Genomic DNA, 57,671 nt, shown 5'->3' with positions numbered 1-57,671 from the left:
CGCCTCCCTCATCGCCGAAGGCTCGTATGGAATTCCCGAATACGGCGACGAGATGCTGGTGGAAGGCCGCTGGGTCGACGGATCGATGCTGCCCCCACGCCCCTGACGCCCTACTTGGAAAAGCCATAAAGGCGAAAACGCAAAATGCCCCCTTGAGAGCTTATCTCTAAAAGGGGCATCCCATAATAACCCGATCAACTGGGTTGGCCGACTTCCTAGAACGCGTAAGTCATGCCTAAATTAACTTTCCGACCTGTCTCCGAATACAACCGAATCCGCTCCGCGGAGTCCGGGTTGGGGCTGGCGAGATCGTGCGCGTAGAACTCGTAGGTGCTGGCTTCGTCGATGTTGATCGCGTCCAAGGTCACCTTGATCCGATCGTTCACGCGGTACTGGATGCGCCCGTCCCACTGACCGTAGTCCTCGCGCATCAGAGGCGCATTTTGGTGGAACTGCGGGTTGATCAGGTAACGCTCGCGCCAGTTGTAAGCCAATCGCATCGAGAACGGTCCCTTGTCGTAGAAAGCGCCCAAGTTGTAGGAGTGCTTGGAGTTCCCCGGCAGCGGCAGCTTAGCGAATGCGGAATCTGGATACGAGCCGTCCTCCAGGCGCAAGTCCGCATCCGCGAATACAAAGTTTCGGATGCCTAGACCGCTCTTGGTATAGGTGTAGTTTGCGGTAAGCCCCAGCCCGTCGAACGGAGCCGGCAAATTCGCGAACGATTTCTGGTAGCCGATCTCGAAGCCTTCGATCTTGTCGCCTTCGAGGTTCTCGGGGCGAGTGATCACCACCTCCTCGCCCTCGGGGATGTTGGCTCCTGGAGCCAAGGAATCCGTGAAGGAAACAGCCGAAGAGTTGCGCGAGACGTAACTCTCGACCTCCTTGACGAAGAAGGCGATCGAAAGGGAATCGATGTCATTGATATACCATTCCGCCGAAAGGTCCAGCTGGTCCGCCCGGTAGGGATCTAGGAAAGGGTTCCCGTTGTTGATGCTTACGGGCACGCGCTCCAGGTTCACCGTCTGGGATACCTGCATGAAGCTCAGGTTCGGACGAGTCATCACGCTCGCTCCGGCCAAGCGCAACACCATGTCCTGGCGCGGCTTGGCCACCAGCGTGAAACTCGGCAGCCAATCTCCGTATCCATTTTTCAACGTCACGTTCTCGACCACCCCGTCGATGTTTTGGGCGCCGCTGGAAGCCACGTCGGTTTCGGCGTAGCGCACTCCGAAGTTTCCGCTCAAGGGAAGGTTGCCCAGCGTCGTGGCGAAGTTTAGCTTCGCGTAGGTCGCCAAGACCGCTTCCTCGATATCGAAAAGCTGGTCCGGACGAGCCTCGGACCAAGGGTCCGAGAGGTCGAAGCCAAGCCCCTGCGTACGCAGGTACTCAAGCGTCGCATCCTGGTCCACAACCATCCAGGAGCGGATCACGTTCGCCCCGGAGCCTTCCAGGAAACCGTCGATGGGAAACGGAACCACCACGTTCCCGGGCGTGGGAATGCCCACGGGGAAGTTTGGCGGACGCACCACCATGCCGATGCGGCGCGGCAGTGCGGTCGACCGCTTCGAGGAGCGGACCCCCGTTTCAAATATCGTGAAGAAGCCCTTCTCGAACTGGTAGTCCAGATCGACCGCGATCGCGGAGTCCTTGTTCTCGGTTATGGTGCGGTTCAAGTTGAGCTGGCGGACGTTGTACAAGGTGTGGTCGCTGGGATCGATACCGGTCAGCTCCAGATCCGGAACGCCGGCTCCTCCCTCCGGCAAAGCATAGCGAGCGGCCGGGAAGTCCGCAGGCTGCCAGCGAATGTCGACGCGGTTCTCGGGATTGCTGTCGTTGTAGCTATCGCTCACGCTAATATCGAAATCCACTTTCAAGCGCTCGCTGGGCTTCCACTCGATATCGGCCCCGATGCTGCTCAGGATGGTTTCGCGCAAGGCGTACTGCTGGATCGGCACCGACTGGTTCGCGTTGCCGTCGAAAGCGATACCGGTGCCGTTCTCGTTAAAGGTATAGTCGTCCAAGGGAGCCCTGAAGGTTTGAGCCGCCCCCGTCCGGTTCGGCGTGTTGACGTTGTAAGCGTTCTGAGCCTGCTCGGTCGTATAGAAGTTTACGTTGCCGCTCAAGGTGAGCTTCAGCTGGTCGCTGGGCTTGAACTGGTACGAACCCGTCACGCCCTTGCGTTCCCGATCGTTCAGGTAGGACTGGTGCAGGAAGAAACGCGGAGTGAAAAGGTCCTGACCTCCCTCGATAGCGTTGCGCACCCAGCCGTTGTTGCCGAAATTATCGGTTCGTTGCACGTTTTCTTCCGAGGAGAAAGAAACGAGGATCCCCTGCCTGCCCTCGTCGAACTGCTGGCTGACTAGCCCCGAGAACTTATTGCTCCAATCCCCCGTCAAATTCATATGGGTAAGCTGGGCGGTCAACCTGCCGACTCGCTCCTCCTTGTAGTTAAGCGGCTTGGGAGTTTGGATCTCCACCACGGCCCCAATGCCACCCTCCACCATGTCGGCGGACTGCGACTTGATAACCTTCAAACTCGAGACCAGGTCGGCCGAAAGCGTGGAAAAGTCGAAGGAGCGCTCGAAGCCGCCGGAGGTGGCAGTGCGTCCGTCGATCGTGACCAGGTTCAAGTTGGGCTCCACTCCGCGCACCGAGATATAAGTGCCTTCGCCGTCGCTGCGCTGGATCTGCACGCCGGTGATCCGCTGCAGGGCTTCCGCCACGTTTTCGTCGGGGAACTGGCCAATGTCTTCCGACAGGATAACGTCGGTCACTTCCGTGGCGCCGCGCTTGGCCTGGGCCGACTGCCTCAAGCTGTCCTTGTATCCTTCCACGACGAAGGCGTTCAGCTCGAAAACATCCTCGTCGCTAGATTTCGTTTGGCCCTGCTGGGCGAACATCGCAAGCGGGCTGGTGGTCAGGAGGGCCAGGCTGGCTGCTCCGAACGAGCGGCGGGCAAAGGTACCGCTCACAAATCGATTGGGGTAAATCTTCATTGGTTTGTTGGGTTTGAGTTATGGGGGGTATTCTCCCAAGCGGAGAACGTTTCAGAAGCATACCTCCCTCTCAGCTGCAACGGCAACTGAGGGAAGCGCACTCTGAAGCGAATCTAAGCTGGGCACCTGACGGGTAAAAACAAATGCCCCGTAAACTATTGCGCAAGCGGCCCCCAAGGGGGGGATTCCGCGCGAATACAGAGGGCCTCTTCGCAAGCGACGGGATGCTCCTCTAGAGCATCCGCCTAGCTTGCCGCCAGAGCCAGCGACTCCCATAAAAGCAGCGTACGCCTCGCCGCTACGAATCCATTTTCCGGATACGCTTGAGCAAGGCCTGAAGCTCTTGCACCTTCTCCGGATATTCCTTCGCCACGTTCCGGCGCTGCGACGGATCGTTCCTCAGGTTGAAGAGCTCCACGGGCTGGCCGTCGTCCGCCGGATACCCCCGCATCTCTTCGAACTCCCCAGATCGCTTCCGATTGTGGTCTCCGCTTGGCGCATCGATCAGCACCCAATCCCCCCGTCGAACGGCGTAGTTGCTGGCGGAGGTATTGTGCACGATCTCCGTGCGGACCGCAGCGGCTTCACCGGTGAGAACCGGCAGCTGGCTCCGCGAATCTTCCGCGGCGCCTTGCTGGATCTTGGCTTTGGCAACCTCTCCCAGCGTCGCCATCAAGTCAACCTGGGAAATGATCGCCTCCGAAACGCTTCCAGGCTCCACCACGCCCGGCCACTTGACCAAAAACGGCACGTGATGCCCTCCCTCGTAGGTGTCGCGCTTGAGACCGCGAAACGGCTCCGACGACCAATGGTCGTACTTCAGTGCCCGCGGGTACGCATAGTGCTCCGCACCGTTGTCGGCCGTAAAGATCACGATAGTATCCTCTTCCAGCCCGCTTCGCTTCAGCGCATCCAAAATCTGGCCACAGCTCCAATCGGTCTGCACCATGAAATCTCCGTAAGGCCCGGCTTCCGAAGTTCCCTCGAACTCCGCCGATGGCACGATAGGCGCGTGCGGCGCCGGAAAGGCCATGAACAGGAAGAAAGGCTCTTCCTCGTCCTGGCGTCCTTCCACGAAGGAAACCGCCCGGCGCGTCAGCTCCGGCAATACCTCGTACGGATCCCAACCTTCGACCATCGGCCCGACGCGGCATTCCCAATTCCCTTCCTGCAAGGGCTTCCACAGCTCCTCGTCCTTCTGCAGGGTGGGAGCCTGCGTCAGCTTGTCGTCCTCGATCCAGGCGTATGGGGGAAAATTGATAACCGTATCGCCGAAGTAATGGTCGAACCCATGGGCCAAGGGGCCATCCGGCACGGACTGGTCCCAGTTGTATTCAGAAAAATGGGGCAGCTTATTCACGCCTCTGGCATCCATCTCAACAGGACCCGCTTCGGGCTTGCGAATCGCATCCCAGTCCCAACCCAAGTGCCACTTGCCGATACAAGCCGTATAGTAGCCCTGCTCCTGCAACATTTCCGGCAGGGTTTGCTCCTCCGCATCGAAGACGCTTTCTCCGAAGGCATGCACGATCCCGTGCATCTTTCTCCAATGGTAGCGCCCCGTCAGCAGTGCGTAGCGGCTCAGCGTACAAATGCCCGACGACGAGTGACCGTCCGTGAAGCGCATCCCCTCGGAGGCGAGCTGGTCGAGGTGCGGCGTAGGAATCTTCGAATTCGGATTTTGGATACCCAAATCGCCATAGCCCATGTCGTCCGCGTATAGGATCACGACATTGGGCTGCTTCTGCTCAGCCTGCAGGCCAACCGCAGCCAAGAAAAAGCCGCAGGACATGAGAGACTTAATGAGAGATGAGGTTTTCATAAAGGGCAAAGGGGTAGGTTTAAGTTCCTAGGTTCCCGCCCATCCTATCATTCCGCGCCTCGAAAAGCTACCCCCTAAAAAGAGTATATATGCGTCCCGCACCACCAGGCCTACCGAAGGTAGCTGGAGCGAGAAAGCGGCAATCGCCTTCGCCCCAAGCAAGGAGGCGATCCCACCGGGGACCGCCTCCTGTTAAGTGTTCATATAGCTATACGGGGTTCAAGGAATCGTCCTCGCGTCGCCCTCCCCTACTGTCCTGTACCGGCATAGGCCAAATAGAGTTCCTCCACCTCGACAGAGCTGAGAGCAACGTTGAACAAGAGCACGTCGTCGATCGTTCCGTGGTAGCTGCTCGTTCCGAGGTTGCTCCCTAAGCTGGCCGCATCGACCGTACCGATGGAAGCGACGAGCCCCGTGCCGGTGTGCCAAAGGGCGCCATTGAGGTAGATGTTCATCACGCCCGTGTTCGCGTTCTTGGTGAAAACCCAATGCTGCCAAGCTCCTTCGTATTCAGAAGGCGTAGCCGCCTTTTGGATACGATCGTAGCCCAACTCGTCGCCAGCATCCCAATACACCTCTCCGTTGCCCCACGGCAGGTGCACGTTCAGCAGCCGGCTACCGCTGGAATCCGCCGCATAGAAAACGGAATTGGCAACTGGATTCGCAAGGTCGCCCTTGGCCCAAAGCGCGATGGATATCTCATCACCCACATTCGCGAACGCCGAGGCGGGCAGCGACACGCTCGACGAAGCGCCGTCGAACGCCAAAGCGGAACCGTCGATCCCGGGCGTCCAAGTGGCGCTGACGACGGTACCGTCGTGGCCGTTACCCGTCAGGTCGGAGGCGACGCTGCCAGCGTTTTCGTCCAAGGCCCACTGCGCCATAAGGGCCTGAGCGCTCGATCCGGATCCCACAGTTACCTTCACCTCCTGCAGCGATTTCGAAATCGAGCCGTCCCTGGCATGGGCCACGAAGGTATAGAGCTTGGAGAAATCGAAACTCGCGACGCTGCCGCTCACCGCCGCCCCGCCATCGTAGTGATAGGACCAGTCCGCGCCGCCAGTGCCGTCCGGCATCAGCGTCAATTCCAGGCTGTGCGCTCCCGTACCTGTCACGAACGGACTCAAAAGGATGTGGTTGGACGGAATGGCCCCGCCTTCCGACAAGATGAGCCCTTGATCGTTGCTTCCCGTGCCCGGAGTCAGGTTGAAACCGATCCCGTAGTCGTTGACCGTTATGAAGGAGTTGTTCTGGTTCGGCGCGTAATCCGCAACAAGCCCGAAGGAGAACTGGTTGTTGGATCCAACCGCTAAGCTGCTGATCGTATAGTCGACTTCCAGTATCACTCCTTCCGACAAATCGAAGGTGTCGAACGAGTAGACGCTCGCCCGATTGCCGGCGCCCGAGCCTTGGTAGGTAATCTGACCGCTGCCGGGGTTCTCGATCCACTCGTCTCCGCTCGTCGCGCCGAAACTGCCCATGCCGCTGCCCGCACCGGAATTGGTGCCGAGGGCGCCGTCGTCGAAGCTGTTGGAATAGACCAGTTCAGTCGGCCCCGACGATGGTACGCTCAAACTCACCGACTGTATCGATTTGGCAATCGAGCCGTCTCGGGCGTGAGCCACGAAATGATAGGATTGAGCAAAGTCGAAACTTGCGATGCTACCGCTTACAGCCGCCCCACCGTCGTAGCGATAGGACCAGTCCGCGCCGCCACTGCCGTTCGGAGTAACCGTCAACTGCAAGCTATGCCCTCCTGTACCCGTCACGAACGGACTCAAGAGAAGGTGGCTGGACGGAATCGCCCCGCCCTCTGAAAGGATGAGCCCTTGGTCGTTGCCTCCCGTGCCGGGAGTCAAGTTGAAGCCAATCCCATAGTCGTCCACCGCAATGAACGAGTTGTTCTGGTTCGGCGTGTAGTTCGCGACCAGCCCGAAGGAAAACTGATTGTTCGAACTGACGGCGAGACTGTCTATAGCGTAAGCGATATCCAGGGTGAAACCGTTCGTCACCTCGAAGGCGTTCAGGGAATAGGCGTTCGCGCGGTTCCCTCCGCCCGAGCCTTGGTAGACGATCTGCCCGTTAGTCGCGTCCTCATTCCAGGCATCGCCGGCAGTCGCTCCAAAATTGCCCATGCCGCCACCCAAGTCCGAGTTGCTTCCAATCGCGCCCTCGTCAAAGGAATCCGAATACAGCATGCCGGAAGCAGGTGGTACCGCGCTTTCGCTGCTGATTTGGATACGCCACGGAGTGGACAACCAAGTCGTGTTGCGTTGGATCTGGAAACTAAACGTCGCCTTACCATTGCCCGTGGGAGTAACGGTATAAGCGAAGTCGTTCGCACCGATCTCCGCGCTCTCCGCTCCTAGCAGCACCGAGGTCTGCCCGTTGAACAGCAGCGTTACCGATGGCGCAAAATCGACAGGGACCTCGTTCAGCGTAACCGGGATCACTCCCATGGCGCCATGCACGATCGTAAGGTCAGCCAGCGCTCCGCTAGCCGCCGCGTCGATGACGATCGGGTCCGTCGGGGCCGTGGAAAGCAAGGTACCCGCGGCTGTCGATATCTCCGCGTTTACCCAACTACCCGCGTTCCAAATGGGCTGTCCAAATTCATAGCAACCCAAGTCAGGCGACACACCGTTGAACCCATCCGTATAGGGCGAATGCTCGACGCCGGAATCGATCGCACGCGCATAGGAAGGAGCGATCCGGAAGTCGCCTATCGCCGCATTCACGAAACTCGAGCTATCGGCGCTCGTCGCATTGTTGGAAACGATCGCGAACTGTCCGTCGTTCTTGATTTTCTTGTTACCCAGATTGTTCTGAACCACCTGCCCTTCGTATCCGCTTCTCTGATGGATAATCGCCTCGTCGGGACTCATAACGGTATTGTTGAAGACCTTGTTGCGCGAACCGTTGAACCGGATTCCGATCCAGGCCAGAGGTATGTCCATCAAGTTGTGGTGAACGAACATGTCATCGGTACCATTGTCTCCATAAAAACCATACGGTAGGTTCGTCGTATTATCTTTGATCACGTTGTAGGCAAATTCAGTTCCGTTGGAGCTCTGCCCTTGGTGGTTGATATAAAACGCGCCGCAATCGTGCAGCACCAATGCGGGCTTCTCGATAACGTTGTTCCGAACCGTAATCTGGCTGGAGATAACGCCGCCAAGCAGGCGGTTCCCTCCATCGATAGCCGACTGGGAACACTTGCGTACCGTGTTGTTCAACACCTGCGTGCGAAGGCCGAAAGCCTGAATCGGGTGATGGCGACGCATCATCCAGCCAATGTCTTCGACAAGGCAGCCCTGAACCGTATTGTCCGTACCCTCGAGACGGATACCGCTTCCCCAGCTCTTCTCGATCCAGCAGTTCTCCACCAAGTTATTGCTTCCAGAAACGAAAACGCCGCTGGAGCCGTCTTCCTTTCCACCGTAGTTCGACCCTCCGGTTCCCGCTTCCTCGCTGGCGCCGAACCCGGGACCGGGCACCCCGTGGTAGTAGTTCGACCAAGGAGCGGGATACTCGACATGGCAATCCCTCATGACGCAGTTCTGCGACTCGTCCATCAAAACCGAAGAGGCAAAAAAATGTATCCCCTCAATGGTTACGCCGCTTCGTCCGCTTAAATCCATTCCCCAGAGCCGCGTTCTCACGTCGACCTGGACTGTGTTTAGGTCCACGCCATTGGGCGGATACAAGTAAAAGGTGCCGTCGTCCGCGCTGTACCACTCCGTCGGGGCGTCCAAAGCGCGAAGATGGTTGATCACATACCCCTTTCCAGCGCCCACATTCGTGACCGCGGTCGGATTGGTACGCCAGTAGAAACTCAGATCCGTACAGGTAAGGCGATTGCCATTCGAAGCCGTGATCTTGCCCACCGCGGCCGTAAAAACGTTTGTCCCGTTGATGCCCATGTAGGAACCGCCGACCCAAGTGTCGGGCCCGTCGTCCGGCATATTGGCATTCGCGTTGAAATCAACGTCAGCAATGCCCGTTCCGACATTTTCTCCCGAACGGGTGACGGTTTGGGCGAATTCGCTATAATCGAACATGTTTTGCGACGGGTCCTCGTTCGGGAAACGTGCCAAGTTCATCCGGTCTTCTCCTATGAAGACCTGCATGACGCGCGTCGCCGTCGCATTCGTCTTGATACTCGCATCGTGGGCAGCCGTTCCCCAGCCACCCGAAATCGGATCGCAACCCGATATCGTGACAGCTTCGCCATTCAAGGCCTTGATCGTAAGGTTGTCCACCGTCGGCGAAACAGTCTCCCGATAAACGCCCTCGCCGACATACACCACGTCGCCCGCAGCGCTCATCGCGACCGCCTTGCTGATCGTCTTAAAGGGATTCGAGCTGGAGCCGGTACCGGTCACGTCGCTGCCACTGCTTGCCGAAACGTATATCTGAGCGCTTAACAGCGGGACGTTCAGCAGTAGAACAGCCAATACTATAAACCTTATTCTTGTTCTCATATCAGGATGGGGGTGCTTAACATTTATATAGAAACCTCCAACCTCAGTCCACCAGCAAGCGAGGCCTGCCGCGCGGGCCGAGAGTTAGAGCATTGGGGTTATTTCTATCTTGGGGGTTGGGTTGTTTAGAGCCTCGCATTCGAGGCCGGAAAATCGCGTCGCGAAGGGCTGATGCTCGATACTTAGCTGACTAGAAACGCAAGGCTGCCTTCCAGGCTCCAAAAGCCTCTACGGATCAACCTCCGTCGCAGGAGCCGGGTAGCGGTACCACGCAAAACACCGATCGGGAGCTTCGCATAAGGGGTGTCGGAGCCTCTCACGATGCAGCCTTCCCCACTCTGCAAAACAAATTAGTTGCGTAAACTATTACACTCGCTCCGTGCCGTGACCGCCTAGGCTGGGAAGCGAAGGCTTTCGACCACACCTCGGGTAGTGCTGCGCCATCCATGCCCCCAACCAAACGGCCACCGTGTCCTAGGCCAGAAAAAGAGAAAGCCTAGACCAAGCAGAGAAACCGCCTCCGCTCGATCTAGGCTGACTTCAACAATTGAACTTCGCTCGACTAGAAGGCGAAGGAAAAGCTCGCGTTCACCTTGCGACCGGTCTGCTGGTACGAGCTGAAGCGCTCCGTGCTGTCCGGGTTGTTCGCGCCTAGCTGCAGGGCATAGAAACTGTAGTTCGTTTCATCGGTCAGGTTGATGCCATCCAAATTGAAGGTAACGAACTCGTTGATCGTCCAAGAGAAGCGACCGTCCCACTGGCCATACTCTTCGGTAAACTCCGGAGTGTTTTGGAAGCCCAATGCGTTGGAGAGGTAGCGATCTCTCCAGTTGTACGCGAGACGAAGGAAGAACTTCTCGTTTTCGTAGAAGGCTCCCAAATTATAAGAGTGCTTCGAATTTCCAGCCAACGGGTACAGGGTGTAAGCGCTCGTTGGATACGTTCCGTCTTCGAGAGCCGCATCTTGGTCCACGAATGCTTCGTTTCGGACGCCCAATCCGCTCTTGGTATAGGTGTAGTTCGCATTGACGCCCATGTTGTTGAACGGAGCGGCCATATTCTTAAACTGCTTCTGGAAATTCAGCTCGAAGCCTTCCAAGGTGTCCCCCGGCATATTGGCGGGCGAGGTCAGGCGAACCTCTTCGCCCGGAATCAGGGCAGTTCCGGGAGCCATGTACTCCTCGAATATCACATCCTCAGTTCCGGTAGCGATCAGCGATTCGATGTCCTTGTAGAAAAGCGCCACCGACAGCAGACTGCTCTCGTCGATATACCACTCCGCAGAGAGGTCGAGGGTGTCCGCGCGGTACGGGTCCAAATACGGGTTTCCGTTATTGATGGAAGGCGGGACACGTTCCGGTTGAACGCTACGGCTAATCGAGAGATCCTGCAACTTCGGACGCGTCATCACGCTAGCCCCCGCAAACCTCAAGATCAGATCCTGCTTTGGCTTCGCCACGAACGTGAAGCTCGGCAACAGGTCGTTATAGCTGCGCTTGACTTGACTTGGCACCCAAACCCCATCGCCGTTTTGGCCATAGCCATCTACCGTGATATCCGTCCTAGCGAAACGAACGCCGAAATTGCCGGTGAGCGAGGTCTCTCTGAAATAGTGCGAAAAGTTCATCTTCGCGTAAGCGGCAGTGACCTTCTCCTCGATCGCCCCCTGGTTTTGCAGATTCTCCGTCAAGTCATCCAAACCTGGAAACTCGTTTCCGGATTCATACAATACCTCAACCGCGCGCTCCTGGTCTACGACCATCCATTCGCGGTAGATGTCGCCATCGACGTCGCCCAGGAAGTCATCGACTGGGAACGGGACAACAGCATCGTCCGGAATCGGCAAACCTAGGTTCACATACCTTTCCCCCGCTTGATACGGCTTCGCTGCTTCCTGGGTCGAAAGCCTGAGCCCTGTTTCAAATAGATTAAAGAGATTGCCGCCCGTATCGAAGTCCAGATCCGCGTAAACTGCCTTCGTATCCGTCGTGGATATATTGCGATTCAGGTTATACTGCCTGAAGGTCCAATTGGACGAATCGGTGGTGTCTCCAACCATCGATATTTCCGGAACCCCGCCTGGATTCATCGCGTAGGAAACAGTGCGACGAATTCCTTCGTCCGGATCGTTCGCAAGATAATACCGTACATCGACCAAGCCGTTGGGATTGCTGTCATTCTCGGAGGAGCTGACGTCGTATCCAAAATCCACATCCACGCGATCGGATGCTTTCCACTTCGCCGTCAAAACAGCGCTGTCAGACGTGGACAAGCGCACGTTATAAGTTTGGATCGGCAAAGCGCCGTAATTGAACGACGGTCCCGAGTAGCTGATCGCCGTGTTGTCCTCGTTGAATACGAATCCGCTCAGGTTGTTCTCCAAGGGTCGCGTATTAAAGCCATTCCGCTCCTGTGAGGTCTCGTACTCGTTGGACCTAAGCTTGAGGATGAATTCCAGATTTTCGCTCGGACGGTACTGCACGGCGCCGGTCAGGCCGGTCCGCTTTTGCTCGGTAAAGTTCGAGGATACGTTGACGAATCGAGGTATAAAGTTGTCCTGCTCGCCGGGAACCGCGAGACGCACCCAACCGTTGGTGCCCACTTGGTCCGTGCGCTGAGCTCGGTCTTCGTAGGAAAAGGAGAACAAGGCCCCTAGTTTGCCCTCGGCAAAGGTTTGACTATACAAGCCAGTGTACTTCGGCGACCAGTCCGACGTCATGCTCGAGTAGGATCCCTCCGTCGAAAACCGAATGGTCCGGTCCGATTTGAAGTTTAGAGGGTTCGGGGTCTGCACTTTGATGACGGCTCCAACGCCGCCTTCAACAAGGTCGGCCGACTGAGACTTGATCACGCGCAGGCCCGAAACCAGATCAGAGGACAACGTGGAAAAATCGAACGCTCTCTCAAACCCGCCGGAACTGGCGATCGCCCCATCGATCATTACCAGGTTCAGGTCGGGCTCCACGCCGCGCACCGCCACGTAAGAACCTTCCCCATCCGTCCTGTTGATCTGCACCCCTGTAATACGCTGCAAGGCCTCCGCCACATTCGAATCCGGAAACTTGCCGATGTCCTCGGACAAGACCATGTCCGCGACCTCCGTCGAGTCGCGCTTCGCGTGGATCGACTCGCGAAGACTGTCCGAATAGCTTTCCACGACATAAGCGTCGAGCTCGAAAACCCCGTCATCGTCCGACGATTTCTGGGCGTGTACAGTAAGCGGTGCGAGCGACAGGGCGCCGACAAGGAACGCGTCAAAACGACGTTTCCCGGCATTAAGCGGTGTAAGGTAATTTTTCATACAATTGCGGTATAAAACCTGGTTTGTCTTGGTTTGTAGAATGAGGCAGTATCATGCACTGGCTCTCATCTTGATTGGGGTGCCGAAGTGCAGAACCTTTCCGGAAACCAGGGTGGGCAATTCCCCTTCCCGTGGCTTCCAAATCCCGCTTTCGGCTGATCTCCAAACAGCCAATCTCCCTCGGCCACCCAATGCCTAACTTGCGTAAACTATTGCGCGAAAGCAGTCCGAACGGAACTCACGTTCCTCATTAAACCGCTTGCTTCCCGCTGGGGGCTATCCGACGCAGGCTATTCCCATCCACCCAGCGGAAGGCCATCTTCAGCGTCGAGGGATAAGTCGGCAACCCCATGGTGTTGGTGAGCAGGAGGCCATGCAACTGATCGACCGCCGACCAGCCAATCGCAGTGCGAGACTGAAAAAGCCCCGCCAAAGCCGACTCCTCCGCAACGTCGTTTATATCGAGGTCGACCAATCCTATATCATCGGGAATCGCGTAACCCGACTCCTGCAGCACTTTGGCGACGTTCGGCGCGCTAAAAGCGAGAACCACGTCTGGCTTGCAGGACTGTATCCAATCCATAAACACAGTACGATTTCCCCGAGTCGTGATATCGCCGTCGAACTCGAAGCTAGGCACGGAGCTGAGACCGGCATGCTCGGCGACGACCATATTCAAGTAGCGCGGCCAGATGCCCGCCGTGTTGCGAGAAACCAGCTTTTGAATCACCAATCCCGGACGGCGACACCCCGCCGCAAGTACACGATCCATCATCAGATAGATTCCTTGATAGACGTCCGTATCCACGCTTGAGATACAGGGTTGCAAGGGAGGACGGTAGATGCGAATGCTTGCGAAGTCTTCCCAGCCGAAGGAGGCCTCCTCCGCCGGCGGATCCGACGGCAAGAAAATGAGACCGCGAATGTTCCGCCGCTTCAGCATCCGGCTCATCTCCTTTTGCTTCGCCGTATTCCAGGGCAAATAAAAGAAGTCGACTTGGTAGCCCAGCTCGGACGCTCGCGCCCGAATCGCGTCGATCAAGGCCATACGGTGTGGCATCCGTTGCGATTCCGCTAGGCTTAGGCCCGGAGATATCAGGGCGAGGTTCTCCAAGTAGCCCGCCTTTCGCATCCCGCGACGATGCTCCACCAAGGCGGACATAGCGGGATCTGGAACGTAGCCAATCTGCTTGGCGACCTCTTGGATTCGCTTGCGAGTCGTCTCCGGAATTTCAGTACGATTTCGCAAGGCGCGGGAAACCGTCGCTACCGTACAACCACACTTGGCCGCTATGTCCTTGAGGGTGATCCGGGTCGCCATACTGGCGCAATAGATTACGTTCGCGCTTGGTTTTCAACCTATTTTCAGTATCTGATGCTGTTTCCATGTCCGTAGAAACCTACTCCCAATTTCAACTCGGAGATATCATCGTCCGATACCAAGTCGACTCGACGCGCCAAACCGCTCCCGAGATTCTCCTGCTGCCCCTATCCCATTCCCAAGAGCTCGCCCAGCAGCGGGAATTCCTAGACAGCGCCTGCGTCGTCTCGCTTCCCGAAAAATGGCTCCCCATCCCGGCGGGCAAGCTCAGCTCCCTCGTCCAGCTCCGGATCGCCGGAAAGATCGCCCCCGGCGGATTCTCCTACGGCCGCACCAGCCACGGCTTCGCCGCCCCCAACGAACTTTCCCTAAATGGCCAGGAGGAGATAAGCGACGAGGATTCCACCTGTATCCGCACCACCCTTACAGCCCCCAGCGGCCTCGCCGTGATCCACGAGCTAAGCTACCGCAAGGGAGAGCGAGCCCTGCGTTGCCGCACCACCCTGCGCAACGAGGGAACGGATACCGTCACCGTCGAGGCCCTCTCTTCCTTTTCCCTGGGAGGCATCACCCCCTACGCCGCCGACGATGCTCCGGGACGGCTCCAGGTTCATCGCTTCCGCTCCGCCTGGAGCGGCGAAGGACGGGCCTGCCAGGACTCCATCGAAAACCTCCACCTAGAACGTTCCTGGTCCGGAGCCAGCCTGCAATGCGAGCGCTTCGGCTCCGTGGGCTCGCTGCCTGTCCGCGGCTGGCACCCTTGGCTGGCCGTAGAAGACCAGGCCGAGGGCGTGATCTGGGCCGCCTCCCTCGCCCATCCGGGTTCCTGGCAGATGGAAATCGTACGGCAAGGCGACCAGCTCGCCCTCTCCGGCGGACAAGCCGATTACGAGTTCGGCCACTGGCGAAAGGACCTCCGTCCCGGAGAAAGCTACCAGAGCCCCTTGGCCTTCCTTACCGTCACCACCGACGGCGTGGAGAGCGCCGCCGAACGACTCGCCGATCCCATGCGGCAGCCACCAAGCGAACGGTCCGCGAACGAAGAGCCCCTGCCCATCGTATTCAACGAATGGTGTACCTCTTGGGGCAACCCCAACCACGAGAACATCGTCGCCCTCGCCCAAAAGCTCAGCGGCACCGGCATTCGCTACCTCGTCATCGACGACGGCTGGGCCCAGCGCTCCCCGGAAGCCCTGCTTCAGGAAAACGGCGACTGGATCGTTTGCCCCAAAGCCTTCCCCAACGGCCTCAAGCCCACCACCGACGCCATCCGCGAACACGGCCTCATCCCCGGCATCTGGTTCGAATTCGAAGTCGTGAACGAGGGCACCGAAGCATGGACGCAAGTGGACCACTTCCTCAAGCGCGACGGCAAGCCCCTGCAGGTCGGCACCCGTCGCTTCTGGGACTTCAGGGACCCCTGGGTACACGAATACCTTACCGAAAAGGTCACCAAGCTCCTCCGGGAAAGCGGGATCGGGTATCTAAAAGTCGACTACAACGATACCATCGGGCTCGGGTGCGACGGAGCCGAATCCCTCGGAGAAGGCCTCCGCCAACACCTCGAAGGCGTGCAACGCTTCTTCCGTTCCCTGCGCGAAGCCCTGCCCGAACTCGTCATCGAAAACTGCTCGTCGGGAGGACACCGCTTCGAGCCCTCCATGGTCAGCCTGACGGATCTGACTTCCATCACCGACGCCCATGAATCGCTAGACATCCCCCTCATTTCGGCCAACGCCCTGCAAATCGCGCCCGTATCCAAAAACCTGATCTGGGCCGTCTTGCGCGATTCGGATTCGATGCAACGGATCTGCTACTCGCTCAGCGCCACCTTCCTCGGCCGCATGTGCCTCTCGGGAGACATTCCCCAGCTCAACGAGGAGCAATGGAGCTTCACCCTCCGAGCCACTCGGCTCTACCAGCAACTCGCCCCCATCCTCCGCGACGCCCGCTTCCGCCGCTTCGGCGATTGGGGCGACTCCTACCAACATCCCAGCGGCGGCCAGGCCGTGCGGGCGACCGCCGCGGACCAAAGCTGCGTCGTAGTCGTCTGGCACGCATTCGAAAATCCGCCCAAGGAGCTGTGGGTCACCCTGCCCGCCGACGCTCGCTGGACCTTGGCCGAGGAACTCTCGGACCAATCCCCAGCCGCGAGGATCGACGGAAACCTGCTCATTGTCGCCCCGCCGGCTGCCTGGTCCGGCGGCGTCGCCGTCCTTCGCAGGTCCTAGCAAACCGGGAATTACTCCCCCCAAGGAGGGCGAGCGCCCTCCTTTTTATCAGACGCTCGGAACCGCCTAAAAGCGGTTCCGCGAAGGGCGAAGGACTCGCCTTTTCCGAGTTCCAGGCCTTAATGCAATAGTTTGCAGAGATCGACGATTGGGATCTCTCGCAAAGGCTCAAGACTCGAACCATGCCCAGTCCCTCCCAAGCGATGCAAATCCCCCCAGACGCGGAAAAAGCCGAGCCCCCTCGGCCCGAGCCCCTTTCCCTTCGCAACAAGTTCACCTACGGAGGCGGCCAAGTCGCAGACAGCCTCGGCCTCAACGGCGTCAAGCAAATCGGCAATACCTTCTACGTCGTCATGCTGGGAGTCAGCCCTGCCTGGATCGGCACCATCCTGGCTTTCATCCGTATCTGGGACGCCATAACCGACCCCTTGGTGGGACGAATTTCCGACCGCCTCGTCAGTCGCCACGGACGCCGCAAGCCGCTCATCCTAGCCGGAGCCCTCGCCATGGGGATCCTCTTTCCCGTCCTGTGGATGGCCTCGCCGGAATGGAGCGCCGAAGCCAAAACCATCTACTTCACCTGCGTTCTCCTGATCTTTTACGTCGGCTACTCGCTCTACAGCGTACCGTTTCAGGCGATGGGCATCGAGCTCGCCCAAGACTACCATCAGCGAACCGGTATCCAAGCTTTCCGTACGTTCTTCGGAGCTTCCTCCAACATCATCCTCTGGTGGGCCCTTCCGCTCGCCTTCCATTCCGTCTTCAACGACGATTCCGGCCTTACCGGCATGATCTGGGTGAGCTCCGGCGTGGGCGGCATCATCCTGCTCTCGGGCTTGCTCCCGCTCCTCATCCCCACCGATAAAAAGGAGGCATCGGCCGACCTCATCTCCAAAGTCAAATCGGTCCGGGCCGGCTGGCGCACCGTGGTCTGCAACCGCTCCTTTCGCCTGCTCCTCGGCACCATGGGCTGCACCTTCCTTGGCATCAACCTAGTCTACGGCATCTCGGGACTGCTCAACGTCTACTACGTTTTCGGCGGCGACGTAAAATCGAGCATGATCGTAACGGGCTGGTACGGCACGAGCTGGACCATCGCCAGCGTAGCCGCGACCCCTGTCATCGCCAAGTTCTCCCGCGTCACCGGGAAACGCCTCGGGCTCGCCCTCTGCATCCTATCCATCGCGAGTGGCTCGCTTCTCAACCTTTGGGTCTTCAATCCTGAAATGCATTACCTGCAGCTCATACCAGTCGCCTTGATCAGCCCCGGCGTAGCAGGACTTTGGATACTCGGACCGTCCATGATGGCGGACGTCAGCGACGACGATTGCGTCCAGTATGGTCTACGGCGCGAAGCTACCTTCACCTCCATCTACGGCTGGGTACAGAAGCTCTCGCTCTCGGCCAGCTTCGCCCTCTCCGGATACATCACCGTCGCCACCGGGTTCGACGTCAAGCTAGCCGCCGACCAGGCAGAGGGCGTCTATGACACCATGCGACTCTGCCTCGCCCTAGCGCCCTTGATCGCTCTAGGACCCGCCCTCTACTTCGTTCTTCGTTACCCCATCACCGAAGAAGTCGCCCGCGAAAACCGCCGCATCCTAGAGGAACAAGCCAACTAACCAAGCATTCAAGAAATGGATACACCCCGTCTCAACGTCTTGATGGTCCTCGCCGACCAGCACAACGCCGACCTGCTTGGCTGCGCCGGCCATCCGCAAGCGCGCACCCCGCATTTGGACGCCTTCGCTCAAAACGCCACACGCTTTACCCGCGCCTACTGCTCCAACCCGATTTGCACCCCCAGCCGCGTCGGCATTCTCTCGGGCCAGTACTGCCACAACCATGGATACTACGGCCTCGGCGGGCCCCAGCCGCAAAACCTGCCCAGCCTCTTCCACCATTTCAAAGCCCACGGCTACCGCACCGCCGCCTACGGCAAGCTCCACCTTCCCAACGATCCGCGCAATTGGATCGCGGACGCGGTCGACGAATTCGGCGACTCCTACGAAACCGTCGACGGCATACACGCTCAATCCGAATTCCTAGACGGACTCGAGCGCGACGGCCTGCGTCACCTCGAGGACAGCTGGCACAACGAGGACCACTACGGCTCCCAGCGCATCCCGCTCGACGCCATGCCCTCTGACCTTCCCTACGAGCGCACGCAGGAACGCTGGTGCGCCCAGAAAGCCGCCGACTTCATCGGGCAAGCGCCCGACTCGCCTTTCTTCATCCAAGTCGCCCTGCAAAAACCGCACCATCCTCTCTTCCCGCAACGCCAGTTTTGGGAGCTGTATCCAGAGGACCTCGAGCTGCCGCCTACCATCGACAACCCACCCTATGGGCGGCCGAAAACCTTCCAGTCCAAATGGAAGCAGCTCCGCGCCAACGGTTGGGAATTTTCCCAGCCCGGCGAATCCTGGCGAGACGGAGCCCGACGCTCCTGGCGCGGCACCCTCGCTTGCATTTCCCAAGTCGACGACGTCTTCGGACGTCTCCTGCAGAGTCTCGAGGACCTCGGCGTGGCCGATAACACCATCGTCATCTACGGAAGCGACCACGGAGCCTACCACACCATGTTCGGCATTCCCGAAAAAGCTCCCGGCATTTGCAGCGATGCCGTCTGCCGCGTGCCCATGCTCTGGCGCGTTCCCGGCATCGAGGCCAAAAACGCCCGCTGCGACGCTCTGGTCGAAAACATCGACTACGCCCCCACCCTCACCGATCTCTGCGGTATCCCTCCCATGGATACAGCCGATGGCGAAAGCCTGAAACCCCTTCTCACCAAGGAAAGGAAAGCGATCCACAAAGTGGCCGCCACCGAAAACGTCTGGAGTCGAGCCATCGTCTGGGACCGCTGGCGCCTCGTGCACTACACCACGCAAACCGGCGTCGCCAACGGATGCCGCGGCGAACTCTACGACCTCCAAAGCGATCCCGAGGAAACCAAAAACCTCTTCGAGTCGCCCGACTACCGCGAGATCGTCTCCACCGGCCAGCAGCTGCTCATCGACTGGATGGTCGAAACAAGCCGCTGCGTTACCACGCTCTGCATACCGGCCGACGGCAGCGACATCGCCGGCCGCAAGCATTTCCGCATCGCCAAAGACGGACGAGCCCCCCGCGCCCTGCAACCGCGCGAGCGTCCGGAGCTCAACTTCGACTACATTTAAAGGAAGCCCGCGGATCCCCTAAAAAGGGTATTTTTGTTCCCGGTATTGAACAATCCCGGCCCGGCTTGCATTTTTCCCCACGAAATCATGACGAAAGCCGATCCCTCTACCGACCTGCCCCGCGTTTGCCTCGTCGAAGACCACGCCGAGTTCCGCGACACCTTGCGCGAAGCCCTCGAATCCACGGACCGCTTCGCCATCGACGCCGTGCTCTCGAACGCGGAAGACCTCTTCGAGTACCTCAACGACGCCCAGGCCCCCGACATCCTCATCCTCGACCTCGGCCTCCCCGGCATGGACGGGCTCGAAGCCATCCCGCAAATCCGCAAGGTCGCCCCGGAAACCAAGATCCTAGTCCTAACCGTTTTCGACAACAAGGCCCGCGTCTTCCAGGCGCTCGGGGCCGGAGCCTCCGGATACCTCATCAAGTCCGACGGGCTGAAAGCCATCGTGCAAGGCATCGAAGACGCCTGCCACGGCATCGCCCCACTCAGCGCCGATATCGCAAAGATGGTTTTCAACACCTTCTCCAACTTCAAGCCCGCCTCCCCCGAGGAAGACCTTTCCGAACGGGAAGCGGAGGTGCTCAAGCAGCTCGCCGACGGGCTCAGCCGCCAAGAGGTCGCCGACAAGCTCTTCGTCAGCAAGCATACCGTCAGCACCCACATCCGCAACATCTACCAAAAGCTCCAGGTCCACAACGTATCCGGCGCCATTAGCAAAGCCGCCTCCATGGGGATCATCTGATGCGCCGCCGCGTCCTCATCCTATTGGCCCTAGCCAGCACCCTCTTGGCGGTCAATGCCCACGCCAACACGCTGGAGGAAGCAGTCGCCCGCAAGCTCGTCAAAAACTTCGCCCGCAACGAAGCACGGCTCGCCGCCATCGAAGCGGAGCTCGCAACTCTGCCCCAGCCCTACCTGCGGGAACCCACCGGCACCGGCGGCTTCCTCTCCCAAGAGCATCAGCTCTTCAACAGCGACGATACCGTCTCCCTCGTCTTCACCTGGGACGAGCCCGTACAGATCGACGCCGTCGCCCTCTTCCCCCTGCGCCTCTTCATGGACGAGATCTACGGCGAAAATCTCTACTGGCCCGGAAGCATCACCCTCGAAGCAAAAGTCAGCGGGCAAATGCAGACCATCGCCCAAGGCGTCGGCGGGCGACCGCTCATTCCCCAATCCCTCCCCGAGCTCATCGAATTCGAGCCCGTCACCACCCGCGCCCTCGCTGTCCGCTGCACCGACTTGCCCCAGCATCCCTACGAAAAGTGGCATGCCGCCGGCTTCGCCGAGATCTGCATCTTCTCCGGAGTCGACAACCTCGCCCCGCGAGCTAAGACCAGCACCAGCAGCAGCCGCCAAGGCTACTTCGTGCTGGCCCGAGAGTTCCTGACCGATGGCCAAACCCCGCTCGGGCTGCCGGAACTGAGCTCAAGATCCCAAACCCACGGCTTCGTAAAAAAGCTCGGCTGGGGAAAGCAGGAGCAGCCGAACACTTACACCATCACCTGCACCTACGCCGCAGAGCAAGCCATCGACGCGGTACGCATCGACCCCGCCATCCAGCACTCCTACGGCCAAAGCTTTCCCGTACGTTTCACCATCGATCTCCTCGACGCCCAAGGCCAAGTCGTCCGCAGCGACAAGACCTACGAAGACTTCCCCCTGCGCGGCCCCGGCCTCAACCCGCACTTCGCCCACTTCCCGGAAACCGTTGCCAAATCAGTACGCTTAACCGTCCAGGAAGCCTCCGTGCCCGTCCCCAAAGCCAACGCCGCCATCGCCTTCAGCGAAATCACCGCCCTGCATCGCGGCGAAGCCCTTCCGACTCCGGCTCTCCTGGAAGAGAGCTACCACGGGCAAACCCTTCGCTTCGCCCAAGGCGATTCCTTGAATAACGGCAACCTTCGCTCCCTAGCCTCCGCCAGCGACGGCCTGACCCAATCCGGCAAGGTTCTCCCCCTGCGCGAATGGATCGAAGGACTGAGCGAACGCCAGCGACTGATGGAAGAGCAACTCGTATTGCGAACCAGCCAGCAACGCGCCCTCGCCACCGTCGGCAAAACCCTCATCCGCTCCAGCCTCGCCCTGCTCGTGCTGGGCATCGGCAGCGCCGTCTACCTCATCGCCCGCAACCGCGTTCGCATGCGCCGCGAACTCCGCTCCGCCCGCGTCCGGATCGCCAGCGACCTGCACGACGACGTCGGCAGCAACCTCGGCACCATCATCCTGCACGTCGAGCGGCTGCAGGAAAAAAGCGAGCAACCGCCGGAGCCGCGACGGCTCAACGCCATCTACCGCCTCACCCGCGAAAGCGTCTTCGGACTCCGGGAAGTGCTCAACACCACCGCCCCGGAGGTCGGCCGCACCCAAGACCTCGTTGCCTACATGGAGGAGCTAGCGGCCCTCATCCTCGGCCGGACCCCCTACACCTTCGAGACCAGCCCCGGCATCAGCCACAAGCTCTCCGACCACGTGCTGCGCAAAGGCCTTCTGCTCTTCTACAAGGAGTCGCTCTACAACGCCAAGACGCACGCCCAGTGCAGCCGCATCGACATTTCCCTCCGCCACAGCGACGGAAAAATCGTGCTCCAAGTCAAAGACGACGGCCAAGGCATCGACGAAAAGAAGCTCCAAAAGCCCCACACCCTGCGCACCCTCAAGCAACGAGCCGAATGGCTCCACGCCCAATTGGAAATCAAATCCTCCCCTGCCGGAGGGACGGAGCTCACGCTTTCGATTCCTCTAGCGGAGCTATAGAGCTAAGCTGCCGGGCCAGCGACTCGTAGCGCTCCGGAAACAGACTGCTTCCCTCAGAAATCACCCGCTCCCACAGGGGTTTGCGGAGATACAAGCTCAGCCCACGACAAAAAAGGGAATGGTATGCCTGCAGTCCCCCAAGGAATTGTAAGAGATCTTTACAATTCGCATCCCATAAATCCCTAAAACGTTGTAAACAAAACAGTTACAACTCTGCTTACACATCATTTCAGGAAGCATAACGCAAAAATTACGATTCTCTTTACACTTCAAGCTAGGAAAATATCGATCGTAAATACCTGACCTTTTTTCATACCACGTAAGAAACTCCCCTACAGGAGCTTACGAAAGCCCGTCCCAGTCTCGCATAAAAGCGTGCGCGCATCGTGCTAGGGTTGAGGCAGTACTCTGTTTAGCCTCAATCAAAAAACCACACATGAAGATCAAATACGCACTTCTCGGAGCTCTCGCGAGCTCTCTCCTCATCATACTTCCTGCTCACGCAGGGGTGGGGCCTCCCATCACAGAAATCCAAGGACTGAATGGATTCGTAGACGTCCTAGAATACGATGACGGCTTTCAAGTAGAGTACACCGTCGTTGCGCGCTCTCCAGGCCCCGTCCCTATCTTTTTCGATTTTTTCGCGATTTCAACTAATTCTGAGTTCGGTTTATTCTACTCACTTAATAATCCCAGTTTCCAGCCCATTTGGAACGCTGCTGATTGGAATTCTAGCATACATGCGGTCGAATTCGGAACGTTCAGCAGCCTTTTCGGCAGCGACAGCCACGTGAGCGTATTTGTCGGCCCAGCCTTCACCAATTGGTTACCCGAGTTCTTCCTAGCTAACGCCGCAGCGGACTCCGAATTCGTCGTGGCAGCGAATGGAAACATCATCGACCAGAGCTACAGCGCCAGCGTACCCGACGGCGGAACCACGTGGCTCCTCCTGGGCTCCGCTCTCTTCGGAGTCTTCCTTAGCCGAAAGACGCTTCGCCGCTAGACGGGGCGCTTCTTTGCAAGAATATCAATTTCATACATTGAACGTCGCGGAACAGGGTTAGCCTTGTTCCGCGTTTTTGTGTGGGGTTTGTCCCGCACCGCAATTCCGTTGAATTGGCCCGCGGAAAGTTCTGGCTGGTCAGTCGGGAGAGAATAAGCCTGTGTACTGCAATGCGTTTGCCCCGTCGCCACTTCCTCGTTATCGTTGCCGCAAGCGTTTGGTGGGCGGACCTCGGACGCCTATTCGGATTACCAATGGGCGGAACTCCGGCCGATTGGAGCGTTGGTGTTCGACGTTGGGTGGACACGCTGCTTCCGCGGGATGGCTCAAGCCCCGCTGCTAGCGAGTTGCAGGTGCATCAACAAATTGTCGCGAAGGCTGCCGAGACACCCCACTACACTCGCTTGCTGAGAGCGGGAATGCAGTGGGCGGACAAGCAAGCGCGGGATCGCAACGCTTCCTCTTTCTTGTCCCTGCACGAAGCGGGACGCGAAGCAATAGTCGCTCAGGCCGAGGCGATGGGTACGAAGACGATGCCCGGCATGTTCTTCTACCAAACCTTGAAAGATGCGCGGCAGTTTTATTACGAGCATGCGGCCAGCTGGCCAGGGGTCGGCTTCCCGCATGCGCCACAACCGCTTGGATTCCCTGACTATGCGGAGGCGCCCGATTGAGTGATTACGATATAGTCATTATCGGTTCTGGCGCCGGCGGCGGAACGATGGCCTATGCCCTGAGTCGGCAAAAGTGGCGGGTCCTAGTGTTGGAGGCGGGACCCCGCTTCGATCCCTCGAAGGACTTCAAGCTACACTCCGACGCCTGGGAGAAACAGGGGTTTCCCCATAAAGCGGGCTCGGAAGGGAGGCATGCCTTTGCCGCCTTGCAGGAGCTAGACCCGGAATTGAACGATCTGTATTCCTGGAATTCAGTCGACGGTCGTCTCAACAGAACGCCTCACCGCCGCCCCTACAAATATAACCATGTACTCGGACTCGGAGGCTCGACCTTAGCCTTCACCGGGGAGTCGCATCGTATGCACCCTGAGTCGATGCAGATGCGGTCGCGCTATGGCGTGGCAGCCGACTGGCCGATGACCTACGACGCGCTGGAACCGTATTACTGCGAAGCGGAGCGATTAGTCGGCGTAGCAGGCCCCTCTGACCCCGGAGCCCGCTGGCGTAGCGAGCCTTATCCTTTGCCGGCACATCCCTTGGGTTACGCGAGCCGTCGAATCGCGGACGGAGCTTCCGCGCTTGGCATCAAATGGGGTCCAAACGCTCGAGCAGCGCTTTCCCAGCCCTACGATGGGCGCCCCCACTGCAATTATTGCTCGAATTGCAACCGCGGATGTCCGCGCACGGACAAGGGAAGCGTCGATGTGACCTTCCTGCGTAAGGCTGAAGCGAGCGGCCATTGCACGATTCGCACCGGCATCACCGTTACGCGAATAGAAGCCGGCGCGGACGATCGAGTGACCGGTGTCCATGTCGTCAACAGCGCTGGGGAAAACGAGTTCATTGCGACTCCCAAACTGATCGTATCCTGCGGCGCGGTCGAGACGCCACGCTTGCTGTTGGCGTCGGCCAATCAACATGCTCCGAACGGCTTGGCAAACGAGTCGGGGCAGGTTGGTCTCAACTTTATGGAGACGCTGGCCTGGACGACCAGCGCGCTGCATCCGGAAAACCTCGGGAGCTTCCGTGGATTGCCCTCCGATAGCATCAGCTGGGATTTCAATGCTCCGGACGCCATCGAAGGAGTAGTAGGCGGGTGCCGCTTTACCACCGGCATGTCCGAGGCTGCGCTGAATGGGCCAATTGCATACGCCCAAAGAATTGTCGGCGGATGGGGGCGTTCCCATCGAGTCGCAATGCGGGAGGCGTTTGGACGGATCTTATCGGTCGGCGCGATTGGGGAATCGCTACCGAATCGAGGAAGTTACATCGACCTGGATCCTAGCGAAGTCGATACCAACGGCATCGCGCTCGCTAGGATACACAGTCAGCTGGACGATGCAGATATCAAACGGCTGAGCTTCATGCGAACAACCGCACGCGCTATTTTGGAAGAAGCAGGATGCAACAAAGTCGTCGAGGAATACGGAAGTTACGACTTCTTCAGCAGCACCCACGTTTTTGGAACCTGCCGCATGGGAACTGATCCCGAGACTTCAGTCGTGGACAGCTTCGGCAAAAGCTTTCGCTGGCAGAACTTGCATATCATGGATGCCAGCATTTTCCCGAGTTCAGGCGGAGGCGAGTCCCCTTCCCTTACCATAGAGGCTTTAGGCCTCCGCGCCGCCGCTCACATGGCAACCTAAACGGAGTCGCGACGCCCCTAGTAGTCTCACTATCCGATATTTATCGGATAATTCAATGCCCCCACAGCTCGCTCCCTGTACCCCCCATAAAAGGGATACTCTCGTCTGAATCTCTCCTTGAAATCTGTTGGCTTTTAGCAGACTACAAACGAGTGTCCTCCTCGTCTGATACAGAAGGAGGTACTCCCCCAACATTTGTCCCCCCTATCTAATGCCCAAAATCTGGATACCTGCTCTCCTGCTGACGCTCGCAGTCGCGTCCTCAGCCCAAGCCCAACTCTTCTCCCGCAAGAACGCCCGCGTCATTACCAACGCCTGGGCTCGGCCGGAGTTCGTGGAACGTCGCATGGGCGACGACGGCCCCATCCCCATGACCTACCATTTCGCCCAAGGCAAGTTCTACGGCGGCAACATTCGCGACAAGAGCTTGGAAAACTACACCCTCCAGGACATCGTCGAAACCCTGGCCGCCGACATGGAGGACCAGAACTTCTTCCCCGCCCCTTCGACCGAAGAAGGCGACCTCCTCATCGTCGTGCACTGGGGCACCACCGAGCTGGAAGACGATTGGGATGAACTTATGGGCGAGAACGGTTCCGAGGAAACCGGCGACGACTTCGGCGACGAAGGGGATAGCGCCGCATCCACCGACTCTTTCGACACCGGATTCAGCGAGGAAGTAAACTACCAGACGCGCATGTCCAAGGTCCGCGAAAACGCCATCCTCACCGGTATCGACAAAGGCCTGAACAAAAAAGGCATCATGCCCTCCGACTACCATGACTACATGAGCCTGCTCGACGAGGAACGCTACTTCATGGTACTCATCGCCTTCGACTGGCAAAAGCTCTACAAGGAAAAGGTCAAGGAAGTGCAGTTCATTACCCGCTTCAGCCTCCCGTCCCCCGGCACCAACTTCGCCAGCGCCGTCCCCTCCCTCAGCCGCGCCGCCATCCCGCACCTCGGAACCAATCTCGACGATCTGGCAAAGACCAAAACCCAGCTGGGCTGGGGCAAGGGCACCGTCGGCGAACTTGAAGTGGTCAAGGAAATCGACGCCGCCGAACTGGAAGAGATCACCAAATCCAAAAAGAAGTAGCCCGCCCTTTCCTTGGGAACAGGGGCTCCGCGAAACGCTAGCAGCGCGCAGCCCTTCCCTCGCCTACGACAACGCTAGCGCTCCTGGTAGTCGGAGCTCGCCACCAAGCTCCCGCTGGTCAAGTTGACGAACCAAGCAGTGGCCTCGTGCGGCAAAGTCGCGGTCGCGATCCACTGGCCGTCAACATTCTCGAGCGTGGCTTCGCTTTGCGTCCAGTTGCGATTACCCGTGTATCCAGAATCCAAGGTCGATACCAAGTAAGCTCCCTCGATCGGCTTGTCGGATTCGAAGACCACTTCGTAGCGGTCGCCCACCCGTTTGCCTTTAAGCTGCCGCGCCCAAGGCTGTCCTTCCTTTACCACGCTGTCCGCAAAGGCATAGCTGTCCTCAGGACGCCAGCCGGCGCCGTGCCCGTGCTTCATCCCGGGTATTAAGGTCACCAAGCGCGGCCCCGAGGCTTCACGGTAGGAAGCTGCGAAGGCGTCCATCGGGAAATGCTTGTCGCCAGGCCAAGACAGCCACTGCACCGGCATCTTCGCTCGCTTCAAGCGAACCATCGGATCCCAAACTTGCTTGTACACTTCGTTGTCGCCCAAGGCCTTGCCGTATTGGTTCTCCGAGTCGAACTTGTGCCCACAGCCATAGGTCGGAATCGCGAAGGCAAAACGCGTATCGATGCCAATCACCGTGCTGGTGATCACGCCGCCCCAGGAAATCCCCATGATCCCCGTCCGCTCCGCATCCACGAACGGAAGCGAGCGCATCAAGGAATTGGCCAGCACCGAATCCGCTACCGCATGGTACATCCACTGCTGCTCGATCGGCTTGTCGCTGTCCCCATAGATGGCGACCCGACGCGGTCCCGACCAAGCGTGACGCTGCCAGCCGCGGGGATTGTCCTCGTCCGAGGCCGCCTCGTTGCGAACGTTCGTTTGCCCCTCCACCGCAATGCTAATCGCCGCGTATCCACGATCTACCCACAGCTTGACCCATTCCTCAAAGGCGGTCCCGCCGCCGCCGTGCACCAGCACGATCCCAGGCACCGGTTTCTCCGCGGAAGCCCCTTCCGGAACCTGCACGAGAGCGAAGGCCCGAGTCGGCTTCCCTTCGTATTCGAGGGCGTCGAAATAGATGGACTGCATCTCTCCCGGAACGATCTCCGCAGGCCTCCCTGCGTCATCCCACACCTGCGGAGCCGCTACGAGCTTCCCCAGGGCGAGCACCTTGGCCTGCGCCTTGCGCAGTTCCTTCTTGGACCAGTCCTTGCCCTGCAAGGTCGCTCCTAATCCCAAGGCAAATGCCGCCAAAAGGCAGAGCGTTAGACGGAAAGCTCGATTTCTCATAACGATATAAATGCAGTTCGATTAGGCCTGAGGAAAGCGAGGCGAGCCTCGCTTCCTCGGCATCCGCTTTAGCGACGCTTCACTACCGCGTAGTAGGCGCCGATGACGTCTTCGTGCTTCGGCCCCGTCTTGAAGGATGCCCGAAACTTGGTCGGTCCTTCCTTCAACTCGAGCTGGAAATGGATGCCCTCGTCCTGCGGACCAACGGGCTTCTCCTCGTAGTAGTCTCCCACATACAAGATCGCCGTTTTGGCGCCGATGCTGCGTCCGGCAGGACCGCGGTAAGCTTCCAAGCCTGGTACCGGATCGCCCGGCTCCAAAGACGCGTTGATAGGCTTCGCCAGTTCCGGCGGCCAACGCCTCAACTCCACGTCGTAGACGCCGACCTCTTCCACCACGATGGACCAGTAGCCATCGATCTGCGCCCCGCGACGGATATGGGCTTGATTCCACGGGGAAACCGGAGCGGTCGTTATCCAATCGTGAGCATTGAGGACCACTGGATTTTCCTCGTCGCAGCCAATGCGCAAGCGTTCTTCCTTCACGAAACTCGGCGAGATGCTGGCCCACCACTTGTCGTATTCAGCCCGCAAGGACGCCACCACATCCGGGTGCTTCGCCGCAATGTCCTTGGTCTGGCCGGGATCGGCTTCGATATCGTAGAGCTCGGTCCCGTTCACGAGGCGCCAGCGCTCCGTCATAGTCGCCGAATCCTTCCACTTGATCGGATCCACCACACGTTGCGAGTCGGTGACGATGGCCCGCTCTACCCATGGCGTCGGATTGTCGTAGATCAAAGGAGCAAGGCTCCGTCCATCGAAACTGTAGTCCATGGGAATCTCCAAGGCGCAGAGATCCATTAAGGTCGGCAAGACGTCGATGTGGGAGGTAAGCGTGTCGATGTCGCGGCCCGTATCGAGCTGGCCCGCAGGCCAGTGCAAGAAAAAGGGCACGCGATGACCACCCTCGTACGGAGTCCCCTTCTTGCCGCGCATGCCAGCATTGAAAACCTTCTCTCCCGTCGCCGTTCCATTGTCGGTCATGAAGATGAATATCGTATTTTCGGATACACCCTTTTTTTCGAGATAGGAGCGGAGCGAAGCCACGTTGTCGTCGATGTTGTCGATCATTCCATAGAAGATCTCAACCTCGGGAGTCAGCCCCTTGCCCTTGTACTTTTCCCAATACTCTTCGGGACAATGGTACGGCAGGTGCGGGGCGTTGGGAGCGATGTATGCGAAGAACGGCTTCCCCGCGTCGATGCTTTGGCCAATGAAACGCTGAGCCTCGCGAAAAAAGACATCGGTGCAGAAGCCCTCGAACTTCTCCGGCTCGCCGTTGCGGAAGTAGGTGTCGTTGAAGTAGGAGTTGTCCCAGAAATCGGGAGTCTGCCCTACCCCGCCGCCCGCGTGGCGCACCACATCCTGAAAGCCGCGATCCTCGGCCCGATAGGGATAGGCGTCGCCGAGGTGCCATTTGCCAAACATGCCGGTGGCGTATCCACTATCCTCGAACACTTCGCCCATGGTGATCGCTTCCAAACGCAGCATTGAGCGCCCCATGATCGTATGCCAAGGCCCCGCTCGATTCGTGTAGTGCCCGCTCAACAAAGCCCCGCGCGTAGGCGAACAGGTCGGGCTCACGTGGTAATCCGTGAACCGAGTGCTCTCTTCGTGCAGCTTGTCGAGAGCCGGCGTGTCGAGGTATGGATTTCCCAAGCAGGCCAAGTCGCCGTAACCTTGGTCGTCGGTCATCACGAACACCACGTTCGGCTGAGTTGAAGCGTTGGCAGATCGTTGGCTCGCGGACAAGCAAACGGCCAGCGACAAAAAGAGCGAAAGAGTAAGCGTCTTCATCATAAGGGATCAGGGGGTTAAAAAGGGAATCCTCGAGGATACAGCGCCTTCGAGCGCAGCGCTACCCTCATTTTATACGATAACCGGACAAAAGTTCAGACATCGGAGCCGCCAATAGGAGCGCTATTCCGACTCCGGATCGTTCAACATACCCATGTCGTACTTGATCTTCCACGACCCGTCCGCTTGCCGCTCCCAAATATGCAGGGCCTTGAAGCGGTCCGTCGTGAAAATGTCGTAGGCGATGTCCCCTTCAACGCGAATCTCGATATACTCCCGCCCGGACTTCCAATCGACTTCGCCGGCCGCTTGCGGAGCAGCTGCGCCTTGGGCCGCCCGCTCCTCGAAGTAACGCTTGATCTCCGCGCGGTCCCAAACGTAAGGCTCCGTGTGAAGTCGCTTGGCATCCTCCGTAAAGAAACCTTCGACCTTCAGGAAGTCGCCCGTCGCCCAAGCGGTCTCGTATTCATCGATCGCGGACATCAAGGCCTCCCTTTCCGCCGCCTCGTTCCTACACCCGCCCAACACGAGCAAGACAAGCGCGAATCCCGCGCTCAAAACTGCGAACCTGCCAGCCATCACCGAGCCTCCCTAGTTCTTTTCACGAAGACCGGAGAAGACCTCCCCGCTGGGCCCCTCGGGCAAGGAATCCTGCCAGTCTCCCAGCTTCGCCAGCAATCCGGCGGCCACCTCCGAAAAGCTCTCCTTGAGGTCCTTCGACTCGTAAGGGTCGTTCACGATGTCGTAGAGCTCGAAGTAGCTCGAATCCCGATTGGCGACCAGCTTCCACTTTCCAAAGGCTACCGCGTAGGAAACCCAGTGATCCGGCTTTCCTTTGCTCGCCGGCCAGGCCGACGGGTATTTCCAGAAAAGCGGCTTCGTCCGCTCCAGAACTGTCTTCCCTTTCAGCACTTCCACTTGGCTCAGTCCGTCCGGCTGGTAGTTGGACGGCAACTTGGCGCCCGCCAGCTCGCTGAAGGTTGGCAGCAAATCCACCGCCGAAATGGCGGAACGGTTGGTTTCTCCCGCACCGATCACGCCCGGCCAGCGAGCGATAAAGGGGACGTTGATTCCGCCGTCGAAAAGCGAGGCCTTGTAGCCTCTGCGTCCCGCAGTGATGCCCTTTGACCCGCCGATCATCCAACCGGCTCCTGTAGCCGTGTCGTATCCAAGTTCCAACTTCGTATTCTCTCCGCCGCGAGCCGGACCATTGTCGGAACTGAAGATGACCAAAGTGTTGTCCGTCACGCCGAGACGATCCAGCGTGTCCAAAACTTCCCCGATGCGATCGTCCGCATGCGACAGCACCGATGCATAGATGCGGTCCGCTTCGTTCTCCAGGTGACGGAACCGCCACTCGTATTTCGGCACGGTGTGAAAGGGCGTATGCGGCTCATGTATCCAAAGGTTCACGAAGAACGGCTTCCCTGCTTCGACCGACTTTTCGATGAACGCGTTCGCATGCTGGGCGTCCTCGTGCACCGGCATTTGCTCGCCGGAGCAATTGAAGGCGCCGTATTCGTCGTATCCATACTCTCCCGGCGTCGGAGAATCGGGAATCATATTGTTCGACAAGTGCCACTTCCCGAAATGGGCCGTGGCATAACCCGCCTGCTGCAAGAAGCGCGGCATGGTGGGAGCATCTACCGCCAACCAGTCCGGCATGCCCCGCGAAGCGTTGCTCGGCACCCAAGCGAAGTGGCCGTCGATGGCGTAGCGGGCTGGAAAATGCCCCGTCATCACCGCTGCCCGACTGGGCGAACAAACGCCGCTCGCAACCGTGAAACGGGTAAAGTCCGTTCCCTCCGCCGCGAGACGATCGATATTCGGAGTCTTCACGTAGGGATGCCCGTGGCAGCTCAGATCCCCCCAGCCCCAATCGTCCGCAAAAATGAAAACGATGTTCGGCCGCTGCTCAGCCTGGGCCTGCGAGCGAGCTGCGTTCGCCAGAAAGGCGAAGAGAAGGCAAAGGATCAAAAGGGGTGAAGGGGTCATTTTATACATGATTAAAAGCAAATGATAACAAATCCATCGACGGAGCGCACCCTCTATTTACATGATAGGCGTTGCGACCGTTCGTCCAGAAAAGCGGCCTAGCGTAGATGCGACAAAGATTGGGAGGCGAAACCGCCCTCGTACCCGTGATTCTCGTGCAACCGGTTCGTCTGGTAGGCTTGCACGAGACGCTGCAGCTCCTCGATCCGGTAGCGAATCCGCTGCCCGCGTTCCCCATCCCGTACGCTGCGAATACAATCGTATTGCCTGATCTTTCGCTTGTCCGGGATGATATCCACGCCGTCTCGGATCGCGGAATCGATCGAATCGAAATGGTGGTGCTCGGCCAGAACGATGCTGTCAGGTTCTAGGAGCAAGGTGTAACCATAATCTCCATACGCCTCGGAAAAAGCTCCGTCGATAGTGATAGCCTTGCCGGATTTCTTAAGCGGAGACTCTCCTTGCTCGATCTTGACCGGCACGTGGCCATTGACGATCAAGCCGCTCGCCGCATCCATCTCGAACTCGGCCAAAACCCGATCGCAAAACGCTTCGTCGTGGATGAGGTCGAAATACGGATCCTTGTTTTCCTTATGCGGCGCCTTGTCTTCGATAAAGTAACGCTCGAAGGTGGCGATCCGATCCTTGCCGAACAGCGGCGACAAGGGCCCGCACCACAAGTACCAGAGCAAATCGAGGTCCTTGGTCTCGGATTTCTCCAAAGCGCGGTGCACGACCATCTCGATGTGCTCGAACAAGGCGCGACCCGAAAGCTGCTCCCCATCGAAAGGCATGGAACGAAAAGCCCCCTTATCATCGACCGGCACGCAGCCATGGAAGATCAGGCAATCGCGACGCTTCAAGTACATGGAGCCGCTATCGACCATAAAACGCATCTGCTCCTGCAACTTCTGGCTGCGCAGGAAGGACTGTTTCAGGTACTTCAGGCACTGCTCCTCCTCGTCCGTAAGCGCGTAAGGATCCGCCGGATCGATGGTCGGGAAATGGGTGTCGCGCAGTTCGTAGCGACACCCGTCGATCTCGATCGTCCCCTCTTCCCATGCGACCCGGTGCAAGAGGCGACGGTGCTCGAGGTCCCACTCCTGGTTCCGCTCGATCAGCTGCCCCTCCAGCTTGAACTGCATCACGGCGATCGCCTTCTGCATGCGTGCCACCAATTCCATCGGACGCATGCCCTCGCCCTTGGGAACGAAGTACGCGGCGGGATCGTCGCCGTAGGCGGAATTCGCCAAATGCTCCAGCGGAGTAAGCGGGATACTGTAACCTTCGTCCAGCTGGCTCAGCCGTCGGTAGCGTAGTGAAACTCTGAGTACGTTGCAGATCAAAGCCTCGTTGCCGAGAGCAGCTCCCAGCCACAGCACATCGTGGTTACCCCAAATGAAGGACAGGTTCGGCTGCAGCCGCAGGTAATCGACCACTCGATCCCCGCGCGGACCGCGGTCCCAGCAGTCTCCGCCGATCACAATCTCGTCGACCGCAAGGTTGCGAATCAATCGCCCCAGCAAATGGATGAAATGCAAAGCCTTTCCTCCGCAGATAAGCTGGTCGACGATCGCGTCGATGAACTCGCCCCCTCTGGCGGTAAAAGGAGCATGGAGAATCTCCATGAGCAGGTCGCGGTACTCGGCGGGAAAAAGCTGCGTCGCCAAACGCAGGCTGTAGTTCGCCATCAAGTGGCGAAAAAGGAAGAACTGGGAATCAAGCGTGCCGCGGGCGTACTCGCGCAGCTCGTCCGGATCCGTCAGCCTATCCTTGAGCTTGGCGGTGACCTCCGCCGGATAGAAAACCAGCTTCAGGAACTCCTTCAGCTCGCTCTCGCTCATGCGATCCGAGAAGAGCTTCTCCACCAAGGGTCGCAGGGTACCCGAAGCATTATTGATCACGTGCTGCAGCTTCTTCTCTTCGCCATGGATATCGCTGATGATATGGATGGCGCCCAGGGGCAGAGTCTGCACTGCCGACAAGCGGGCAATTTCAGCGATCGCCGCGGCGGCGTTCGGGTAGCGGGAGGAAAGGTGCTCCAGCGCCACCAAGTCTGCTTCGGGACGCTTAAAGGAAAGGGTAGTGTTTGTCATGGATACTTGGGCACACCTCGGCATCGAAGCGAGCGCTCGCATTCCGAGGCAAAATCAAAACAGTGTTCAACCGTCCCCACTATGGCGCAACCGGGCCATAAAAAGGAATAGTCATTCCTTACGAATACAACAATTATTGATCCGCATTTAGTCTCGCCCGCTTGTTCATTTTCACGGCGCGGCTACCGTGTAGGCAGCCGCGTAACGAAAACGATCGAGCGAGAACGCTAGAAGACAGGGGTGAACCGGATCGCCTTCAAGCTAGCGGACTTGCGATCCCCCTCCACGCTGGAAACCGAAACCGTATAGCGCCCGGGCTTGGGAAAATTGATCCAGCCAATGGGAAACTCTTGGTAGTTATGGGAGGAGTTTTGCTCGTTCTGTATCCACTCTCCCCCTTCAACCGCGACCTTCCAAACCAGACGCCCCTTGCCGGCATAGGTCAGGTCCACATTGTATTCGCCCGGGACCAGGACATCGACCTCGAAGGAGGCGGTGCCGCCCTCTTCCCACTCGTGTACGCGCTTGACGCTCTTCCATTCGCCGAACTTCTCCATCCAACGGAACTTCTCCTTGGTCGCTCCCTCCACCTCGGCGAACTCCGCCAAGATCTCGGTTCCGATTTCCGGATCCAAAGCGAAAGTCGGATCGACCTCGGGAGCGCCGTCGAGCTCGAGCTCGATCACGGAAATCAGTTTCTCCGGAGCCCGCAAAGGCAGCTTCAGCATCGTCCAGCCTCTCCTCTTGGAGAAGGAGATCTCCTTGGAATCGCTCCCCTTCAGCATGCGAGCGGAAATGATTTCGCTCTTCAGTCCCGGCAAAAAGAGGCGACCGGAGCGCGGCCATTCGAATACGGATAGGTAAATGCGATTGTCCTTCACCGTGGCGTCGCCCCAAGGCAAGCCATGCTGCCAAGGAGATGCATCGGTAGCGTAAACGACTTGCGGGTACTTCTGTATCCACTCTCCGGATTCACGCAGAATACGGATCGCCCGTTCCGGCACGGAGCCGTCGCCACGCGGACCGATGTTCAACATGTACGTTCCGCCGCGAGCGACGCAAGCGATGAGGCGCTTCAAAATTTCTTCGGGCGACTTCCAGTATTCGTCGTACCAAGCGTAGGCCCAGGAATCGTTGGTCGTATCCACGCTTTCCCACATGCCCTCTACGTTGGCATGCGGCACTTCCATATCGCCCAAGGTATTGTAGTCGCCCAAACCGTGTCCGGCGCGGCCCGAAACGAGAGCGTTCGGCTGGTTCTTGCGCACCACGGCGACGAGCTGCTCGACGTATTCCTTCGGCATATCGCCCGGCGTATCGAACCAGACCAGCTCGATCGGTCCGTACTGGCTCGTGATCTCCTCGACCTGAGGCAGACACTTTTCCTTGAAGTAGTCGTCGAAGGTCTTGCGATTGCCCTTGGCATCCTTTTCCGGACCCGCGTTTCCGCCTGGATACGTCCAGTCCTGGTTGTGGGAATAGTAGAAACCAAAGCCGAGCCCTTGCTCGCGGCATGCCTCCGCCAATTCCTTCATGGGATCCTTCGCGTACGGAGTCGCGTCCACGATATTAAAATCGTTGGCCTTCGAATCGTACATGGCGAAGCCGTCGTGGTGCTTGGAGGTGATCACGATATACTTCATGCCCGCAGCCTTCGCTAAGGCGGCGATCGCCTTGGCGTCGAAGTTCGTCGGATTGAACTGGCCCGCCAGCTTCTTGTACTCCTCCGGCGGTATGTCGGCGCGACGCGGGCTCATGATCCACTCGCCGATTCCGTAGTAAGTCTTCCCGTCAACTTCGTTGGCGAGCAGCGAATACAGGCCCCAGTGGATAAACATGGCGTAGTTGCCTTCGTCGAACAGCTGTCCGCGCTTCGCGTCCTCTGCCCGCAGCTTTACGGTATGCTCGCCCCACATCTTGTCCATGCGGTCATTTCCATTCACTCCAGAGCCCAAGGCCATGAGCATCGCCGCTACCAATACTAATTTCTGCATCTTTGTATTCACTTTTCTGATATTAATTGTATAAGCCCCGCTGGGCTGCATCTTCTTGGCTTTATAAATTCATTTTTCCGACGGGACGGAAGCCACCCTTTCGTTGCGAGCAACGGACAGCGATCACGGTCCATGGCGAGGAGAGCGAGGAGCTCTTTTGCATCGGGTTAGGGGCTGCAAACATCCTAGCGAATTCCCAGCGATCCGATATCCTCATTTTAGGGGGTAAGCGCTTCCAATGCCTCGCAAAGGGCGCTTCCGAAGCCCTCTCCCCTGCACTTCAAAGGGCTCCCGATGGCAGAAACCAACCGGGAGCCCGCTTCGATTAAAACACTGGTGACCGACTAAAACGAGAAGGTATTCCTGAGCACGAACTGGCGCGGCACGGGGATGGATACGCGGGCGATCGAGCCATCGGGCTGGGCCTGCACCGGTACCGGATCCTTGTCGGCAAAGACGTTGCGGATGTTCAGCTGGATATTCCAGCTTACCTTGTCGTCGAGAATCTTGCGGCGGTAGCCTAACCAGAGGTCCGCATAGCCCTGGGAATCTCCCCAGTAGGGATTGGAGACGTCGGGGATGATGACTGGGATATCCGGGTCCACCTTGTTCGGGTAGCCGATCGCCGACTTGTCGGTCCAGCGGTAGGCGGAACCCACGTTGAAGCCTTGGAAGCGACCTTCCTTAAAGGTGTAGTTGCCCACCAGCCTGAAATTGTACTCGGCGGATTCGGGAGTGGGCGAGCCGTTGAGAGCCTGCCCCAGATAGTAGGCGCCTGCCTGACCGGAGTTCGCCATGCGGCCTCCCAGAAGCGTATTGGACGCGAAATCGTCCGTCGCCAATTCGGTGCCGAGAGGATTCCCGGCGCTCGTCAGCTTGGGGCCCTTCGGCACGGACTCGAAGGCATCGATGAACTCCTCTAGCAAGGAGCCCATGCGCAGGGAAACGTTGCTGCGCGATACGGTGCCCTGCGAGGCGTTAAATGCGAGGCGCAAGCTGCTGTTAGGATTGTAGCTCACCTCGATCTCGTACCCCTTGGCCACGATGTCGGCCGTATCGGATAGGACGCCCGTGGTGATCTGGCTGGTCTGCACCAAGCTTTCCGTGGTGGCGGTCTTGGGATTGAAGACGAAGTTCATCTGATCGATTACGAAATCGGTCCAAACGCCTTCGAACTCAGTCATGAACGTATTCAAATCCTGGATCGACATGTAGTTGGACATGTAGTCGGGGAAGGCTTCCACTTCGTCCAAGTATCCATTGTCGTTCAGGTCGAGGTCCTGCCCTCCCATGTCCAGGTCGATGATCCCGTCCTGATTCTGGTCGTACGTATCCCTAGCTTCCCAAAGGTCGCGGTAGCTCCGCGAAATGACATTGGCGAACACGCGGTAGGCAAAGGCGGCATCGCCATAAGCGTCGTTCTCGATGTCGCCTTCGTAGCGGCTCAAGCGGACCACCAGCTTGTTGTCCATCGCGGAATAGGTGAAGCCGTAGTCCTTGGTGGTGCCTTCCTGGCCCGGCAAGTTGTTGCCTTGCCAATCGAACTGGCCGGGGGCGGCCACGAAGTTGGTATTTTCGCCGTAGTGAAAGGAGAGCCCCATGCCGTCGGGCAGCCATTCTGCGGGAGTCTTGAGCACCAAACCGTAGCCGAAGTTGCTGGCGGATGCCTTCTCTACCCGGACGTTGCTACGGTTGAGGGTGAAGGACTCGGGATCGAAAATCGCTAGGTTGCGCGGCTCGCCGGGATTATCCGTGGCAGTGGTCTTTTCCGCGTTGAAACGGCGAATGTCCACTTCGTCGCGTCGCCAGCCAAGATTGGCAACGAAAAGGTCGTCGAGGAAGAAGCTCTGCACGTTCAGCGCTTGCGAGCTGGTCTCCGTTCCGGTCAGGTTCCCCTCGATCGGACGGAAGGCCGCGTTGTAGTTGCCGTAGGCCTTCATCTCGTCGCCGATCGGGTTGTTGCGGTTCGGATCCGTGGCCGGATTTCCTTCCGCCTTGAATACCAAGGGAACCAAATAATCTTCGGGCAGGTGAACGTTGGCCCTCGGATCGAGGCCCGTCGTGCTGAAGTCGGACAGGCTGAAGTTCGGATTCTCAAAGGCCTGCAGGTACGGGTCGCTGATATAGAAGATCGCCGACGACTCGCGCTGGAATACGTTGGCATCGGTGCTGAGGTGGAAGTCCGCATCGTTGCCCATGGTCAAAGGCTCCGTAGCCCGCGTTTCCCGAATGAACTCGTTTTCGTCGACCAACAAGCTGACGGTATGCTTCCCCAACTTTCTGAGGAAACCGTTGTCGAACTTCTCCTGGAAATCGACCTTGGCAAAGGCGGTCGCCCGCAAGGCTTCACGGTCCTCCTTCACGTAATTGCGATCGGAAGCGCTGGCATAGAAGTAGAGCCGGCCGAAGTTGGGGTTCGCCTCGCCGAACAAGGCGTTCGGCCCCACTGGCAAGCTGTAGTTAATATCGATATCGATACGCGGAGAACCGGAAAGCGAAAAGCCACTCCGCGCGAAGCTCTCACCTGAGTAATCGAGGCTGATACCGAAATCGCCGTTATCCGACACCGCCTCCATCGAAAGCATGCGCCGGTCGAAATCGTTATTGTTCAGATCGTTCGAACCGGTGATCAGGTTTTTCCGGAAATCGAAGACTTCGTAGTCGAGCAAACCTTGATTTACCCAACGGGTGTAGTCCGTTCCGGTACTGCCGACCAGCGCCGTGCCGATGCGGCCGATTTGCGGATTGGTGGCCAGCTGCAGCTGGCTGCGATTCCTGCCGGAAAGGTTTCCATACGGATCCCAAGTCGGGCTCCCGGGAGCGAAGCGATTGTTGGTCCAGCCCGTATCCACCGCTCGCGTGGGAAGGCCTTGGTCGTTCACCGTTCCGTCGTAGACGAGCATCCAACCGTTCCTCTTAAGGAAGTGGTTGTTGTAGAATGCGAAGTTGAGCGGAGCGCCGTTGGCGTCCACCCCTGTATACCAATTGGAGTTCGTTGAGCTCGCGCTATTCTTCAGCACGTTTCCGAAGCCATCGAGTATGTAGCGCTGGGCGGCGTTGTTCACCAGCACGTTCCCGTCGACGTCGGTAACCGGACCGTACACATCGCCCGTGGGGCTATCGAGAAAGGTCGTCAAGGTTTCCAAGGGACCATTGCGCTCGACCGATATAAACTCGGTATCGCCGGTCTCGTAGTTGGCGCTAAAGGAAAGGTTGCGCTCGGCGAAGGGCTTGAGCTTGAGCGCGAAGTAAAGCCGCGACTGATCGGTAAAGGCAGGCTTCTGCGTAAACTCGTCGTCCCGCTTCTTCGCCGCGAAGCGCATCGCCAAACGATCCTCGATGAGAACCTTGTTCGCGTTGATCGAAAACTGCTTGGAGAAGTTGTCCTCGAAATTCTCGGTGGAAATCTGGGTGTTGAGCGTTACGGAATCGTTGCTCAGGTTCGCGCTCTCCAAGCCCACGTTTACGATGCCGCCCGGAGAGCCGAGTCCGAAGAGGAAGGAGTTGGCGCCGCGGTTGATATCGATACGAGTCGCGTTGTAGGAGTCGAAGGGGATGCTCGACTGGAAGTAGTTCGTCGTGCGCGTCGGAGCGGTCATGCCGCGCACGCGGCTGGCCGCGTAAGGATTTTGCCGGGCCGCGGAATTGTCCAAGTCGCCCACCTGCTGCTGGTCGTCGTTCCCTCGCCCGGACGAGATCTGCTGGTAGTCGCTCATCGAACCGAAGGCTTCCGTACCGGTCGTGTAAGCAAGAACTTCGTCCATGCTGGTCGCGCCGATATCGTTCATGAAGTCCTTGGTGACGACCTGCACCGAAGTTGCGATGTTCTTGAGGTCCGTATTCAAGCGACCCCCGGCTAGGGTTTGGGAGGAGTGGTAGCCTTGGTCGTTGCTGCCATCAACTTGGAAGGGGGAAAGTTCGAATACTTCATCCTCTTCCGTATCCTCTTGGGCGATCAAGCCCAAGGGAACGCACAACGCGCCGCACAAGCACGCTGACTTTCGCATCTTTGACGCGAAGAATCGTGGGTGTTCTGTTTTCATATAGGAGCTAAGTTACGTAGTTTCACAGTCGATACAAAAACGCCGCAAACCGGAACGAAGCCCTTCCCACACGCGTAACAGCTGCTGTATCAAAACAAACGATACGGCATTTCCGTGGTGGTCGGTCTCGCGAAAAACCTCCTCAAAGTAGGTATTTAGACCTGGGGGTAGTAACGGGGGGTAGAGAGAGGTTTGGGGCGTTAGGGTATGTGGTAAACAACCTATCAATAAAGCCCCCATCCCACCACCCCCTAAAAGGAGGGTACTCTGTTCGAAGCTCGGAGGGAACGCGGAACCGCGGCCCAATCGAAACGCTCGAGCGATTCGAATCCAGAGCGCCACAAGAACCACCAAAGCAGGGCAAACACCCCACCTTCAAGGGCCGCTACCGCTTCACCTTGCTACGAGCTTTCGAAAGCGCGTTCTCGCTCGGCTTCTCAGGCAGGCTCGCTTTCCAGTCCATCAGCTTCGCCTTCAACTTTTGCGCGACTTCAGGGTAGCGAGCCGAAAGCTCCTCGCGCTCCGCCCAATCGCTTTCCAGATCGTAAAGCTCCTGCGCTCCGGTTTCCTGGTTGAGCAGCAACTTCCACTTCCCGTCGCGAATCCCTAGGGAAGGCCAAGTGTAGTCCTGATTGTCGCCACCGCGCCATTCCCAGAAGATCGGTTTGCGACGCGAAAACGTTTTTCCCTTGAAAGCAGCCAGAACGCTTTGCCCGTCCGGCTCGTAGCCCTCCGGCAGCTCCACGCCCGCTGCCTCCAAAAAGGTCGGCAACAGGTCTACCGCGGTCAGCACCGAGCTTGTATCCACTTTTCCCTGCGGGACCACTCCGGGCCAGCGAACGATAAACGGCACCCGCACGCCGCCCGCGAAAAGCGAACGCTTCTCCCCCTTGAGGCCACCGGTTTCCCCAATCGAATAAAACTTGCCCAAGCCTTGGCCCTTGTGCCCCTTGTCGTCGGTCGAGCGCTCTGGACCGTTATCGGTGGAAAACACCACCAAGGTTTTCTCGTCGATATTGAGCTCCTTTAGCAGGCTCAGAATGCGCCCAACCGCCTCGTCGCCCTCGGCAATGACCGAAGCGTAAACCTGCTCCGCCTCGCCGAGATGCTTGAACTTTTCCATAAAGCGCTCCTGGGGCAAATGCGGCGTGTGCACCTCGTGCAGCCACAGGTTCACGAAAAAGGGCTCGTCCTTGAAATCCCGAATGAAGCGCTCCGCGTGGTCGACCGACGCCAGGCCGCCCTTTCCGATCGGCACCTTGCCCGAACCGTTAAAGGTCGCAAAACGGTCGTATCCATATTCGTCCTCGGTCGGAGAATCGGAAACGCTGCCGAGGTGCCACTTTCCGAAGTGGCCGGTCTTGTAGCCCGCTCCCTGCAGCATGCGGGGAAGAGACGGAGCCTGCGTATCCAACCAGTCCGGCATCCCGCGGCCGATGTGAGCTTTAACGCTCTGGAAATGCTGGTGGATACTCTGACGCGCCGGGAACTGCCCGGTCATGACTGCCACGCGGCTGGGCGTGCAGACCGGGCTGTTAACCGAAAAGTTCGCGAAATCGACGCCTTCCGCCGCCATCCGGTCGAGATGCGGCGTCTGCACGAAACTGCTGCCATGGGAACTCAAGTCGCCATAGCCCCAGTCGTCCGCGAAGATGAATATGATGTTCGGACCCCTTTGCGGCGGCTCGCCTGAAGCGACGCTTGCGAGCGTCATACTGATAGCCAAACAACAGGCGCCCCAAAGAGATCCTCTCAACATACCGATAATCGTTTCGAATTCGTACGAACGCGCAGCCTACTGCTTCTTGCGTTTGGCGGCGAAGGCCTGACGCTCTTCCTTGGTCAGCACGCCGTCCTTATCCGCATCCATACGCTTGAAGCGGGCAACGGCCTTCTTCTCGTCAAATTCCTTGCCCTTCTTTTCCATGCTCTCCTTCACGGCAGCAACATAGGCTTCCTGCGTCAAAGAGTCAGCCGCGGCTTCCTTAGGCTTCGCCTGGGCAAAAGCAGCGGAAACTGCGACGAGAACGAGGATGATCAATTTATAGGTATTCATTTTTAGGATATAATTGGGTTTAACTAACGAACAAAAACTACTTTTCGGCATAGCGGGAGACAGGCTTGCGCAGTCCCATTTCACTTACATCGACGGGGACGATTCCCATCTGCCAAGCCGGCGAATTCGGGGCGAAGCGAAAATCGCCATTTTCGGGATCAATAAACAGGGGATCGACCGCCTTGCTTCGTTCGTCGACTCCGTTCTCGCGTTGCTTTTGCAACATCTGCTGGGCCAGGACCGGATCCGTTTCGCTATAATAGATGTTCAGATCCGTATCGGCGTCCATGGCTCGAGCCAAAGCGCGCCCTCTTCGATCTTCCGTCTTGCGACCATTTCCAGGCTCCAACTCGTCGATGAAAACAGTGTCCTTGCCGCGCGAATACAAAATATTCTTCTGGATAACCGCGTCATTCAAGGGCCCTTCCCGCAGCGAGAGGTAGTAGCCGCGCGGCGGCGCCAGCACGTCCACTACGATATTGTTGATCGCTTGATTGTTGAGCTTGAGGATAATCCCCTGAGCCATGCACTTGTAGATGACGTTTTCCGTGATCAAGGTATCCATCTGCCCGCCATCGGTGCGAATCGCTGCCTGCATCAACATCGGCGTCACCAAATGATGGATATAGTTGCGACGAATCACGTTGTTGGCCCCGGCTCCCCGGATATAGATCCCGTTTCCGTCGCCGAGCTTTTCCATCACGTTATGGATCTCGTTGTACTCCACTAGATTGTCGTGCGTGTGCAGGAAGGGACGCACCTCGTCCAAAGTCTTCTCCGACGGACCGCCCCCGATCTCATGCCAGCGGATCGTGCGCGTCAGCTCGCGCCCGTCGCCTTTCTTCTCGAAAAAGTGAGTCATGCAGCCGGACACGATCATGCCGCAGTAAGGAAGGTCGTGTATCAGGTTGTTGGCGACACGGTTCTCGCCGCTTTGCCAGATCATGATACCGGGCGAATGCATGTAAATCTCGCCCACATCGTGAATGTGGTTGTTGTAGACGAGATTGTTCCGATTCACGTCCTTCGTGCCCGGGCCGTATCCGCAAAGCAGAATCCCCGCCCCGCCAAGGGCATTGATGCGATTTCCGGAAATCTCGTTTCCGATCGCATGCAGGTCCACTCGGATCGCTCCGCTGCCGCTTTGGGTGAAATGGCAATCCGCGATCACGCAATTTTCCGTGCCACGCAAGCGCAGCAAAGCGTTCCCTTTATCCAGAAAATCCCAATCGTGCTGCAGGCCGGCGTCATCCTTTTCGACCAAGTAGCGATCCCCTTGCGTAAAGGTCAGCCCCCTGATCTCCAAATTGCGCACCGGCACGTCAACCGGTCCCTCCACATCCACATCGCCCTCGATGCGTACCAGCTCGATCAGCTGCGGGGCGAGCACCGGCGAATCGCTTCGCGGCCACAGGTAGACCTTTCCTTCCTGGGTGTTCAAAACCCACTCCCCTGGCTCGTCGAGTTCCTCCAAAACGTTCTCAACCCAACACGACTCCGTGTCTTTCAGAAAGTGCAGGACGTTCATCGCATACGTCGCGTCCAGGGAGGTGTAGGCCATATTTTGGCTCTCGTCCACGGAAGCGAGAGGCAGGATATTGGTGATCCAAGCGTGGTGCGGACGCACGATGATTTCCACGTCCTCCACGTTCGACCAAGCCTTCAGCTTGCCCTCCGGATAATGCAATCGGTTGCGGCTTCCTCCCTTGATCGGGATGAACCCTTCCGAACGAGCCCGCGGCAGTCGCCCTTCTCCGTCGTAGAGCGTCTTGAAGCTGCGCGAAACGGCGGCCTCCAGCACTTTCCCCTGGGCAACGGGCGGCAATCCTGGCAACTCGCCCTCGACCGGCTTCCACCCTTCGATGGGCAACCCCGAGGTAAACACCGGAGTCTCGCCAGGGTAGGCGCTGTAAGTGATGGTGGCGTCGCCCTCGCCGGAATCCTCGACGCCGAAGACCACCGTATCGTTCAAGGTGTAAACGCCGCCGCGCACCAATACCACGATATCGGACTTCTTGCTTCGCTTCAGCTCCCGCACCGCGTCGCGGGCCCGCTGCAAGGTTGCGAAGGGCCCGTCCTTGCCGCCCAAATCCGGCTCGGCGATCGTTCCCGACCAAAAGTCCGAGCCGGATGACGACACATAGAAATCCGCCTTAACGGGCGCTTCCGCCGCCTTAGCCAGGCCAGCCCCGCCCATTGCGAGCGCCAGCGCGATATAAAATACAGAATAAAGTCTCTTCATCTTAAAAGGGTTCGTGCCTCGACCTCCCGCCGCCGCGCCGTCCATCGCCCCCAAGAACCCAGCGGTAGGCACGCAAGCGGCGCTGCCGGGAGTACGAAAGGGGATTTCGGAAAACGATCGGCACCGACTTGAGGTCGAATCGGTACGCACGCATTCTAAAGTAAATCGCAGCAGCCTCATACCGCCATTTTCAACGGTAGACGCGGAGCCCCTCAGAACGCGCCCTTGAACCGTAGGGCTGCCGCTCGCGGCACGCCGCGGAGCCCCTCAGAACGCGCCCTTGAACCGTAGGGCTGCCGCTCGCGGCACGCCGCGGAGCCCCTCATCGCACGCCCACCTGCATTGCGGCATGCCTGCGAGTGTCAGCCCTACGAGATTAGCGCCTCCCCACTCCGTAGCGAGGGACGCAAAAAAGGCGCGGCCGAAGCCGCGCCTGCAAACCTACAATTCGTATCGAGCTTCCTAGTACAGAAAGTCGTTGATGATCTGCTCGTAGCGCTCTTGCTTGCCGCTGATCTGAGCAGGCTCGCCGCCTTGGGATCCGATGGCGTAGACGTCCTCGAGCGTGAGCTCGCCCTTTTCGAAGGCTGCGCCCTTGCCGGAGTCGAAGCTGCTGTAGCGGTCCTTGAGCAGGCCTGGCAGCTTGGATTCCTTGAGGATCTTGTCCGCGATCAGAGCGGAGCGGGCAAAGGCGTCCATACCGGCGATATGGGCGATGAAGATGTCTTCCAGGTCGGTGCTGTTGCGACGGGTCTTGGCGTCGAAGTTTACGCCGCCTCCCTGCAGGCCGCCGGCCTTGAGGAATACGAGCATGGCTTCCACCATCTCGTTGATGTTCATCGGGAACTGGTCCGTATCCCAACCGTTTTGGTAGTCGCCACGGTTCGCGTCGATGCTGCCGAGCATTCCAGCGTCAGCCGCAACCTGCAGCTCGTGCTGGAAGGTGTGGCCAGCCAGAGTGGCGTGGTTCACTTCGATGTTGATCTTGAAGTCGTCGAGCAAGTCGTGCTCACGCAGGAAGCCGATCACCGTCTCGGAGTCGAAGTCGTACTGGTGCTTGGAGGGCTCCGCTGGCTTCGGCTCGATGAAGAACTGTCCCTTGAAGCCGTTCTTGCGAGCGTAGTCGCGAGCCAGCTTCAGCATCTGGGCGAAGTGCTCCTTCTCGCGCTTCATGTCCGTGTTGAGCAGGGTCATGTAACCTTCGCGGCCGCCCCAGAAAACGTAGTTCTCGCCGCCAAGCGCGATGGTCGCGTCGATCGCGTTCTTGAGCTGGGCGCCTGCGTAGGCGACCGTGTTGAAGTCGGGATTGGTGGAGGCGCCGTTCATGTAGCGCGGGTTGCTGAAGAGGTTGGCCGTGCCCCAGAGAAGCTTCACGCCGGAATCGGCCTGCTTGCCCTTGAGGTACTCGACGATCGCCGCGAGGTTGGCCTCGGACTCCTTGAAGCTTGCCCCTTCCTCGACCAGGTCGAAATCGTGGAAGCAGTAGTAGGGAGCGCCGATCTTGGTGATGAACTCGAAGGCGGCGTCGGCCTTGCCCTTGGCGCGGCTCACCGCGTCCGAACCGTCAGCCCACGGGAAAACCTTGGTGCCGGGACCGAAGGGGTCCGCGCCGGTGCCGCAAAAGGTATGCCAGTAGGCGATGGCGAAACGGAAAAGCTCCTTCATGGACTTGCCGCCGATCTGCTGGTCCGGGTTGTACCACTTGAACGCGAGCGGGTTGTCGCTGTCGCGACCTTCGAACTTAATCTCCCCAATGCCGGGGAAGTATTCCTTGTCTCCTGTGATGATACTCATGATTCGTATTTTTCCTGTTAAAGGGTTTTGGGTTGATCGTTTCGACTTATGAGAGTTTCTGCTCGAGCGCCTGCTTCCAAGCTGCGTAGGCGGACTGGTAGGCGTCGCCAGCGGCGGGAGCGACTTCCCCGACCTGGCGCAGCGACGCGAAGGCCTCCGGCAAGCTCGCGTACACGCCCGCACCGAAGCCCGCTCCGCGAGCGGCGCCGAGCGATCCATCCGTCTCGTAAAGATCGATGCCTGCACCGCTCACGCCGGACAGCGTTTGGCAGAACAGGTCGCTCAGGAACATGTTCGCCTTCCCGGCCCGGATCTTGGAGATCTCGAGGCCGAGCGGCTTCATCAGCTCGATGCCGTATTGGAAAGAGAATACGATCCCTTCCTGCAAAGCCCGACAGAGGTGAGCCTTCGAATGGCGGTTGAAATCGAGACCGGAGAAGGATGCGCCCAGATTTTGGTTACACAATACGCGCTCCGCTCCATTGCCGAACGGAAGGGCCACCAAACCTTCCGCACCGATGGGGGCGGATTCCGCCAAGGCGTTCATTTCCTCGTAGCTGCTGACGCCAATGGTGCGGCGCATCCAGGAATTGAAGATACCCGTTCCGTTGATGCAAAGCAGGATGCCGAGGCGAGGCGCCTCCGCGGCATGGTTGACGTGGGCAAAGGTGTTTACCCGCGACTGCGGATCGTACTTCACTTGATCCGTCACCCCGTACACAACGCCGGAAGTGCCGGCGGTCGCGGCGATCTCACCGGGGTTGAGCACGTTGAGGGAAAGAGCGTTGTTAGGCTGGTCGCCAGCGCGGTAGGAAACGGGGGTGCCGGCCGCTAGGCCGAAGTCGTCCGCCGCTTTCTTGGTCAAGCTGGCTTGTACCGAAAAAGTGGGCACAATTTCTGGAATCAGGTCCGGCGAGAAACCGGCGTGCTCGAGCAAAAAGTCGCAGACCTGCTCGTTCTTGAAATCCCAGAACATCCCTTCCGACAAGCCCGAAGCCGTGGTTTGGGCTTCGCCGGTCAGCTTCATGGCAAGCCAGTCGCCGGGCAGCATGACCTTGTCGATCTTCTCGTAGAGCTCCGGCTGGTTCTCCTTCACCCAAGCTAGCTTCATAGCGGTGAAGTTGCCCGGAGAGTTCAGAAGGTGGCTCAGGCACTTTTCGGACCCGATCGCCTCGAAGGCTGCCTGTCCGTAGGGAACCGCCCGGCTGTCGCACCAGATGATGGCAGGGCGCAGCGCCTCGCGGTTCTTGTCCACGCAGACTAGACCGTGCATCTGGTAGGAAATCCCCACCGCCTTGATCGCGTCCCCCGTGATGCGGGCCGCCGTCATGGCCTCGCGCACCGCGATCCGGGCATTGTCGTACCACATCTGCGGATCCTGCTCCGCGAAGCCCGCCTGGGGCGAGCTGATGCCCTGCTCTTCCTTGGGAGCGAAGGCCGTGCCTACGCATTTGCCCGTTTCCGCATCCAATACCGATGCTTTTACGGAGGAGCTTCCGACGTCGATTCCAATTAAGTATGCCATGTGCTGAGAGGGTTTTCGGGTAAAGGACGACCATTATGGCAGGAAAAGCAAAATTCCGCCTTTAACATTTGCTCAATTATTAGCATTATCGTCTCAAGCTCGAACCCGAGCGAGAATCGAACGTGTTTTCCATTGTGGATAAACAACTTACACATCTACAACCAGCAACACACCCTTTAAAATCCCCGCAGCCACAGACCCTTTTACCGAAACTATGAGCACGAAGGAGCAAAACAAAGTTCTCCCCGCCGAGGTCGTGGCCGAAGGGGCCAACTATTTCGACAACCCCCAGCACCCCCTCACCGTGCGACGCATCAAGGCCGGGGCCGACAGCGAAATCACGCACGAGCACGATTTGACCGAGGTTCGCCACACTCACGACTTCTGCGAACTCGCCCTCATCACCAACGGCAGCGCCATGCACTGGCTGGAAGGGTCGGAGTTTCCAGTGACCACCGGCGACGTATTCGTCCTGCAAGGACACCAAAGCCACTACTACTACGACCTGCAAAACCTGGAGATGACGAACATCATGTTCGACCCGGAGCTCCTCAACCTTCCGGAAGCTCGGCTGCGCAAGATTCCCGGCTACCGCGCCCTCTTCCTGCTGGAACCCCTCTTCAGAAAGCAGCACCGCTTCACCAGCCACCTCCATCTCAACCGGAAAGCCCTCGCCCACTCGGAACGCATCGCCCTCGAACTCGACCAGGAAGTGAAGCGCAAACTCGAAGGCTACGAGGCCGCCATGTTCGCCAAGTTCGTGGAGCTGGTCGTCTACCTGTCGCGTCTCTACCAGGACAGCGACTCTACCAACGCGGAAGCGCTCCTGCGCGTCGCCAAGGTCATCGGCTGCATCGAGGACGACTTCTCCAAGCAATGGAAAGTAGAGGACTTCGCCGCAATGGCTCACATGTCGCGGGCCAACTTCATGCGGGTCTTTCGCACCGCGACCGGTGAAACGCCGATCAACTATCTCCTGCAGCTTCGTATCCAGAAGGCCATGACACTGCTCATGAGCACCAAGCTATCCGTATCGGAAATCGCCTTCGAAGTCGGCTTCAACGACAGCAACTACTTCACGCGGCAGTTCAAGGCCTCGCAAAACATGAGCCCGGTCGCCTACCGGCGCGCCCACTCGAACGTCGCCTAGAGCTCCTTACCGGGGACCCACAGGTCATCCCAGGAAAGCTCCGCCGCCTCCATCGCCAGCAAGCGAGCCTTGATCCGGGAGCGGTCCAGCTTGGTAGCGCCGCCGGAGGAAAAGACGATCTTGCAGCCTCGGGCCTTGGCGGCCTTCAAGGCCTCGACGTCAGGAGCGCTCTCCCGGTCGTTCACAACCAGCAAGCTGGCCGGCCCTCTAGACAGGTCCGCATCGATGACGCTTACGCCCAGCATGCGGCTTTCACTGGCCTGCTCCGCCGCATAGTCGAGCGAAGGCGTGGATATCCCAATATCGATCAAGGGGTGGTTGCTGTTGGCGAATTGGGTTAGAAGGCGATCGAACTCCCGATCCTTCTCCGCCATGCCGGAGCTCTTCGCATCGTCTGGCAAGAGCTTCACTCGGATATTGCGGAAGCGCACGACGCTTCCCGGATCGTGGGCCTGCAAGGCGAAGGTTCCTGAGCTCAGCAAGCGCTGCTTCTTGTCGTCGGGACGCCAGGCATTCTCCGGCTCCGTATACTCGCAAATCAATCGTCCATCGATATAGGTTCGTATCGTCTTTCCCGATACGTGGATCCGATACTTGAACCAAACGTTGTCGCTCGCCGGCGCTTTCCAGACATTGCGCACCGCATAGATGCTGCCCGTCATCTTGCGCTCAACGTACTTGGCTGGACCAGCAGGATTCGAATTGATCACTTGGCATTCGTAACCAGCCGCTGGCCAGCCTTCGTCCTGAAAGCGAGTGTGGACATAAATCCCCGAATTCGATCCGGGCGAGGTCATCACCTCCGCCTCGAAAACGAAATTCCGGAAGTCGTGATTGGCCACCTCTCCGTCGTAGAAGATATGGGAACGCTCCCCGCGCGTCACCAAGGCCCCGTCCTCGATCGCCCAGGACTCGGGTCGCTCATTGATACGCCACCCCTCGAAACTCTTTCCGTCGAATAGCGAGACCCAATTCTGGGCGGATAAAGACGACTGTAAGGAAAGTGCGGATACGACTCCAACTAAACAAAACTTCAACAGATACTTCATAGGGTCAATAGGTCGTGGCTTGATAAAACGGTGGAACGATAAACAGAAACGCCGCAGCAGGCCTGCCTTCTCTTAAAGCAATCCATCACCGTACTGCGATCATCGGATTTTCGAGTAGTCGACAGGACGCAAGATCTGGCTCGTTACGCCGCCCTTCGCCGTCAGCGGTCCGCCCGCCTTCGCTTCGGACGCCGTTTTCGCCTGTATCCATTCGGGGTCCTTGCGAAACGCCTCCCACATCCGCTCTCGAGCCGCTTCCGACTCGTAAGCAAGCAAGTAGATCAAGGTATCCTCCGCCCCAGGCTCCCCGTCCGCCGGATGGAAGTAGACGAGATTGCTCGCTCCATGCTTGGCGAACAGATCCATGGTAGCGCTACGGAAACGCTCGTCCAAGGAGGCGAGATTCCCTTCGCTCGCTTGATAGCGACGCAATTCGAACACGCGGGCCGGCTCAACCGACTCCTGAACGATCGCCGGACTGAAGTCCGTGGTCCGCAGCAAGGAACTATCGACCCTCTCCACTAGCCGCCCCGCCTTGATCGACTCCGCATAGGCAGCCTTCCAGTCAGGGTCGGCGAGGAAGCCCTTCCACGCTTGCTCCTTCTCCGCCTGGTCCGCGAAGGCTACGAGGTACACCAGTTTCGGATCCGCACCGTCAGTGACCCAATACCCGACGTGCTGCATTCCATGCTTTTCGAAGAGGGCCAAGGTATGGTTTCGAAAGCGATCGTGCAAGGCCTCCAGCTTGCCGGGAAAAGGATGGTAGACGCGGAGCTCGAAAAGGCGCTCGTCCTGTTGAGGAGCCGTTTCCTTTGCGCAGGAAGCGAGGAAACTAGCGAGCAATAGAGCGAATACAGGGAAAAGTAAGCGGGGCATGCTCAAGAGGTATTAGCGAGGCGCTGCGAGATTGGAAGCAAATGCGATTATGCGTGGCTCTCCCAAATGAGAATTGTACCAGTCAAGGCCATCTCCTAAGCTGGGCTGCCAACTCCCAACAGCATGATCGAACAAGGAATCTTCAAGCACCGGATCAAGGTCTCCTCCTCCCACATCGACGCCAACAGGCACGTGAACAACGTCGTCTACGTGCAATGGATGCAGGACATCGCCTACGCCCATTCCAAAGCGGTCGGCTACGACGCAAAACGTCTCGACGAGCTGGGCGCCACTTGGGTCATCCGCAGCCACTTCATCAAGTACCACCGCCCTGCCCTCGAAGGCCAACAGCTCATCGTCTACACCTGGCCCCACGAGATGCGCAAAGCGAGCGCCCTGCGACGCTACAAGTTCGTGCGGGCCGACGACCAGATGGTCGTCGCCAGCGGCGAATCCGATTGGGTCTACATCGACCGCAGCAACGGCCACCCGATGCCGATCGACGACGAACTACGGGCTGCCTTTCCCGAAGTCGCAGAGGAAGACGAACCCTAAGCTTCGCCCTTTACTTAGCGCTGCGATGGCCGCCGGCGCCCAGAAAGGCCACCTCCGCGAGACCCGGCCCAGACACGCGGTAGGCCTTGCCGAATCCTAGGACCAGCCTGCCTTCCGACGGCCGCAGGCGAAACAAGTCGAAGTCGAGTAAGCCCTTCAGGTATCCCACCGTGGCGCCGTGACGTGCCTCCAGTCCCGCCATCGCCGCTATCCAGGGAGCCGAGTCGCGCTTCATCAGTTCCGCCTCGCAGTCGACCGTCACGCGCTTCCGAGCGAACAACTCCAGCGCAACCGATTCGTCCTCGATAAGGCTCAAGCTCGCCTTCCCCGTTTTCTTCAAGTGGGCGTAGTGTTTCGCCATGGCGCTCACGTAGACGAAAAAGTCACCTGCCTCGTCGATAAACACCGGAGCGTAGCTGGAAAGAGGCTGCCCGCTCGATGATGCTGTCGCCAAGACGCAACTACGCACCGACTCCCGCAAGGCCGCCAGTTCCCGTTTCGCCCATTCCAACTCATCCCGATTTTCAGTATCCATACCCTAACTACCTATTCGTTCTAATTTCGAACCAGCTTGCAGGCGTACAGGCGACGTCCCACGCCCGTCACGGCCGCTCCGATGGCAAACAGCTCTCCACCTTCCTTCAAGCCCAACTTCTTGCGCAACTCTTCCGCAGTCATCCCACTGTTTCGCGAAATCACGTTCGCCTTCTTCTTGGGAAAGAGCTTCTTCGTCTCCTTGCCGCCGATCGGCACATCGTCCAGGATCTCGAAGACTCGACCCTGAAAATCCTCTGGCGGCTCATCGCAGCCGTAGAGTCGCGTTCGCGGATTCAAGGCTTTCAAGTTCCATTTTTTGGATACGGCCTTAAAGCCGCCCGCCTTCATGATAGACGCATTCGGCTCCAGCAAGAACCGGCCCGGAGCGGCAAACTCCCCGTCAGCCTCCTTTTCTTCGGACAAGAAGAAGGAAAGTTCATCCACCGATCCGTCCTTCCGGATATTCACGCAATGGATACGCGCCTCGCCCGCGAAGTCCTTGCGAGCGACGGCGAAGAGCTCCTTGCAGTCGTTTTCGACCGAGATCACGTACACCGCCTCCACTCCGGCCAAGTCAGACAGCAAACTCGACACGTCCAAGCCCGGAGAGGTCTTCACCGCCACTCGGCGAGCCCTCCCCAGCAAAAAGTCCCATTCCTGCAAGATATTCGGCTCGCAACCTTCCAAGGCGGAGATCCGATAGCTCCGGCTGTCGCGGCGGGCCGGATCTACGAAAATAAGGTCCAAATCCCCTTCATGAGCCCTCAATTTCTCGACGCCGTCGGCATGCGCCACAGCCACCCTATCCGCCAAGCCAAAGACCCTAAAATTCGCGGCCGCGATCGCTGCCAATTCCTCATCGCGCTCGTGGTAGAGGTAGCGAGCGAAGCGTTCCGCCAAAAAGCGGGCGTCCACCCCGTAGCCCCCCGTCAAATCGAAGGCGGTCCCGCCCGCGTCCAACAGACCCGCCCGAAAGCGCGCTACCGCTTCCGAGGTGCATTGCTCCAAGGCCAGAGACTTCGGAAAAACCACGTCCTCGTTCGCATGCCAACTGGGCAGTTTCGAACGCGTGCGACTGCGCCCCTTCACCTGCTGGGCAATAAACGGCATCGGCAGATCCGGATAACGCCCCGCCATCAAGGCCAGCTCCTCAGGGCTTTTCTTCGCGTGCTTGGCTATGAATTTCTTTATCTCAGGATTTAACATTTGGAAGCAGCTAAGGCCCTAGCGAGCCGACGCCCCAGCGCAACGCCATTTCTTCCAAGCTTTTTCCCAGGATTTCAGCGCCCGACCATCCAACTCCAAGACTCGCTAGCATAAAGAGAAGGTCATACCTCGCAAAGCTGGCTCCCAAACGGAGGAAAGCGGACCGCAGCGAAGTTTATATAAGGCCCGAAACAAAGGGTAATCACTCAATACGATCGTAGATCATACCAAGCTGTCACCAAGATTATACTAAAGGCGCTAACCCCATGTTACAAACGCTACTAGTTTACATCTTTTTAGCAGTATAAGGTTGAGTTTTGGGGCCCTAAAGCGCATTTTATAGACAGTCCTTCCTACTTCTTTGGCCTCCCCCAATTACTGCTAATCGGATCTGAGGTCTTGTTCACCAGCGCCTCTCCCGATGAAATATTGCAACAGGGTTCTTTCCTCCGCGTTGGCTGCGATCGCCTTCGCAGGCGTCGCCCAAGCCAACCTTCCTGTATCCTTCAATCTCGCCGTCGATCCCACTGGCGTCGCCCTGCAATTCGACGTCACCTCCGACAGCCCGCTCGACGCCATCGGCTTCCCGCTCTTCAACGGCTCTTCCGACCACGACGTGCAATCGGCCGTCATCGAGTCCGGAGCCCACCGCTTCGTGGTATACTCTAAAACGGGCGCTCCCATCGCCTCCAGCGGCACGGTCAGCATCACTTTCTCCGACGGACTGGAAGCGGCAGACGGGGCCATCAGCCTAGAAAACGTCACCGCCAGCGACGCCTCGGGCCAAGTGGTCACGGCTTCGCCCAACGCCTTTCCCGTCCTCGCCCAGGACTTCCTTCCCCACCAGTCGCTGGAGCTTGGCGACACACTCAGCCTCGAGTCCATCGCCTTCGACTTGGACGGATCCCTGAAGTCCCTGCAGCTCCTCACCGGCAGCACCGAATTGGACGCCGCAGCGGCGAGCCCCTTCCCCCTGGATTGGACCCCCGCTACCTCCGGGATTTTTCCCCTCACTCTCGTGGCGGTGGACAATGCGGACCTGGAAAAGACCTTCGATATCGGAGCCTTCCAAGCCTATAACGAGTCCGAGATTACCGATTACGACAGCTTCGGCTCCATCCACTTCGGCGACACCAGCAACGCCGCCTTCGACTCCGATCCGCTCGACTCCGGCATCGCCAACGGGCTCGCCTACCTGCTTGGACTCAATCCCCACAAACCCGAGGTGCTCCGCTTACCTAGGGTAAAGGTCGAACGGGATGAAAGCAGCGCCGCGCTCGTCGTTTCGTTCATACGCGATTCAAGCGCCACAGGCGTGGACTGGAGCCTGCGCTCCTCCTCAGACCTCCAGAGCTTCGAAGCCGCCGTTCCCAGCGACGTTTCCGATACGGACAACCAAGACGGATCCCATTCCGTGGAACTCCGCCTCCCGCTCGACGCGGAGTCCCCCGCCACCTTCGTAGACCTAGAGGTCAAACAATCGTCCTAACCCATGGGCTAATCTTCCCTTCCAAATCGCCATGCCCTTCTCTTCCGTTCTTCGAAACCTCCACAAGGCGAGGCTCCTAGTAGCCTTCTTCGCCCCCCTGCTACTCGCCTCCGCGACGAAAGCTGAAGATCCGATTCTCGGCGACCTGAATACGGATGGTGTCGCGAACGTTCAGGACGTCGCCCTCATGGTCAGCCACCTCCAGGGCATCGCGTTTCTGCCTGCCGAAGTCACTTCCCTCGCGGACGTTAATAAAGACGGCTTGCTGACCTCCACAGATGTCGAAGATCTCGTTCGACTCATTCTCGAGAGGGAGCCCACCGGCGCCCTCGCTCTCGCGCAGATCATCCAGTTTTCGCCAGCGAACGGGGAATTCAAAGTCTCGCCGACCCGCGAGACGATCGTGCGCTTCTCCATGCCGTTGAAGGAGGATACGGTTCTCACCAACGACCACTTCTACGCAACCTTCGCCGGCAAGCGACTCCTTACGCGCGTCGAGCTTTCCAGCGATCGGCTCAAGGCCACCCTCTTTTACCTCGACTACCTCCCTAGCGGAGCGAGGATCCGCGTCACCTTCAACGGAGTCGGCTTGCAAGATTTCCTGGGGCGCCCCATCGCTCCCAACGGCAACGGCTCCACGACCGCTCTGGCCAGAGCCGACTTCGAAACGCTCAGCTACACGCCGGTGGTCAATACCGGAGTGGTGGGCACCGTCTATGCGTCCAAGAAAAACGAGCAGGGCCAGAACGTGCCACTGCAAGGAGTCGTTATCGAGGTGGTAGGCGACGAAGAAAACACCCGCACCACCACGGACGCCTCAGGCAAGTTCGAGCTCAGCCCTGTTCCGGCGGGCAGGTTCTTCGTGAACATCGATGGTCGCCCCGTCACGGGAGGATTTCCGAACAGCGGCTACTATCCCTTTATCGGCAAAGCTTGGTCCGCGGTGGCCGGCAAGACCGACAACCCCGCCGGTGGCGGCAGCGGAATCATCTACCTACCGTACATCCAACCCGAAGCCCTCGTAACCGTCAGTACGACCGAGGAGACGAAAATCGAACCTTCAGCAAGCTTGCTCCAAGAGAGTCCGGAACTCGCAGGAACGGAGCTCAGGGTGCCAGCCAACTCCCTCTTCGCAAACGACGGCACCAGAGGCGGACGCGTGGGCATCGCCCCGGTCGCCCCGGATCGCCTGCCGGAAGCGCTGCCCCCCGGGCTTAACTTGCCGCTCGTGATCACGATCCAAACCGACGGCGCCACCAACTTCGACGTTCCTGTCCCCATCCGGCTGCCAAACACGCCCGATCCCGAAACCGGCGAAAAGCTAGCCCCGGGCGAACGCAGCGCCCTTTGGAGCTTCGACCACGATGTGGGCGAATGGGAGATCGCAGGCCCCATGCAGGTCACCAGCGACGGAATGTTCCTGGAGACGATTCCCGGAGTCGGCGTGCGACAACCCGGTTGGCATGGCCAGGATCCCGGCAGCTCCGGCGGCGGCGGTGGCGGAGACGGTGACGGCGACGATGACGCCGACGACTTCACCGATCTTCCTGGGGGCGACGACGACGATGGCGACGATAACTCTGACTTGCCCGATAGCGACGGTGACTCCGATTCGGACTCTGATACAGACTCAGATTCGGACACGGACGAGGATTCAGATACGGACGAGGACGCAGACGAGGACGAGGACTGCGCCGAAGACGAAGAATGCGAAGATTGCGAAGAGGGCGCCGTCGTCTCGCTGTCTGGCCCTGAAGTCGGAAAAGTCCCCTCAGGCGCGATAAAGAAATTCGAAAATCTATTGAACCGAATCCCTCGCGTGAGGGCCGAAGTGGCTGTGGCCGTCGGAGCCTCTGGCGGGGAAATGCAAGACTGCTGCCCCGATAAGGATTCGGAACCGATCACCAACGGTCGCAAAAAGGCGGAAACCAAGGCCGAGCTGTCAGCGGTTATTCGCGTGAAGATCTGGGGTCCTCCGCTCATCCACTTCCAAGCGGACTTCAAGGTCCTCATCGCCGAAATCGTCATCGACGCTGGCGTGAACCTCAACGTCAACCCGAGCGTCGGAGTTTCGGTCGGGTTCGAACTGAACGATTGTACGGGAAAAAATTGCGGCTTCTACGAGTTCGCCATGAACCTGAACTTGAAACCAGAGGTCCTCGTCGAGGCGCTCGCGGAGGCCTGTATCGGTTACGGGCGCTGGGCAGCTTGCGGCGACTTCGAGTTCTCCTTCAGCGTCTCCGGTCCTCTTTTCATCGCCTTCAAAGGCTTCACCAACGTGGACTCCTGCAAAGGAGTCACGGGTAACATTGGCTTGGATAAAATCCAATTCGGCATCGAGTTCAGCGCCCTTGGTGTCGGCGTAGCCTACAAATATCAGATCTATCCGTGATGCTCAGGCTCGCAACATCGCCAGTAATCCGCCCCCTGCTAGCTGCGGGGTGCCTATTCGCTTTCCTCCCGTTTCTCGCTGCTCAAGAGAATCTGGAAACGGAACGGTGGCGCACACCCATGCGCGTCGATCGCACGGACTCGCTTACCGACCTCATCGTCGAGTTCAGCTTCGAACCGGTAAACGCCCCCATGGTCGAATTCGAGCCGGGAACGGACGAAGACAAGCTGGCCATGAATCGATTCGCTCTCTCCCTGCTTTCGGGCGATGTCGACCAGGCGCTCGACCTTTCTGTCGTTCCTCAGGGCAGGAGCCGGGAAGACGGTAGGCAGTTGCTCGACGCATTCAGCGGAATGCTGAGCGAATATCCAGATCTCATGCAGCTCGATCGAGTCGTGCACATGGGGGACAGCCGACTAATGGTGTGGTGGCTGCCCGTGGATACCGGAGAACGCTACTACCGATCGTTCCGCTTCATTCGCGATCCGAGCGATGGAGAATTGCGTTACGAAGGCGTCGCCCCAACCGACCCCGTTGCCTCCCTCCTCACCTACACGTTTCAAACCGGATACGAAGAAGGTCCCGACCAACGCGGCCCAGAGGAGTTCGACTACGACTACGATATTCCCGGCACCGAGGGACAGCCCGTTCGCTATCGCTTCGATGGCGTGGAAATCGATGTCGACGCCTTCAATCCGCTCGGAGAAACCGGCAACGCGGCGGTGGATTATTATATAGAGGCGATGTCGGCATTGGCCAACGGGAATCCAGACGACGTTGCAGCCTTTTATACGGATTTCAGCCAAGGCCGCTATTCCAACTGGGCCGTAGACCAAGGCGCACAAGCCTACGAGGCCTTCCGCCAGGAAAGACTGGATCTGGGATCGCGCATCGTCTTCGTCATGGAGGCCGCCCCCCTCTACCTCATCTTTTACACGCCCACGGATCCAACGGTAAC

36 protein-coding genes (2 of these 36 running past the window's edge) are annotated in these 57,671 nt (G+C 58.6%); 15 read left to right on the top strand and 21 right to left on the bottom strand.

Annotation, left to right across the window (positions count from 1 at the left end):
* Positions 1 to 106, top strand: the 3' portion of a protein-coding gene (locus QEH57_RS06345; protein WP_309005852.1) for a LacI family DNA-binding transcriptional regulator. Its footprint begins 920 nt before the window's first position; only the last 106 of its 1,026 coding nucleotides appear in the window; its start codon lies off the left edge, out of view; it ends in the stop codon at positions 104 to 106.
* 109 nt (positions 107 to 215) lie between these two features.
* On the opposite strand, the gene QEH57_RS06340 is transcribed toward QEH57_RS06345, so the two are convergent.
* The 5 genes from QEH57_RS06340 to QEH57_RS06320 form a co-directional block, all read right to left on the bottom strand.
* Positions 216 to 2,996: a TonB-dependent receptor gene (locus QEH57_RS06340; protein ID WP_309005851.1), complete on the bottom strand. Its 2,781-nt coding sequence runs from the start codon at positions 2,994 to 2,996 to the stop codon at positions 216 to 218.
* Between the two features lie 298 nt (positions 2,997 to 3,294).
* Positions 3,295 to 4,818 (bottom strand): arylsulfatase, encoded by a 1,524-nt coding sequence (locus tag QEH57_RS06335; RefSeq protein ID WP_309005850.1) that lies wholly within the window; start codon positions 4,816 to 4,818, stop codon positions 3,295 to 3,297.
* A gap of 248 nt (positions 4,819 to 5,066) precedes the next feature.
* Positions 5,067 to 9,275, bottom strand: coding sequence for a LamG-like jellyroll fold domain-containing protein (locus QEH57_RS06330; protein ID WP_309005849.1), 4,209 nt, complete (start codon positions 9,273 to 9,275; stop codon positions 5,067 to 5,069).
* A gap of 589 nt (positions 9,276 to 9,864) precedes the next feature.
* Complete coding sequence (locus tag QEH57_RS06325; RefSeq protein WP_309005848.1) at positions 9,865 to 12,603, bottom strand: TonB-dependent receptor; 2,739 nt, start codon at positions 12,601 to 12,603, stop codon at positions 9,865 to 9,867.
* A gap of 250 nt (positions 12,604 to 12,853) precedes the next feature.
* Positions 12,854 to 13,924, bottom strand: coding sequence for a LacI family DNA-binding transcriptional regulator (locus QEH57_RS06320; RefSeq protein WP_309005847.1), 1,071 nt, complete (start codon positions 13,922 to 13,924; stop codon positions 12,854 to 12,856).
* 65 nt (positions 13,925 to 13,989) lie between these two features.
* Here QEH57_RS06320 and QEH57_RS06315 point away from each other — a divergent pair, with 65 nt between their 5' ends.
* The 9 genes from QEH57_RS06315 to QEH57_RS06275 all read left to right on the top strand — a co-directional run bounded on the left by QEH57_RS06315 (position 13,990) and on the right by QEH57_RS06275 (position 26,515).
* Positions 13,990 to 16,155, top strand: coding sequence for an alpha-galactosidase (locus tag QEH57_RS06315; protein ID WP_309005846.1), 2,166 nt, complete (start codon positions 13,990 to 13,992; stop codon positions 16,153 to 16,155).
* 182 nt (positions 16,156 to 16,337) lie between these two features.
* Positions 16,338 to 17,777: an MFS transporter gene (locus tag QEH57_RS06310; protein ID WP_309005845.1), complete on the top strand. Its 1,440-nt coding sequence runs from the start codon at positions 16,338 to 16,340 to the stop codon at positions 17,775 to 17,777.
* A 15-nt stretch (positions 17,778 to 17,792) separates the two neighbouring features.
* The gene (locus QEH57_RS06305) at positions 17,793 to 19,331 is read left to right on the top strand and encodes a sulfatase-like hydrolase/transferase (RefSeq protein WP_309005844.1); all 1,539 of its coding nucleotides are present in this window, start codon (positions 17,793 to 17,795) and stop codon (positions 19,329 to 19,331) included.
* Positions 19,332 to 19,418: 87 nt separating this feature from the next.
* Positions 19,419 to 20,078: a response regulator transcription factor gene (locus tag QEH57_RS06300; protein ID WP_309005843.1), complete on the top strand. Its 660-nt coding sequence runs from the start codon at positions 19,419 to 19,421 to the stop codon at positions 20,076 to 20,078.
* Positions 20,078 to 22,093 (top strand): ATP-binding protein, encoded by a 2,016-nt coding sequence (locus QEH57_RS06295; RefSeq protein WP_309005842.1) that lies wholly within the window; start codon positions 20,078 to 20,080, stop codon positions 22,091 to 22,093. Before QEH57_RS06300 ends, QEH57_RS06295 begins: the two co-directional genes overlap by 1 nt.
* 436 nt (positions 22,094 to 22,529) lie before the next feature.
* Positions 22,530 to 23,096, top strand: a complete 567-nt coding sequence (locus QEH57_RS06290; protein WP_309005841.1) for a hypothetical protein — start codon at positions 22,530 to 22,532, stop codon at positions 23,094 to 23,096.
* A 170-nt stretch (positions 23,097 to 23,266) separates the two neighbouring features.
* Positions 23,267 to 23,770, top strand: coding sequence for a gluconate 2-dehydrogenase subunit 3 family protein (locus QEH57_RS06285; protein WP_309005840.1), 504 nt, complete (start codon positions 23,267 to 23,269; stop codon positions 23,768 to 23,770).
* Positions 23,767 to 25,416 carry a GMC family oxidoreductase gene (locus QEH57_RS06280; protein WP_309005839.1) on the top strand — a complete coding sequence of 550 codons (1,650 nt, stop codon included), beginning with the start codon at positions 23,767 to 23,769 and terminating at the stop codon, positions 25,414 to 25,416. Before QEH57_RS06285 ends, QEH57_RS06280 begins: the two co-directional genes overlap by 4 nt.
* 211 nt (positions 25,417 to 25,627) lie before the next feature.
* Positions 25,628 to 26,515, top strand: a complete 888-nt coding sequence (locus QEH57_RS06275) for a hypothetical protein (RefSeq protein WP_309005838.1) — start codon at positions 25,628 to 25,630, stop codon at positions 26,513 to 26,515.
* A gap of 74 nt (positions 26,516 to 26,589) precedes the next feature.
* On the opposite strand, the gene QEH57_RS06270 is transcribed toward QEH57_RS06275, so the two are convergent.
* The 12 genes from QEH57_RS06270 to QEH57_RS06215 form a co-directional block, all read right to left on the bottom strand.
* Positions 26,590 to 27,858: an acetylxylan esterase gene (locus QEH57_RS06270; protein WP_309005837.1), complete on the bottom strand. Its 1,269-nt coding sequence runs from the start codon at positions 27,856 to 27,858 to the stop codon at positions 26,590 to 26,592.
* A gap of 68 nt (positions 27,859 to 27,926) precedes the next feature.
* Positions 27,927 to 29,717: an arylsulfatase gene (locus QEH57_RS06265; RefSeq protein WP_309005836.1), complete on the bottom strand. Its 1,791-nt coding sequence runs from the start codon at positions 29,715 to 29,717 to the stop codon at positions 27,927 to 27,929.
* A gap of 120 nt (positions 29,718 to 29,837) precedes the next feature.
* Positions 29,838 to 30,197, bottom strand: coding sequence for a DUF4440 domain-containing protein (locus QEH57_RS06260; protein ID WP_309005835.1), 360 nt, complete (start codon positions 30,195 to 30,197; stop codon positions 29,838 to 29,840).
* 108 nt (positions 30,198 to 30,305) lie between these two features.
* Positions 30,306 to 31,709 carry a sulfatase-like hydrolase/transferase gene (locus QEH57_RS06255; protein ID WP_309005834.1) on the bottom strand — a complete coding sequence of 468 codons (1,404 nt, stop codon included), beginning with the start codon at positions 31,707 to 31,709 and terminating at the stop codon, positions 30,306 to 30,308.
* 98 nt (positions 31,710 to 31,807) lie between these two features.
* Complete coding sequence (locus QEH57_RS06250) at positions 31,808 to 33,805, bottom strand: fructose-bisphosphatase class III (protein WP_309005833.1); 1,998 nt, start codon at positions 33,803 to 33,805, stop codon at positions 31,808 to 31,810.
* 227 nt (positions 33,806 to 34,032) lie between these two features.
* Positions 34,033 to 35,730 (bottom strand): alpha-L-fucosidase, encoded by a 1,698-nt coding sequence (locus QEH57_RS06245; protein ID WP_343224758.1) that lies wholly within the window; start codon positions 35,728 to 35,730, stop codon positions 34,033 to 34,035.
* Between the two features lie 413 nt (positions 35,731 to 36,143).
* A complete protein-coding gene (locus QEH57_RS06240) occupies positions 36,144 to 39,842 on the bottom strand; it encodes a TonB-dependent receptor plug domain-containing protein (protein ID WP_309005831.1) in 3,699 nt (1,232 codons plus the stop codon).
* A 385-nt stretch (positions 39,843 to 40,227) separates the two neighbouring features.
* Positions 40,228 to 41,556 carry a sulfatase-like hydrolase/transferase gene (locus QEH57_RS06235; RefSeq protein WP_309005830.1) on the bottom strand — a complete coding sequence of 443 codons (1,329 nt, stop codon included), beginning with the start codon at positions 41,554 to 41,556 and terminating at the stop codon, positions 40,228 to 40,230.
* 81 nt (positions 41,557 to 41,637) lie between these two features.
* Positions 41,638 to 41,898 (bottom strand): hypothetical protein, encoded by a 261-nt coding sequence (locus QEH57_RS06230; protein WP_309005829.1) that lies wholly within the window; start codon positions 41,896 to 41,898, stop codon positions 41,638 to 41,640.
* Between the two features lie 37 nt (positions 41,899 to 41,935).
* Entirely contained in the window at positions 41,936 to 44,095 is a 2,160-nt protein-coding gene (locus QEH57_RS06225) for a right-handed parallel beta-helix repeat-containing protein (RefSeq protein WP_343224757.1), read from the bottom strand.
* 507 nt (positions 44,096 to 44,602) lie between these two features.
* Entirely contained in the window at positions 44,603 to 45,934 is a 1,332-nt protein-coding gene (xylA, locus tag QEH57_RS06220; protein WP_309005827.1) for a xylose isomerase, read from the bottom strand.
* Between the two features lie 46 nt (positions 45,935 to 45,980).
* Complete coding sequence (locus QEH57_RS06215; RefSeq protein ID WP_309005826.1) at positions 45,981 to 47,459, bottom strand: FGGY family carbohydrate kinase; 1,479 nt, start codon at positions 47,457 to 47,459, stop codon at positions 45,981 to 45,983.
* 214 nt (positions 47,460 to 47,673) lie between these two features.
* On the opposite strand from QEH57_RS06215, the gene QEH57_RS06210 reads away from it, so the two are divergent.
* Positions 47,674 to 48,609 carry an AraC family transcriptional regulator gene (locus QEH57_RS06210; protein ID WP_309005825.1) on the top strand — a complete coding sequence of 312 codons (936 nt, stop codon included), beginning with the start codon at positions 47,674 to 47,676 and terminating at the stop codon, positions 48,607 to 48,609.
* On the opposite strand, the gene QEH57_RS06205 is transcribed toward QEH57_RS06210, so the two are convergent.
* Positions 48,606 to 49,658 carry a DUF1080 domain-containing protein gene (locus QEH57_RS06205; protein WP_309005824.1) on the bottom strand — a complete coding sequence of 351 codons (1,053 nt, stop codon included), beginning with the start codon at positions 49,656 to 49,658 and terminating at the stop codon, positions 48,606 to 48,608. The genes QEH57_RS06210 and QEH57_RS06205 overlap by 4 nt on opposite strands.
* 99 nt (positions 49,659 to 49,757) lie before the next feature.
* On the bottom strand, positions 49,758 to 50,534 hold the full coding sequence (locus QEH57_RS06200) for an NIPSNAP family protein (RefSeq protein WP_309005823.1): 777 nt from the start codon (positions 50,532 to 50,534) through the stop codon (positions 49,758 to 49,760).
* Positions 50,535 to 50,657: 123 nt separating this feature from the next.
* Here QEH57_RS06200 and QEH57_RS06195 point away from each other — a divergent pair, with 123 nt between their 5' ends.
* Positions 50,658 to 51,089, top strand: coding sequence for an acyl-CoA thioesterase (locus QEH57_RS06195; protein ID WP_309005822.1), 432 nt, complete (start codon positions 50,658 to 50,660; stop codon positions 51,087 to 51,089).
* A 10-nt stretch (positions 51,090 to 51,099) separates the two neighbouring features.
* Here QEH57_RS06195 and QEH57_RS06190 read toward each other — a convergent pair whose 3' ends face one another.
* Both QEH57_RS06190 and QEH57_RS06185 read right to left on the bottom strand, forming a co-directional pair.
* A complete protein-coding gene (locus QEH57_RS06190) occupies positions 51,100 to 51,624 on the bottom strand; it encodes a pyridoxamine 5'-phosphate oxidase family protein (protein ID WP_309005821.1) in 525 nt (174 codons plus the stop codon).
* Positions 51,625 to 51,644: 20 nt separating this feature from the next.
* On the bottom strand, positions 51,645 to 52,832 hold the full coding sequence (locus QEH57_RS06185; protein WP_309005820.1) for a hypothetical protein: 1,188 nt from the start codon (positions 52,830 to 52,832) through the stop codon (positions 51,645 to 51,647).
* 421 nt (positions 52,833 to 53,253) lie between these two features.
* Between QEH57_RS06185 and QEH57_RS06180 the strand changes: the two genes are divergently transcribed.
* The 3 genes from QEH57_RS06180 to QEH57_RS06170 form a co-directional block, all read left to right on the top strand.
* Entirely contained in the window at positions 53,254 to 54,321 is a 1,068-nt protein-coding gene (locus tag QEH57_RS06180; protein WP_309005819.1) for a hypothetical protein, read from the top strand.
* Positions 54,322 to 54,352: 31 nt separating this feature from the next.
* On the top strand, positions 54,353 to 56,713 hold the full coding sequence (locus QEH57_RS06175) for a dockerin type I repeat-containing protein (RefSeq protein WP_309005818.1): 2,361 nt from the start codon (positions 54,353 to 54,355) through the stop codon (positions 56,711 to 56,713).
* 119 nt (positions 56,714 to 56,832) lie between these two features.
* Positions 56,833 to 57,671: the 5' portion of a hypothetical protein gene (locus tag QEH57_RS06170; protein ID WP_309005817.1), read on the top strand. It continues 385 nt past the right edge of the window; 839 of the gene's 1,224 nt are visible here — the first part of the coding sequence; its start codon is at positions 56,833 to 56,835; its stop codon lies beyond the right edge, outside the window.

The organism is Pelagicoccus sp. SDUM812005 (assembly GCF_031127875.1).
Lineage (GTDB): Bacteria > Verrucomicrobiota > Verrucomicrobiia > Opitutales > Opitutaceae > Pelagicoccus.
Note: the sequence above shows the minus strand (reverse complement) of the source record. Positions and strands in the feature narration are given on the sequence as shown.

Coding starts and splice junctions, on each gene's coding strand:
- QEH57_RS06225 (WP_343224757.1), bottom strand. CDS start 44,095: ATGGGCGGGGCTGGCCTGGCTAAGGCGGCGGAAGCGCCCGTTAAGGCG.
- QEH57_RS06265 (WP_309005836.1), bottom strand. CDS start 29,717: ATGATGAAGACGCTTACTCTTTCGCTCTTTTTGTCGCTGGCCGTTTGC.
- QEH57_RS06300 (WP_309005843.1), top strand. CDS start 19,419: ATGACGAAAGCCGATCCCTCTACCGACCTGCCCCGCGTTTGCCTCGTC.
- QEH57_RS06185 (WP_309005820.1), bottom strand. CDS start 52,832: ATGTTAAATCCTGAGATAAAGAAATTCATAGCCAAGCACGCGAAGAAA.
- QEH57_RS06270 (WP_309005837.1), bottom strand. CDS start 27,858: ATGAGAAATCGAGCTTTCCGTCTAACGCTCTGCCTTTTGGCGGCATTT.
- QEH57_RS06295 (WP_309005842.1), top strand. CDS start 20,078: ATGCGCCGCCGCGTCCTCATCCTATTGGCCCTAGCCAGCACCCTCTTG.
- QEH57_RS06335 (WP_309005850.1), bottom strand. CDS start 4,818: ATGAAAACCTCATCTCTCATTAAGTCTCTCATGTCCTGCGGCTTTTTC.
- QEH57_RS06250 (WP_309005833.1), bottom strand. CDS start 33,805: ATGACAAACACTACCCTTTCCTTTAAGCGTCCCGAAGCAGACTTGGTG.
- QEH57_RS06215 (WP_309005826.1), bottom strand. CDS start 47,459: ATGGCATACTTAATTGGAATCGACGTCGGAAGCTCCTCCGTAAAAGCA.
- QEH57_RS06240 (WP_309005831.1), bottom strand. CDS start 39,842: ATGAAAACAGAACACCCACGATTCTTCGCGTCAAAGATGCGAAAGTCA.
- QEH57_RS06275 (WP_309005838.1), top strand. CDS start 25,628: ATGCCCAAAATCTGGATACCTGCTCTCCTGCTGACGCTCGCAGTCGCG.
- QEH57_RS06290 (WP_309005841.1), top strand. CDS start 22,530: ATGAAGATCAAATACGCACTTCTCGGAGCTCTCGCGAGCTCTCTCCTC.
- QEH57_RS06285 (WP_309005840.1), top strand. CDS start 23,267: ATGCGTTTGCCCCGTCGCCACTTCCTCGTTATCGTTGCCGCAAGCGTT.
- QEH57_RS06210 (WP_309005825.1), top strand. CDS start 47,674: ATGAGCACGAAGGAGCAAAACAAAGTTCTCCCCGCCGAGGTCGTGGCC.
- QEH57_RS06310 (WP_309005845.1), top strand. CDS start 16,338: ATGCCCAGTCCCTCCCAAGCGATGCAAATCCCCCCAGACGCGGAAAAA.
- QEH57_RS06180 (WP_309005819.1), top strand. CDS start 53,254: ATGAAATATTGCAACAGGGTTCTTTCCTCCGCGTTGGCTGCGATCGCC.
- QEH57_RS06200 (WP_309005823.1), bottom strand. CDS start 50,534: ATGCCCCGCTTACTTTTCCCTGTATTCGCTCTATTGCTCGCTAGTTTC.
- QEH57_RS06195 (WP_309005822.1), top strand. CDS start 50,658: ATGATCGAACAAGGAATCTTCAAGCACCGGATCAAGGTCTCCTCCTCC.
- QEH57_RS06340 (WP_309005851.1), bottom strand. CDS start 2,996: ATGAAGATTTACCCCAATCGATTTGTGAGCGGTACCTTTGCCCGCCGC.
- QEH57_RS06320 (WP_309005847.1), bottom strand. CDS start 13,924: ATGGCGACCCGGATCACCCTCAAGGACATAGCGGCCAAGTGTGGTTGT.
- QEH57_RS06305 (WP_309005844.1), top strand. CDS start 17,793: ATGGATACACCCCGTCTCAACGTCTTGATGGTCCTCGCCGACCAGCAC.
- QEH57_RS06230 (WP_309005829.1), bottom strand. CDS start 41,898: ATGAATACCTATAAATTGATCATCCTCGTTCTCGTCGCAGTTTCCGCT.
- QEH57_RS06190 (WP_309005821.1), bottom strand. CDS start 51,624: ATGGATACTGAAAATCGGGATGAGTTGGAATGGGCGAAACGGGAACTG.
- xylA (WP_309005827.1), bottom strand. CDS start 45,934: ATGAGTATCATCACAGGAGACAAGGAATACTTCCCCGGCATTGGGGAG.
- QEH57_RS06245 (WP_343224758.1), bottom strand. CDS start 35,730: ATGGACAAGATGTGGGGCGAGCATACCGTAAAGCTGCGGGCAGAGGAC.
- QEH57_RS06325 (WP_309005848.1), bottom strand. CDS start 12,603: ATGAAAAATTACCTTACACCGCTTAATGCCGGGAAACGTCGTTTTGAC.
- QEH57_RS06235 (WP_309005830.1), bottom strand. CDS start 41,556: ATGACGCTCGCAAGCGTCGCTTCAGGCGAGCCGCCGCAAAGGGGTCCG.
- QEH57_RS06175 (WP_309005818.1), top strand. CDS start 54,353: ATGCCCTTCTCTTCCGTTCTTCGAAACCTCCACAAGGCGAGGCTCCTA.
- QEH57_RS06255 (WP_309005834.1), bottom strand. CDS start 31,709: ATGACCCCTTCACCCCTTTTGATCCTTTGCCTTCTCTTCGCCTTTCTG.
- QEH57_RS06315 (WP_309005846.1), top strand. CDS start 13,990: ATGTCCGTAGAAACCTACTCCCAATTTCAACTCGGAGATATCATCGTC.
- QEH57_RS06205 (WP_309005824.1), bottom strand. CDS start 49,658: ATGAAGTATCTGTTGAAGTTTTGTTTAGTTGGAGTCGTATCCGCACTT.
- QEH57_RS06260 (WP_309005835.1), bottom strand. CDS start 30,197: ATGTCCGCGATCGATGAATACGAGACCGCTTGGGCGACGGGCGACTTC.